Origin of the sequence: Enterobacter cloacae complex sp. IR5441, assembly GCF_049238215.1 — a bacterium.
GTDB lineage: Bacteria > Pseudomonadota > Gammaproteobacteria > Enterobacterales > Enterobacteriaceae > Enterobacter > Enterobacter hormaechei_C.
Window position 1 is genome coordinate 115,344 of sequence record NZ_JBMKIA010000009.1, and the last position, 57,671, is coordinate 173,014.

Annotated in this window: 51 protein-coding genes (2 of these 51 cut by a window edge); 37 read left to right on the top strand and 14 right to left on the bottom strand. The window is 54.6% G+C overall.

The genetic code is table 11. The features are described 5' to 3' along the window. The 9 genes from mrcB to fhuB form a co-directional block, all read left to right on the top strand. Positions 1–1,578: the 3' portion of a bifunctional glycosyl transferase/transpeptidase gene (mrcB, locus tag ACOTX5_RS12395; RefSeq protein ID WP_015572709.1), read on the top strand. The gene continues 948 nt to the left of window position 1, outside the view; only the last 1,578 of its 2,526 coding nucleotides appear in the window; its start codon lies beyond the left edge, outside the window; the stop codon is at positions 1,576–1,578. Positions 1,579–1,850: 272 nt separating this feature from the next. Further along, positions 1,851–2,459, top strand: coding sequence for a fimbrial protein (locus ACOTX5_RS12400; RefSeq protein ID WP_017383750.1), 609 nt, complete (start codon positions 1,851–1,853; stop codon positions 2,457–2,459). Positions 2,460–2,502: 43 nt separating this feature from the next. Beyond that, a complete protein-coding gene (locus ACOTX5_RS12405) occupies positions 2,503–3,216 on the top strand; it encodes a fimbrial biogenesis chaperone (RefSeq protein WP_032670536.1) in 714 nt (237 codons plus the stop codon). Between the two features lie 20 nt (positions 3,217–3,236). Next, positions 3,237–5,714 (top strand): fimbria/pilus outer membrane usher protein, encoded by a 2,478-nt coding sequence (locus ACOTX5_RS12410; RefSeq protein ID WP_045911032.1) that lies wholly within the window; start codon positions 3,237–3,239, stop codon positions 5,712–5,714. A gap of 44 nt (positions 5,715–5,758) precedes the next feature. Then, positions 5,759–6,706, top strand: coding sequence for a fimbrial protein (locus tag ACOTX5_RS12415; protein WP_223832641.1), 948 nt, complete (start codon positions 5,759–5,761; stop codon positions 6,704–6,706). 204 nt (positions 6,707–6,910) lie between these two features. Further along, a complete protein-coding gene (fhuA, locus tag ACOTX5_RS12420) occupies positions 6,911–9,166 on the top strand; it encodes a ferrichrome porin FhuA (RefSeq protein ID WP_033486478.1) in 2,256 nt (751 codons plus the stop codon). Between the two features lie 50 nt (positions 9,167–9,216). Beyond that, on the top strand, positions 9,217–10,014 hold the full coding sequence (gene fhuC / locus ACOTX5_RS12425) for a Fe3+-hydroxamate ABC transporter ATP-binding protein FhuC (protein WP_045911033.1): 798 nt from the start codon (positions 9,217–9,219) through the stop codon (positions 10,012–10,014). Next, positions 10,014–10,904 carry a Fe(3+)-hydroxamate ABC transporter substrate-binding protein FhuD gene (fhuD, locus tag ACOTX5_RS12430; RefSeq protein ID WP_003856240.1) on the top strand — a complete coding sequence of 297 codons (891 nt, stop codon included), beginning with the start codon at positions 10,014–10,016 and terminating at the stop codon, positions 10,902–10,904. The genes fhuC and fhuD overlap by 1 nt, the downstream gene beginning before the upstream one ends. Then, the gene (fhuB, locus tag ACOTX5_RS12435; protein ID WP_234101235.1) at positions 10,901–12,883 is read left to right on the top strand and encodes a Fe(3+)-hydroxamate ABC transporter permease FhuB; all 1,983 of its coding nucleotides are present in this window, start codon (positions 10,901–10,903) and stop codon (positions 12,881–12,883) included. The genes fhuD and fhuB overlap by 4 nt, the downstream gene beginning before the upstream one ends. A gap of 94 nt (positions 12,884–12,977) precedes the next feature. On the opposite strand, the gene hemL is transcribed toward fhuB, so the two are convergent. Beyond that, entirely contained in the window at positions 12,978–14,258 is a 1,281-nt protein-coding gene (hemL, locus tag ACOTX5_RS12440) for a glutamate-1-semialdehyde 2,1-aminomutase (RefSeq protein ID WP_045911034.1), read from the bottom strand. A 176-nt stretch (positions 14,259–14,434) separates the two neighbouring features. Between hemL and clcA the strand changes: the two genes are divergently transcribed. Beyond that, positions 14,435–15,835, top strand: a complete 1,401-nt coding sequence (clcA, locus tag ACOTX5_RS12445) for a H(+)/Cl(-) exchange transporter ClcA (protein WP_040117232.1) — start codon at positions 14,435–14,437, stop codon at positions 15,833–15,835. Positions 15,836–15,920: 85 nt separating this feature from the next. After that, complete coding sequence (gene erpA, locus ACOTX5_RS12450; RefSeq protein WP_003856230.1) at positions 15,921–16,265, top strand: iron-sulfur cluster insertion protein ErpA; 345 nt, start codon at positions 15,921–15,923, stop codon at positions 16,263–16,265. A 58-nt stretch (positions 16,266–16,323) separates the two neighbouring features. On the opposite strand, the gene ACOTX5_RS12455 is transcribed toward erpA, so the two are convergent. The 3 genes from ACOTX5_RS12455 to mtnN are packed head-to-tail and all read right to left on the bottom strand — an operon-like array spanning position 16,324 to position 18,471. After that, on the bottom strand, positions 16,324–16,947 hold the full coding sequence (locus tag ACOTX5_RS12455) for a TRIC cation channel family protein (protein ID WP_003856227.1): 624 nt from the start codon (positions 16,945–16,947) through the stop codon (positions 16,324–16,326). 23 nt (positions 16,948–16,970) lie between these two features. Then, complete coding sequence (gene btuF, locus ACOTX5_RS12460) at positions 16,971–17,780, bottom strand: vitamin B12 ABC transporter substrate-binding protein BtuF (protein ID WP_045911035.1); 810 nt, start codon at positions 17,778–17,780, stop codon at positions 16,971–16,973. Next, a complete protein-coding gene (mtnN, locus tag ACOTX5_RS12465; protein WP_003856223.1) occupies positions 17,773–18,471 on the bottom strand; it encodes a 5'-methylthioadenosine/S-adenosylhomocysteine nucleosidase in 699 nt (232 codons plus the stop codon). The genes btuF and mtnN overlap by 8 nt, the downstream gene beginning before the upstream one ends. An 82-nt stretch (positions 18,472–18,553) precedes the next feature. Here mtnN and dgt point away from each other — a divergent pair, with 82 nt between their 5' ends. From dgt to ACOTX5_RS12480, 3 genes are all read left to right on the top strand, one after another. Beyond that, complete coding sequence (gene dgt / locus ACOTX5_RS12470) at positions 18,554–20,068, top strand: dGTPase (RefSeq protein WP_015572717.1); 1,515 nt, start codon at positions 18,554–18,556, stop codon at positions 20,066–20,068. 132 nt (positions 20,069–20,200) lie between these two features. Further along, positions 20,201–21,634 (top strand): serine endoprotease DegP, encoded by a 1,434-nt coding sequence (degP, locus tag ACOTX5_RS12475; protein WP_023303104.1) that lies wholly within the window; start codon positions 20,201–20,203, stop codon positions 21,632–21,634. 146 nt (positions 21,635–21,780) lie between these two features. Continuing rightward, the gene (locus ACOTX5_RS12480) at positions 21,781–22,938 is read left to right on the top strand and encodes a CdaR family transcriptional regulator (RefSeq protein WP_017694484.1); all 1,158 of its coding nucleotides are present in this window, start codon (positions 21,781–21,783) and stop codon (positions 22,936–22,938) included. Positions 22,939–23,027: 89 nt separating this feature from the next. On the opposite strand, the gene ACOTX5_RS12485 is transcribed toward ACOTX5_RS12480, so the two are convergent. From ACOTX5_RS12485 to map, 4 genes are all read right to left on the bottom strand, one after another. After that, positions 23,028–23,417 (bottom strand): DUF3461 family protein, encoded by a 390-nt coding sequence (locus tag ACOTX5_RS12485; protein WP_015572719.1) that lies wholly within the window; start codon positions 23,415–23,417, stop codon positions 23,028–23,030. A 111-nt stretch (positions 23,418–23,528) separates the two neighbouring features. Continuing rightward, positions 23,529–24,353 carry a 2,3,4,5-tetrahydropyridine-2,6-dicarboxylate N-succinyltransferase gene (gene dapD / locus ACOTX5_RS12490; RefSeq protein ID WP_003856214.1) on the bottom strand — a complete coding sequence of 275 codons (825 nt, stop codon included), beginning with the start codon at positions 24,351–24,353 and terminating at the stop codon, positions 23,529–23,531. A 32-nt stretch (positions 24,354–24,385) separates the two neighbouring features. Further along, positions 24,386–27,061 (bottom strand): bifunctional uridylyltransferase/uridylyl-removing protein GlnD, encoded by a 2,676-nt coding sequence (glnD, locus tag ACOTX5_RS12495; protein ID WP_003856210.1) that lies wholly within the window; start codon positions 27,059–27,061, stop codon positions 24,386–24,388. 62 nt (positions 27,062–27,123) lie between these two features. Then, the gene (gene map / locus ACOTX5_RS12500; RefSeq protein WP_015572721.1) at positions 27,124–27,918 is read right to left on the bottom strand and encodes a type I methionyl aminopeptidase; all 795 of its coding nucleotides are present in this window, start codon (positions 27,916–27,918) and stop codon (positions 27,124–27,126) included. Positions 27,919–28,239: 321 nt separating this feature from the next. Here map and rpsB point away from each other — a divergent pair, with 321 nt between their 5' ends. The 20 genes from rpsB to tilS all read left to right on the top strand — a co-directional run bounded on the left by rpsB (position 28,240) and on the right by tilS (position 51,720). Beyond that, positions 28,240–28,965, top strand: coding sequence for a 30S ribosomal protein S2 (gene rpsB / locus ACOTX5_RS12505; RefSeq protein WP_003856207.1), 726 nt, complete (start codon positions 28,240–28,242; stop codon positions 28,963–28,965). Between the two features lie 117 nt (positions 28,966–29,082). Next, positions 29,083–29,934 (top strand): translation elongation factor Ts, encoded by an 852-nt coding sequence (gene tsf, locus ACOTX5_RS12510; protein ID WP_234101234.1) that lies wholly within the window; start codon positions 29,083–29,085, stop codon positions 29,932–29,934. A 149-nt stretch (positions 29,935–30,083) separates the two neighbouring features. After that, positions 30,084–30,809 (top strand): UMP kinase, encoded by a 726-nt coding sequence (gene pyrH, locus ACOTX5_RS12515; protein ID WP_002889306.1) that lies wholly within the window; start codon positions 30,084–30,086, stop codon positions 30,807–30,809. A 167-nt stretch (positions 30,810–30,976) separates the two neighbouring features. After that, positions 30,977–31,534, top strand: coding sequence for a ribosome recycling factor (gene frr, locus ACOTX5_RS12520; RefSeq protein WP_017383739.1), 558 nt, complete (start codon positions 30,977–30,979; stop codon positions 31,532–31,534). 92 nt (positions 31,535–31,626) lie between these two features. Next, complete coding sequence (gene ispC / locus ACOTX5_RS12525) at positions 31,627–32,826, top strand: 1-deoxy-D-xylulose-5-phosphate reductoisomerase (protein ID WP_063438909.1); 1,200 nt, start codon at positions 31,627–31,629, stop codon at positions 32,824–32,826. A 185-nt stretch (positions 32,827–33,011) separates the two neighbouring features. After that, complete coding sequence (gene ispU, locus ACOTX5_RS12530; RefSeq protein WP_003856176.1) at positions 33,012–33,770, top strand: (2E,6E)-farnesyl-diphosphate-specific ditrans,polycis-undecaprenyl-diphosphate synthase; 759 nt, start codon at positions 33,012–33,014, stop codon at positions 33,768–33,770. 12 nt (positions 33,771–33,782) lie between these two features. Beyond that, a complete protein-coding gene (gene cdsA, locus ACOTX5_RS12535; RefSeq protein WP_003856175.1) occupies positions 33,783–34,640 on the top strand; it encodes a phosphatidate cytidylyltransferase in 858 nt (285 codons plus the stop codon). An 11-nt stretch (positions 34,641–34,651) separates the two neighbouring features. Further along, positions 34,652–36,004, top strand: a complete 1,353-nt coding sequence (gene rseP / locus ACOTX5_RS12540; RefSeq protein WP_023303108.1) for a sigma E protease regulator RseP — start codon at positions 34,652–34,654, stop codon at positions 36,002–36,004. Between the two features lie 31 nt (positions 36,005–36,035). Beyond that, positions 36,036–38,453 (top strand): outer membrane protein assembly factor BamA, encoded by a 2,418-nt coding sequence (bamA, locus tag ACOTX5_RS12545; protein WP_003856172.1) that lies wholly within the window; start codon positions 36,036–36,038, stop codon positions 38,451–38,453. 123 nt (positions 38,454–38,576) lie between these two features. Beyond that, a complete protein-coding gene (gene skp / locus ACOTX5_RS12550) occupies positions 38,577–39,071 on the top strand; it encodes a molecular chaperone Skp (RefSeq protein WP_006810039.1) in 495 nt (164 codons plus the stop codon). A 3-nt stretch (positions 39,072–39,074) separates the two neighbouring features. After that, positions 39,075–40,100: a UDP-3-O-(3-hydroxymyristoyl)glucosamine N-acyltransferase gene (gene lpxD, locus ACOTX5_RS12555; protein ID WP_045911038.1), complete on the top strand. Its 1,026-nt coding sequence runs from the start codon at positions 39,075–39,077 to the stop codon at positions 40,098–40,100. A 104-nt stretch (positions 40,101–40,204) separates the two neighbouring features. Further along, on the top strand, positions 40,205–40,660 hold the full coding sequence (gene fabZ, locus ACOTX5_RS12560; protein ID WP_003856165.1) for a 3-hydroxyacyl-ACP dehydratase FabZ: 456 nt from the start codon (positions 40,205–40,207) through the stop codon (positions 40,658–40,660). A 3-nt stretch (positions 40,661–40,663) separates the two neighbouring features. After that, positions 40,664–41,452: an acyl-ACP--UDP-N-acetylglucosamine O-acyltransferase gene (gene lpxA, locus ACOTX5_RS12565; protein ID WP_003856164.1), complete on the top strand. Its 789-nt coding sequence runs from the start codon at positions 40,664–40,666 to the stop codon at positions 41,450–41,452. Continuing rightward, positions 41,452–42,600, top strand: a complete 1,149-nt coding sequence (lpxB, locus tag ACOTX5_RS12570) for a lipid-A-disaccharide synthase (protein ID WP_003856161.1) — start codon at positions 41,452–41,454, stop codon at positions 42,598–42,600. The genes lpxA and lpxB overlap by 1 nt, the downstream gene beginning before the upstream one ends. Continuing rightward, positions 42,597–43,193 (top strand): ribonuclease HII, encoded by a 597-nt coding sequence (gene rnhB / locus ACOTX5_RS12575; protein ID WP_045911039.1) that lies wholly within the window; start codon positions 42,597–42,599, stop codon positions 43,191–43,193. The genes lpxB and rnhB overlap by 4 nt, the downstream gene beginning before the upstream one ends. Positions 43,194–43,231: 38 nt before the next feature. Continuing rightward, on the top strand, positions 43,232–46,714 hold the full coding sequence (gene dnaE / locus ACOTX5_RS12580; protein ID WP_017694479.1) for a DNA polymerase III subunit alpha: 3,483 nt from the start codon (positions 43,232–43,234) through the stop codon (positions 46,712–46,714). A 12-nt stretch (positions 46,715–46,726) separates the two neighbouring features. Continuing rightward, positions 46,727–47,686, top strand: coding sequence for an acetyl-CoA carboxylase carboxyl transferase subunit alpha (gene accA / locus ACOTX5_RS12585; RefSeq protein WP_003856154.1), 960 nt, complete (start codon positions 46,727–46,729; stop codon positions 47,684–47,686). A 100-nt stretch (positions 47,687–47,786) separates the two neighbouring features. Beyond that, positions 47,787–49,919 carry a lysine decarboxylase LdcC gene (locus ACOTX5_RS12590; RefSeq protein ID WP_045911040.1) on the top strand — a complete coding sequence of 711 codons (2,133 nt, stop codon included), beginning with the start codon at positions 47,787–47,789 and terminating at the stop codon, positions 49,917–49,919. Between the two features lie 66 nt (positions 49,920–49,985). After that, complete coding sequence (locus ACOTX5_RS12595) at positions 49,986–50,375, top strand: VOC family protein (protein ID WP_003856151.1); 390 nt, start codon at positions 49,986–49,988, stop codon at positions 50,373–50,375. Positions 50,376–50,433: 58 nt separating this feature from the next. Next, the gene (gene tilS / locus ACOTX5_RS12600) at positions 50,434–51,720 is read left to right on the top strand and encodes a tRNA lysidine(34) synthetase TilS (RefSeq protein WP_045911041.1); all 1,287 of its coding nucleotides are present in this window, start codon (positions 50,434–50,436) and stop codon (positions 51,718–51,720) included. A gap of 26 nt (positions 51,721–51,746) precedes the next feature. On the opposite strand, the gene rof is transcribed toward tilS, so the two are convergent. Together rof and ACOTX5_RS12610 are read right to left on the bottom strand one after the other, a co-directional pair. After that, positions 51,747–52,007: a Rho-binding antiterminator gene (rof, locus tag ACOTX5_RS12605; RefSeq protein WP_003856148.1), complete on the bottom strand. Its 261-nt coding sequence runs from the start codon at positions 52,005–52,007 to the stop codon at positions 51,747–51,749. After that, entirely contained in the window at positions 51,994–52,194 is a 201-nt protein-coding gene (locus ACOTX5_RS12610) for a YaeP family protein (RefSeq protein ID WP_003856146.1), read from the bottom strand. Before ACOTX5_RS12610 ends, rof begins: the two co-directional genes overlap by 14 nt. Before the next feature lie 195 nt (positions 52,195–52,389). Between ACOTX5_RS12610 and ACOTX5_RS12615 the strand changes: the two genes are divergently transcribed. The 3 genes from ACOTX5_RS12615 to nlpE are packed head-to-tail and all read left to right on the top strand — an operon-like array spanning position 52,390 to position 54,086. After that, positions 52,390–52,935: a YaeQ family protein gene (locus ACOTX5_RS12615; RefSeq protein ID WP_003856144.1), complete on the top strand. Its 546-nt coding sequence runs from the start codon at positions 52,390–52,392 to the stop codon at positions 52,933–52,935. Then, the gene (gene arfB, locus ACOTX5_RS12620) at positions 52,932–53,348 is read left to right on the top strand and encodes an alternative ribosome rescue aminoacyl-tRNA hydrolase ArfB (protein WP_006810027.1); all 417 of its coding nucleotides are present in this window, start codon (positions 52,932–52,934) and stop codon (positions 53,346–53,348) included. The genes ACOTX5_RS12615 and arfB overlap by 4 nt, the downstream gene beginning before the upstream one ends. A 39-nt stretch (positions 53,349–53,387) precedes the next feature. Then, entirely contained in the window at positions 53,388–54,086 is a 699-nt protein-coding gene (gene nlpE / locus ACOTX5_RS12625) for an envelope stress response activation lipoprotein NlpE (protein ID WP_017383734.1), read from the top strand. Between the two features lie 45 nt (positions 54,087–54,131). Here nlpE and proS read toward each other — a convergent pair whose 3' ends face one another. The 4 genes from proS to metQ all read right to left on the bottom strand — a co-directional run. Beyond that, positions 54,132–55,850, bottom strand: a complete 1,719-nt coding sequence (proS, locus tag ACOTX5_RS12630) for a proline--tRNA ligase (protein WP_015572733.1) — start codon at positions 55,848–55,850, stop codon at positions 54,132–54,134. Between the two features lie 112 nt (positions 55,851–55,962). Next, a complete protein-coding gene (gene tsaA / locus ACOTX5_RS12635; protein ID WP_015572734.1) occupies positions 55,963–56,670 on the bottom strand; it encodes a tRNA (N6-threonylcarbamoyladenosine(37)-N6)-methyltransferase TrmO in 708 nt (235 codons plus the stop codon). Next, positions 56,667–57,071, bottom strand: a complete 405-nt coding sequence (gene rcsF / locus ACOTX5_RS12640; RefSeq protein WP_015572735.1) for an Rcs stress response system protein RcsF — start codon at positions 57,069–57,071, stop codon at positions 56,667–56,669. Before rcsF ends, tsaA begins: the two co-directional genes overlap by 4 nt. Positions 57,072–57,177: 106 nt before the next feature. Beyond that, on the bottom strand, positions 57,178–57,671 hold the 3' portion of the coding sequence (gene metQ, locus ACOTX5_RS12645) for a methionine ABC transporter substrate-binding lipoprotein MetQ (protein ID WP_003856132.1). Its footprint extends 322 nt past the window's final position; the window shows 494 of its 816 coding nt (coding positions 323–816); its start codon lies off the right edge, out of view — the gene reads right to left on this strand; the stop codon is at positions 57,178–57,180.

The following is a 57,671-nucleotide window of genomic DNA, read 5'->3' on the forward strand; positions in this document are numbered from 1 at the left end:
CAGAGCGGTGACAACGAGATCCGCGGCTTCCCGCTGGCGAGCCTGTACTACTTTGGTCGTCCGGTAGAAGAGCTGAGCCTTGACCAGCAGGCGCTGCTGGTGGGCATGGTGAAAGGCGCGTCGATCTACAACCCGTGGCGTAACCCGAAACTGGCGCTGGAGCGACGTAACCTGGTGCTGCGTCTGCTGCAACAACAGCAGGTGATTGACCAGGAGCTGTACGACATGCTGAGCGCGCGTCCGCTGGGCGTTCAGCCGCGCGGTGGGGTGATCTCTCCGCAGCCTGCCTTTATGCAGATGGTGCGTCAGGAGTTGCAGTCTAAGCTCGGGGATAAAGTGAAAGATCTCTCCGGCGTGAAGATCTTTACCACCTTTGACTCCGTGGCACAGGACGCCGCAGAAAAAGCGGCGGTAGAAGGTATTCCGGCGCTGAAAAAGCAGCGTAAGCTGAGCGATCTGGAAACCGCGATGGTAGTGGTTGACCGTAACACCGGCGAAGTTCGTGCCATGGTGGGCGGTGCTGAGCCGCAGTTTGCGGGCTATAACCGTGCCATGCAGGCGCGTCGTTCAATTGGTTCACTGGCAAAACCGGCGACCTATCTGACCGCGCTGAGCCAGCCGAATCTTTATCGCCTGAATACCTGGATTGCCGATGCGCCAATTTCCCTGCGCCAGCCTAACGGCCAGGTTTGGTCACCGCAGAACGATGACAGACAGTTCAGCGGCCAGGTCATGCTGGTGGATGCGTTAACCCGCTCGATGAACGTGCCAACGGTTAACCTCGGAATGGCGCTGGGCCTGCCGGCCATTACCGACACCTGGCAGAAGCTGGGGGTACCGAAAGATCAGCTGCACCCGGTGCCAGCGATGATTCTGGGGGCGCTTAACCTGACGCCAATCGAAGTGGCGCAGGCGTTCCAGACCATCGCCAGCGGCGGTAACCGTGCTCCGCTTTCCGCTCTGCGTTCGGTGATTGCCGAAGATGGCTCCGTGCTGTATCAGAGCTTCCCGCAGGCAGAACGTGCAGTTCCGGCGCAGGCGGCCTATATGACGCTGTGGACCATGCAGCAGGTTGTCCAGCGCGGTACAGGCCGTCAGCTGGGAGCGAAGTATCCGGGCCTGCATCTGGCGGGTAAAACCGGGACCACCAACAACAACGTCGATACCTGGTTCGCCGGTATTGATGGTCGTGAAGTGGTCATCACCTGGGTGGGGCGCGATAACAACCAGCCGACCAAACTGTATGGCGCGAGCGGTGCGATGTCGATTTACCAGCGCTACCTGGCCAACCAGTCTCCGGTGCCGCTGAACCTGGTTGCCCCGGAAGATATCGTTGATATGGGCGTGGACGCATCGGGCAACTTTATTTGCGGTGGCGGGATGCGTACGCTGCCGGTCTGGACGACTAACCCGGATGCGCTGTGTCAGCAAAGTCAGCCAGAAGAACCGACAGGTAACCCGTTCGATCAGTCTTCTCAACCCCAGCAGCCGCAGCAGCAACAGCCGCAGCAGCAGAATGAGAAGAAAGACAGCGACGGTGTCGCCGGCTGGATCAAGGACATGTTTGGCGGAAACTAATTAGTTTCCTGAATAAAAGGCCGCTTAATGGTTAAGCGGCCTTTTTTTATGTTTACATTCATTTATATTTAAAATTATTAAATTTAAAATGTAGAATTATTAATTTTTGCTTTTTTTCATCTAAAACAGAAAGTTGTGTCCGATTATTCGGGCATTATCATTTTGCGATCTAGACGTGATGAAGAATAATCTGATTAAATCCTCCCCAGAAATTTACTGACCTCACAGGATATTCCTTAGAGGACTTCCCAACATTTTTGTATATATCAAGAATGGATATCTTCATCATCACATATAAGGATATTGTTATGAGTAAATATGTTGTTTCAACGGTGCTGGCCAGCACGTTTATGGCTGCACTTTCTCTGCCGGTATTTGCAGCGAATGATTCTGGTACGGTAAATTTCGCCGGAAAAATTGTGGCGGATACCTGTGAAATTGATGTTGATGGCTCGGGGTCCAATACTTCCACCGTCACATTTGCAGATACTTATCCTTCTGATTTTGGTACTGACGGTCAGGTCGGGACGTCGAAGGCCTTTAAGATTGAAGTGAAAAAATGTGATCCGCTGGTTGCCAAACTGAACCTCAAGTTCAGCGGCACCACAACGGATGCGGAATACAAGCGCCTGAAGAACGATCTTTCCGGCGCTGGCAATGCGACCAACGTTGGCATCATTGTCAGTAATGAAAATGGGACTAAGGGGGACGTGGTTTTCAACGGATCAGAACCGGAAGCCGGTACCGATGTTGCGAACGATGCCACTGGCGCCACAGCATCTGTCTTTAATTACACCGCGAAAGTTATTCAGGTTGGTGATAACAAACCAACAGCAGGTCACTACTCCTCATCTGCAACGTTCGAGGTTGTTTATCGCTAAATCTATTTTGGCAGCCTGAAAGGGCTGCCTTCTGGAACGTAGTATGAATTATTTATTAAAATTGTTAGGTGGATGTTTGATTATCTCTTGCTGTTCAGTACAGGCAAGTGTGGTTCTCGGTGGCACGCGAATTATTTATCCATCGAATAAATCCGAAGTACAAATAGCACTAAAAAATAAAGACCCTCATACTCGATATCTGGTGCAAAGCTGGGTGAGTTACCCCAATGATGCAAAAGCACCTTTCATCATTACGCCGCCTGTCTATAAATTACAGGAAAATCGTCAGACCCTTTTGCACATCATTTTTACCGGCGATAAAAAAAATCTGCCCGCAGATCGCGAATCTTTATTTCTGGCGAATGTGAAATCCGTCTCGGCGTTATCACCTGACTTAAAAGACAAGAATACGCTGCAATTCGCGATGAAAACGCGTCTGAAGCTGTTCTGGCGTCCTGCTGATTTGAAAGAAACCGATGCGCTACAAGCCTATGAAAAAATCACCTTCCGCCGCCAGGGGAACAAGCTCATTGCGAAAAACCCAACGCCGTTTTACGTCTCCTTTGGCGAGCTGGCCGTGGGCGGGAAAAGTGTCCCTGTGACTGACACAAAAACCACGCCGGGGGCAATTTCAATGATGGTCGCACCTTTCAGCGAGCAATATTTTTCTGTGCCTCAATCTGCAAACGGGCCCGTGACGTGGACTGCTATTAGCGATTTCGGCGCGCAAACCTCCCAGCGCAAGCAGGCTCTTTAAACACACAATGCTGGTACCCTATGTCGTCATCTCCACTCTACAAACAGATTCTGAAGGGAATCGCGTTAGCGCTGCTCGCGATGATCCAGCCTGTGAGTGCAGATGACGAATTTAACCTGCGGATCCTCGAGATGGACACTCCGCTGGAAAACACCTCAACGCTAAAAAATTTCATCAATGATAATGGCTTACTGCCGGGAAACTTTCTGACGACCATTATGTGGGATCGGGATGTTCTGGATAAACGCACGGTGAGTTGGATCTTGTCTGACGATAAGCAGCGCCTGTTACCGGAGCTGACCAAAGCGGATCTGCGTGCATTAGGGGTAAAAGTCGACACGATCCCGGACATGAAAGATCTGGATGATGCGCTGATAATCGATGACATCTCCCATTTTATTGATAATGCCCGCTACGATTACGACCAGGATAATCAGACTCTCAAGCTGGTGATCCCGCAAAAATACCGCGATCAGGCTGCGGCCGGGGCTATCGAGCCGAAATTCTGGGATGACGGTGCTCCCGCCGCCTGGACAAGCTACCAGTTTAGCGGCTCTCAGCAGCACTATCGTTCTGGTAAAACGTCATCTGCATGGCTTGGCCTGGAGTCGGGGATCAACCTCGGGGCGTGGCGGTTGCGTAACAACAGCACCTGGAGTGACAACGCCGGTTGGGATGCAATCGCCAGTACGCTGCAACGTGATATCAAAACCCTGCAAAGCCAGCTTGAGATAGGCCAGACGTACACTAACGGCGAGCTTTTCGACAGCGTCCAAATGACCGGCGTGAAGCTGGAAACGGATACTTCCATGCTGCCCACCAGCCAGCAGGGGTTTGCCCCCGTGGTGCGTGGTATCGCAAATAGCGATGCAAAAGTCACCATCAGGCAAAACGGCTACACCATTTATCAAAGCAACGTCTCTCCGGGGCCATTTGAGATCCGCGATTTAAGCCAGGTCACATCCGGCGCGGATCTGGAGGTGACGGTGGAAGAGGCCGACGGCAGCGAACACAGCTTCATCCAGGCCAGTGCATCGGTTCCGGTGCTACAGCGGGAAGGAGCATTTAAATATTCGCTGGCAGCAGGGCGTTATCGCGGTAATGAAGGTGAGGACGAGCCCCCTTTTCTGCAAGGGACGGTCATTTACGGCCTGCCTTATGGCGTAACAACATACGCCGGCGCGCTCGTTGCATCGTCGTATCAGGCTATGCTGGCGGGAACAGGGGCCGATCTTGGCCGTTTCGGATCGGCATCCGTGGATGTGACCGCCGCCCGTACGGCTTTTGATGATGGACGAGATGATGCCCGCGGGATGTCATGGCGTGCGCAGTATTCCAGGGATATTCCGGATACAGACACCACCGTGACGCTTGCCAGCTACCGTTATTCCACCTCAGGGTTTTATACCTTTCAGGAAGCTGTCGACCAGCGTGACAGCGAGATTGACGATGGGATTTATACCTATCGGCGAACCAATAATCGGCGCAGCCGCATGCAGGTTAATCTTTCCCAACGCGTTTCGGACTGGGGATCGGCTTACCTTAATGGTTATCAGCAGGATTACTGGAACATGGCGGGACACGAGCGCAGCGTCAGTGCGGGGCTAAGCTCCGGCTGGCGCGGTATAACCTGGTCGGTAAGCTACAGCCTGACGCGTACGCCGGACTCCAATACCGATCGGCAAATGGCGTTGATGGTCAACGTACCTCTTTCACGCTGGTTAGCGAACGCCTGGTCAACTTACAGCGCCAACACTGCCAGCGGTGGATTCGTTTCGCATCAGGTAGGGATCGGCGGCACGGCACTTGAGAACAATAACCTCAGCTATAACCTCCAGCAGACCTATGCCAGTCACGATACTGGCTATGGTGGCAGTGTATCCGGGCGCTACCGGGGATCTGCCGGTGATGTCGGGCTGGGGTATAACTACGGGGGCGATAACCGACAGTGGAACTACAGCGCGCAGGGTTCAATTGTTGCGCATGAACATGGAGTAACCCTGGGGCAATCCGTCCGCGACGCCTTTGCCATTGTCCATATCAAAGATGGCGATAACGTCAAAGTACAGAACGGGCGAGGGATCTACACCGATCGCTTTGGTAACGCGATTGTCCCTTCCCTGACGGCCTACCGGAAAAACGGTATTACGGTCAACACCCAGGATCGTGAAGATATTGAAATTGCCGCCGCTACCCAAGATGTTGTCCCAACAAAAGGTGCGGCCATCTCAGCGATTTTTGATGCACGAGTGGGGAAGCGTGCGCTTATCACGCTGCTTTTCCACGGCAAGCCGGTACCTTTCGGCGCCATTGTCACGCAGGAAAGTGCAACGGCTATCGTCGGTGATGAAGGAGAAGTCTGGCTTACCGGTCTGCATGAAGCGGTTTCCCTGAATGTGCAGTGGGGTGACGGGCGCGATCAACGGTGTGCGTGGGCGGGGGATCTCCCTCCCGGGCGCTCAGCAACTATTTTGAAAATGACGGTAAATTGCCAATGAGGCGTAGCAAAGAACTATTCATCAGCGCAATGGCTGGCCTAATCATGCTGTTTTCAGCTCCGGCCTTCGCAACTTGTACATTTACGGGAGGCGGAAGTAGCGGGGGAATTGTTACCTTCAACATTCCCGCTGTCATACAGCTTGAGCCAGACGTTCAGGTCGGTACCATTATTTATGACGCCAGCGTGGAATCAGGTGAAATTGCGCAAAGATGTGATGGTGATTCCGTTCGGGTACGTAGAGGCTATCTCTCATTGAGTGATGCTGATGCACGTGAAGATGTTTTACCCGGAGTGTATAAAACCAACGTGGCCGGGATTGGCATTCGCGTTGCAGCGTCTACAACCCAGTTCCCCAGCTATACCGAAGAAGACATTATCAGGCCGGAAACTTATCTTGGCACGATCAGAAGCTTTTCAACGAATTACAATTTCCGGGCTACCGCTCAGTTGATCGTTATTGGTGAAGTCGAAGAGGGCGATCTTAATCCGTCCCTGTTAACCTCACATGAAACTTACGATAACGACGTGATAGGCGAAATTCGCTTTTCACCAACCAGTGTGCACATCACGACAAACACCTGTAACCTGGCGGATAAAAACATCTACGTGCCGCTAGAAACGGTCAATGCGCACGATTTTAACGGTCAGTATTCTGACATCCTGACCGACAGTCGTTTCAGGATTGATATTACGGACTGCGCCGCCGGGACAAAAATTGATTATCAGTTCACCAGTGCAGGGTCGACTGGCGTAACGGATGGCAATATCCTCAACATTGCTACCGGAGACAACGCTGCAAGCGGCGTAGGCATTCAAATCCTCGACAAGAACGATGCGGTGTTACAGTTCGACCAGAGCTACACGGCAATAACCCGTAGCCAGGACAACGTCCCGGTTGAGATCCCACTCAAAGCCCGTTACATCAAAACGGGAGAGGTTAAAGCCGGGAAAGTCGACGCCGTCGCGACTTTCGAACTCTTCTATCGTTAAGCCCTCCGGCCCGTTTCGGCGGGCCTTAGCGATCATTTCGCTAACTTCATTAACCCTCTATTTTCATCTGGTTAATTCTTAAACCCTTAAATCTTGTAGGGCCGCATACTGCTTGCTATGCAGCCAACGTTTCGCATATTATTCTGCGGTCATAATAATAATTCTCGTTTACGTTATCATTCACTTTTCCATCAGAGATCCATCATGGCGCTTTCCAATACTGCTCAGCCAATTAACACGTCGCTGCGTAAAATCGCGGTCGTCGTAGCCACAGCGGTTGCCGGCATGTCTGCTTATGCTCATGCCGCCGAAACCCCGAAAAAAGAAGAAACCATTACTGTTACTGCCGCACCGGCTGCGCAGGAGAGTGCCTGGGGGCCTGCGGCGACGATTGCTGCAAGGCAATCCGCAACCGGGACAAAAACTGACACCCCTATACAGAAAGTTCCGCAGTCAATTTCTGTGGTAACGGCCGAAGAGATGGCGCTGCATCAGCCTCGCTCGGTGAAAGAAGCTCTGAGCTACACCCCGGGCGTTGCGGTAGGCACGCGCGGAGCGTCCAACACCTATGACTATCTGGTGATTCGTGGTTTTGCTGCCGATGGTCAGAGCCAGAATAACTACCTCGACGGTATGAAGATGCAGGGCAACTTCTATAACGACGCGGTGATTGACCCTTATATGCTGGAGCGCGCTGAAATCATGCGTGGTCCTGTTTCCGTTCTGTACGGAAAAAGCAGCCCTGGCGGCCTGCTGAACATGGTGAGTAAGCGCCCAACAACCGAGCCGCTGAAAGAGATCCAGTTCAAAGTGGGTACCGATAGCCTGTTCCAGACCGGCTTTGATTTTAGCGATGCAATCGACGATGACGGCGTTTACTCGTACCGTCTGACGGGCGTTGCGCGTTCGAACAATTCGCAGCAGGAGGATAAAGGCGAGCAGCGTTATGCCATCGCACCATCGTTCTCATGGCGTCCGGATGATAAAACCACTTTCACGTTCCTCTCTTACTTCCAGAACGAGCCTGAAACGGGCTACTACGGCTGGCTGCCAAAAGAGGGAACGGTTGATCCGCTGCCGAACGGCGATCGTCTGCCAACTAACTTCAACGAAGGCGCGAAGAATAATACTTATTCCCGTAACCAGAAAATGGTGGGATACAGCTTCGACCACGAATTTAACGATACCTTTACCGTGCGCCAGAACCTGCGTTATGCGCAGAACAAAACCTCGCAAAACAGCGTTTACGGCTACGGTATGTGTTCCGATCCGCTCTATTCGAGTAATCCTGCATCCAGCCCTTGCGCGAGCGTTCCTCAGTCGCAGTGGGGACATACGCTGACTCGCCAGTATGTAATTGATAACGAGAAGCTGGAAAACTTCACTGTTGACACGCAGTTGCAGAGCAAGTTCGCGACGGGTTCTGTCGAGCATACTCTGCTAACTGGCGTTGATTTCATGCGCATGCGTAATGACATTGACTCGTGGTTCGGCTATGCCGGCTCCGTTGCACCATCTGATATCTATAACCTCGATCGTAGTGACTTCGATTTCGGTTCTCATCCTGGACCGTCAGGCGCTTATCAGGTACTGAACAAACAAAAGCAGACCGGTATTTATGCCCAGGATCAGATCGAGTGGGATAAAGTCCTGGTGACGCTGGGCGGTCGTTATGACTGGGCCGATCAGGAATCATACAACCGAGTGTTGAACACCACCTCCGAGCGTGATGACACTCAGTTCACCTGGCGTGGCGGTGTTAACTACCTGTTTGATAACGGTATTACACCGTACTTTAGCTATAGCGAGTCGTTTGAACCGGCTTCTCAGACCGGAGCGAACGGCAACGTCTTTGCACCGTCTAAAGGCAAGCAGTACGAAGCGGGCGTGAAATATGTGCCGAACGATCGTCCTATCGTCATTACTGGTGCGGTGTATCAGCTAACCAAAACCAACAACCTGATGGCTGACCCTGCGGGTTCATTCTTCTCGGTTGAAGGCGGCGAAATCCGTGCGCGTGGTGTTGAACTGGAAGCGAAAGCGGCACTGTCTGCGAGCGTGAACGTTGTGGGTTCCTATACCTACACTGATGCGGAATACACCACTGATACCAACTACAAAGGCAACACGCCAGCCCAGGTGCCTAAGCACATGGCATCCGTCTGGGGTGATTACACCATGTTTGATGGCCCGCTGTCTGGCCTGACGCTGGGTACAGGTGTCCGATATACCGGCTCCAGTAAAGGTGACCCGGCGAACTCCTTCACCGTGGGGAGCTACACCCTGGTCGATGCCCTGGTCAGATACGACCTGGCGCGCGTGGGCATGGCAGGTTCCAACATTGCGCTTCACGTGAACAACTTGTTCGACCGTGAGTATGTTGCCAGCTGCTTTAACACCTATGGCTGCTTCTGGGGTGCTGAACGCCAGGTTGTTGCCACCGCGACCTTCCGCTTCTAACCTCTTTATGGGCACGGTTCGCCGTGCCCTTTTTATTTAAGTTGGCTGACATGCAGGATAATAAAACGCAATCCGACTCCACCTTCACGCTTAACAATCTCTCCTTTCGCGTATCCGGGCGCACCTTGCTGCATCCGCTCTCTTTGACGTTTCCCGCAGGTAAAGTTACCGGTTTAATCGGGCACAATGGTTCCGGTAAATCGACGCTGCTGAAGATGCTGGGTCGTCATCAGCCGCCGTCCGAGGGCGACATATTGCTGGATGACCAGCCGCTGGCGAGCTGGAGCAGTAAGGCCTTTGCCCGCAAGGTGGCCTATCTGCCGCAGCAGTTGCCGCAGGCGGAGGGGATGACGGTGCGCGAGCTGGTGGCGATTGGACGTTATCCGTGGCACGGTGCGCTCGGGCGTTTTGGCGTCGCTGACAGAGAGAAAGTGGAAGAGGCGATCGCGCTGGTTGGGTTAAAACCGCTGGCGCACCGTCTGGTGGATAGCCTGTCCGGTGGCGAGCGTCAGCGCGCATGGATCGCGATGCTGGTGGCGCAGGACAGCCGCTGCCTGCTGCTCGACGAACCCACTTCGGCGCTGGATATTGCTCATCAGGTTGACGTCCTGGCGCTGGTGCATCGCTTAAGTCAGCAGCGCGGCCTGACGGTGATTGCCGTTCTGCATGATATCAACATGGCGGCACGCTATTGCGACTACCTGGTAGCGCTGCGCGGCGGTGAAATGATCGCTCAGGGTACGCCTGCCGAACTGATGCGCAGCGAAACGCTGGAACATATCTACGGTATTCCTATGGGCATCCTGCCTCACCCAGCCGGGGCTGCACCCGTGAGCTTTGTCTACTGATGCTGGATTCAACATTCATTAGCCGCCGTCGCCTGCTGACGGCCATGGCGCTCTCACCGCTGCTGTTAAAGATGGGCCCGGCCCGCGCTGCGGCTATCGATCCGCACCGCATCGTGGCGCTGGAGTGGTTGCCCGTCGAACTGATGATGGCGCTTGGCGTGACGCCTTACGGCGTGGCCGATATTCCCAACTACACCCTGTGGGTGAATGAGCCAAAACTGCCGGACTCCGTCATCGACATTGGCCTGCGTACGGAGCCGAACCTTGAGCTTCTCACCCAGATGAAACCGTCTTATTTATTCTGGTCTGCGGGGTATGGCCCGTCGGAAGAGACCATGGCGAAGATTGCGCCAGGGCGGGGCTTTTCCTTTAGCGACGGCAAAAAGCCGCTGACCATGGCAAAAAATTCCATCCACGAGATGGCGCAGTTTCTCAACCGTGAGGCTCAGGCGAAAAAACATCTCGATGAATTTGATGCGCTGATTGATTCCCTCAAGCCGCGCTTTGCCCACCGTGGCGATCGGCCTTTGCTGATGGTAACCCTGCTGGATGCCCGCCATATGCTGGTCTTTGGAAATAACTGTCTGTTCCAGGAAGTGCTCGACAGCTTTGGCATTCGCAATGCCTGGGAAGGCGAGATGACATTCTGGGGCAGTACCGCCGTGGGTATTGACCGTCTGGCGGCGTTTCGTGATGTGGACGTGCTGTGCTTCGATCACGGGAACGAGCGCGAGATGCAAACCCTGATGGCGACCCCGCTCTGGCAGGCAATGCCGTTCGTCCGCGAGCAGCGCTTCCTGCGCGCGCCAGCGGTATGGTTCTACGGCGCGACGCTGTCGGCAATGCATTTTGCCCGCGTGCTGGACAATGCACTGGGAGGCAAGGCATGAGCACGCGTATGGCTCGTTTCCCAATGTTGCTGTTAGCGCTCATTTTTCTGGCTGCCCTGATGTTAACCGGCTTTAACCTGAGCACGGCGTTACCGCGCGATCAATGGGCAGCCGCGTTTGCCGCACCGGATATCGATAATATTCAGCAAATGCTGTTCCACTACAGCCTGCTGCCGCGTCTGGCTATCTCCCTGCTGGTCGGGGCGGGGCTGGGACTGGTGGGCGTACTGTTTCAGCAGGTGCTGCGTAACCCGCTTGCAGAGCCGACCACGCTGGGCGTGGCGACGGGGGCTCAGCTGGGGATCACCATCACCACTCTCTGGACCCTGCCGGGAGCGTTAACCTCGCAGTTTGCCGCGCTGGCAGGCGCATGTGTGGTCGGTGCGCTGGTCTTTGGCGTGGCCTGGGGAAAACGTCTCTCGCCGGTCACGCTGATCCTCGCGGGGCTGGTCGTCAGCCTCTACTGTGGGGCGATCAACCAGCTGCTGGTGCTGTTTCACCACGACCAGCTGCAAAGCATGTTTATGTGGAGTACCGGCACGCTCACCCAGACCGACTGGAGTATCGTCCAGCGCCTGTGGCCGCAGCTGTTCGGCGGCGTGGTGCTGACGCTGCTGCTGCTGCGTCCGCTGACGCTGATGGGCCTCGATGACGGCGTGGCGCGCAATCTGGGGCTGGCGCTGTCGCTGGCGCGTCTGGCGGCCCTGACCCTGGCGATTGTGCTGAGCGCGTTACTGGTTAACGCCGTCGGCATCATCGGGTTTATCGGCCTGTTTGCGCCGTTGCTGGCAAAAATGCTCGGCGCGCGCCGTCTGCTGGCGCGTCTGATGCTGGCTCCGCTGATTGGCGCGCTGATCCTCTGGCTTTCCGATCAACTCATTCTCTGGCTGGCGCGCGTCTGGATGGAAGTTTCCACGGGCTCGGTGACGGCTCTGATCGGCGCGCCGCTGCTGCTGTGGCTGTTGCCGCGCCTGCGCAGCATTAGCGCCCCGGCAATGGATGCCGGCGATAAAGTACATGCCGAACGTCAGTCGGTGGTGTGGTTCAGCCTTGCCGGGCTGGCGGTGCTGGTTATCGCCTCGTTTGCCGCACTCTCGCTGGGACGCGACGCCACGGGCTGGCACTGGGCGACGGGGGATTTGCTGCATGAACTCATGCAGTGGCGCTGGCCGCGGATCTTCTCCGCGCTGATTGCGGGCGTCATGCTGGCGGTGGCGGGCTGTATTATCCAGCGTCTCACCGGCAACCCGATGGCAAGCCCGGAAGTATTAGGGATCAGCTCCGGGGCCGCGTTTGGCGTAGTGTTAATGTTGTTCCTCGTGCCGGGAAATGCGTTCGGCTGGCTGATGCCTGCCGGGAGTATCGGCGCGGCAGTCACGCTGATGATTATCCTGATCGCCTCCGGGCGAGGGGGGTTCTCACCTCACCGCATGCTGCTGGCCGGGATGGCGCTCAGCACCGCGTTTACTATGCTGCTGATGATGTTGCAGGCGAGCGGCGATCCGCGCATGGCGCAGATCCTGACCTGGATTTCCGGTTCAACGTACAACGCTACCGGCAGTCAGGTGGTGCATACCGGGATTGTGATGATCGTACTGCTGGCGATTGTGCCGCTGTGCCGTCGCTGGATGACCATTCTGCCGCTGGGTGGGGATACCGCCCGCGCGGTCGGGGTGGCGCTGACGCCAACGCGTATCGCCCTGTTGCTGCTGGCCGCGTGCCTGACGGCGACGGCCACCATGACTATCGGCCCGCTCAGTTTTGTCGGATTAATGGCGCCGCATATCGCCCGTATGATGGGCTTCCGCAGGACTTTGCCGCATATCGTGATCTCTGCGCTGACGGGCGGATCGATCCTGGTCTTTGCTGACTGGTGCGGAAGGATGGTGCTGTTCCCGTATCAGATCCCGGCGGGCCTGCTGTCGACCTTTATCGGCGCGCCGTACTTTATATATCTGTTGAGAAAGCAAAGTCGGTAATAAAAGTAAACGGCAATCCTTAGATTGCCGTTTTAGTGTTTGCTCCCTCTCCCCTGTGGGAGAGGGTTGGGGTGAGGGCATCAAGCCGCACATTTTACAGCTTCGCAAACACCTTACGCGCTGCGTCGATGGTGTTATTGATATCTTCTTCGCTGTGCGCCACGGACATAAAGCCCGCTTCAAACGCTGACGGGGCCAGATACACGCCTTCTTCCAGCATCAGATGGAAGAAGCGTTTGAAGCGTTCCACGTCGCATTTCACCACGTCCTGATAGCAGGTCACGGTTTTCGCATCGGTGAAGAAAATCCCGAACATCCCGCCGACGTGGTTTACCACCAGCGGAATACCCGCGTCTTCTGCGGCTTCCAGTAGACCGTTTGCCAGCTGCGTCGTCCGGTCCGTCAGGGTTTCGTGGATACCCGGCTGCGCCACTTCGGTCAGACAGGCAAAGCCCGCCGCCATCGCAATCGGGTTACCGGAGAGCGTACCCGCCTGGTAAACCGGACCGGTTGGCGCCAGCGCGTCCATTACGTCCTTACGGCCGCCAAACGCGCCGACAGGCATGCCGCCGCCAATGATTTTGCCGAGGCAGGTCAGATCCGGCTCAACGCCGTAGTATGACTGCGCCCCCGCCAGCGCGACGCGGAAACCGGTCATCACTTCGTCGATGATCAGCAGCGCGCCGAACTCATCGCACAGCGCGCGCAGGCCCGGCAGGAAATCCGGCTGCGGTGGAATACAGTTCATGTTGCCCGCCACCGGTTCAACGATGATGCAGGCGATCTCCTGCGGATACTGCCCGAACGCGGCGCGAACGGTGTTCAGATCGTTATAGGTGCAGGTCAGCGTGTGTTTCGCGAAATCAGCCGGCACCCCCGGGGAGTTCGGTTGACCGAGCGTCAGCGCGCCGGAACCGGCTTTTACCAGCAGGCAGTCGGCGTGGCCGTGATAACAACCTTCGAACTTGATGATCTTGTCACGACCGGTAAAACCGCGCGCCAGACGGATAGCGCTCATGGTCGCTTCGGTACCGGAGTTCACCATACGCACCATGTCCATCGTTGGCACCAGCTCGGTGACCAACTCCGCCATTTTGACTTCCATCTCGGTTGGCGCGCCGAAGCTCAGGCCGCGCTGAGCGGCTTCAATCACCGCGTTGCGGATCGCCGGGTGGTTGTGCCCCAGTACCATCGGGCCCCAGGAGCCGACGTAATCGACATAGGCTTTACCATCCACATCATACAGATATGCCCCATCCGCACGTTCGATAAACAGCGGGGTGCCACCCACGCCGGTAAAGGCGCGCACGGGTGAATTCACGCCGCCTGGGATAAGCTCGCGGGCTGCGCTGTAGAGGTTTTCAGACTTGCTCATGGCGTCGTTCCTGGTTCGTAGAAATAAGTTAAGGCAACTATTCTAAGTGATTCGGAAGAGGTTATAAAATTTTTGCCCCTCAGAAGGCTTAACAATTGTTAAGTATTTTTCAGGGGACGAGGGGATTGTCTCTGGTAGAATCCCTGCGCCTTTTGTATGACGAAACAGAACAGGTAATGAACGAGAACACACCTTCTTTTGAACAACAACAGTTTACGCGCGCGAAGCACCGGGTCAGTATCCGGCGGCTGCTCAACCGTGACAAAACCCCGTTAGCCATTCTGCTGGCAGCCGCCGTGGTCGGTACGCTGGCCGGGCTGGTGGGGGTCGCATTCGAGAAAGCGGTCAACGCGGTGCTCAACTGGCGCATAGGTACCGTCGCCAGCTTTGCCGATCGGGAATGGCTGGTCTGGGTGTGGGCCTTTGGCCTTTCGGCGCTGTTTGCCATGGTGGGGTATTTTCTGGTGCGTAAATTCGCACCTGAAGCAGGTGGCTCGGGGATCCCTGAAATTGAGGGGGCGCTGGAGGAGCTACGCCCGGTTCGCTGGTGGCGGGTGCTTCCTGTGAAATTTATCGGCGGGATGGGAACCCTCGGGGCGGGCATGGTGCTCGGTCGGGAAGGGCCAACGGTACAGCTGGGCGGTAACGTCGGGCGCATGGTCGGCGATCTGCTCCGTATGCGCAGCGCCGAAGCACGGCATACGCTGCTGGCGACGGGGGCCGCAGCGGGGCTGTCTGCGGCGTTTAACGCGCCGCTGGCGGGTATCCTGTTTATCATTGAAGAGATGCGTGCCCAGTTCCGCTACAACCTGATCTCCATTAAAGCGGTGTTTACCGGCGTGATTATGTCGAGCATTGTCTTTCGCGTCTTTAACGGCGAAGGAGCGGTGATTGAAGTTGGCAAGCTGACCAATGCGCCGGTCAATACTTTATGGCTGTATCTGGTTCTTGGGATGATTTTTGGCGTCGTCGGCCCGCTTTTTAACACCCTGATTTTACGGGCGCAGGATATGTTTCAGCGCATCCATGGCGGAAATACCACGAAATGGGTGCTGGTGGGAGGCCTGCTTGGCGGCGTGTGCGGGATCCTCGGCTTTATCGAACCGAATGCGGCGGGCGGTGGTTTCGGCCTGATTCCCATTGCCGCGGCGGGGAATTTCAGCGTAGGCCTGCTGCTGTTTATGTTTATTTCACGCGTCATCACCACGGTATTGTGCTTCTCCTCTGGCGCCCCGGGCGGCATTTTTGCTCCGATGCTGGCACTGGGGACGCTGCTGGGTACGGCGTTCGGGATGGCGGCGGCGGCAGGTTTCCCGGCCTACCATCTGGATGCGGGGACGTTTGCGGTTGCGGGAATGGGGGCGCTGCTGGCGGCCTCCCTGCGCGCGCCGCTGACCGGGATCGTACTGGTGCTGGAAATGACCGACAATTACCAGCTCATTTTGCCAATGATCATTACCTGTCTCGGCGCGACACTATTAGCCCAATTCCTGGGTGGAAAACCGCTATACTCCACCATTCTTGCCCGTACCCTGGCGAAACAGGAAGCTGAACAGGCCCTGAAGCAGAATACTTGAATGAATTACCAGGGTATTAGATAATGACAAAAAGAATTGGGTGATTTTTGCCCAATAGCAGTCGCAGTATTCATGGGAGCATAAGATGAGTGATGACGTAGCGTTGCCGCTGGAATTTACCGAAGCAGCAGCGAAAAAAGTGAAAACCCTGATTGCCGACGAGGACAATCCGGATCTGAAACTGCGTGTTTATATTACCGGCGGCGGCTGTAGTGGCTTCCAGTATGGTTTTACCTTTGACGATCAGGTTAACGATGGTGATATGACTATCGAGAAACAGGGCGTCGCGCTGGTGGTTGACCCGATGAGCCTGCAATATCTGGTGGGCGGTTCAGTGGACTACACTGAAGGTCTGGAAGGTTCGCGCTTTGTGGTGACTAACCCGAATGCGACCAGCACCTGCGGGTGTGGTTCTTCGTTCAGTATTTAAGCCTGAACGCAGATTGTAGGCCCGGTAAGCGAAGCGCTACCGGGCTTATAAACGACGCCTATCTTGAATTTTCATCCAGCGCAAACGTCGGCAGCTTCAGGTGCCAGCGTATCGCCGCTAAACGGATCACCAGCGTGACCACCATCCCCAGCATCGCCGCATTCTCCAGCGGGACAGCAAAGGTGTAATACGCCGTGGCGTGAACAATCCCCCCGATGATACAGGCCGTCGCGTAGATTTCTGTTCGCAGGATCATCGGGACTTCTCGCGCCAGTATGTCGCGAATAATCCCTCCGCCCACGCCGGTTAACACGCCCATGCAGATCGCCACCAGCGGGCCAGTCCCGGCAATAAAGGCTTTATTCACGCCTATTCCCACAAAGACCGCCAGACCGACGGCATCCAGCACCGGCAATATCCATTTTGGCAGTCTGCGAGGCTGACGAACCAGCACGATGGTTAACAGGCAGGTGACCATCGCCACCACCAGATCCGTGGGATCTTTTACCCAAAATACCGGGCCATTTGCCAGCGCCATATCGCGGATCGTTCCGCCTCCCACCGCCGTAACAACGCCGAGTACCAGTACGCCAAAAGGATCCATGCGTAGTTTTCCGGCAAGCAAAACGCCGGAGATAGCAAAAACGGCTGTGCCAAGAATATCCAGCCAATACACGAGCATCGTTAAATCCTCGAAGGGGGTATTTATCTGTTTGAGTGACTCTCTGCCAGTTCGGCGCAGAGTTGTTTTGCGGCGAGGATAATACGCGGGCTGGCGCGTTCAAACCAGTCGCTGTTGAGTGCGATGACCGGAATTTTAAGCTGCCGATGCCAGAATTGTTCTATTTTAGGAATCTCGCTCGCATTTCCGACCACCACAATGGCCTGCGGTTGTCGTGCCAGAACCTGCTCACGACTGACCTGGGGCCAGGGAACCCGGCTTTCGGCAAAGATATTTTCACCTCCACAGGTTTCAAGCACCTGGTTCTGGATCGAACCTCTCCCGGTAGTGAACAGCGGCTGACTGCCAAATTGCAGAAAAACGCGTTGTTTCGGTTGCGTGCCGTATCGGGCTTTTAGCGCGGCATAGTCGTTGAGCATCTGCTGTGCAGCCTGCCCGGCGCGTTGGGGGGTAGGGCTGAAGGGCGCGAGGTCACGGAGGGTTTGCGCCACCTGTTCGATGCTCACCGCGTCCACCCATTTCACCGTTATTCCCAGCGAAGAGAGCTGGTTTACCTGCCGTTCGGCATTACCGCCGCGCCAGGCGAGGACCAGATCGGGCTTCAGCGCCACGATGCGTTCCAGGTTCATTCCCTGCCAGGTGGCAACCTGTTCGATATGGGCGGCCTGCGGTGGATAATCGGAAAAGCTGCTCACCGCAACGGGCGTGATCCCGGCGGCAAACGCCAGTTCCGTATTGGCAGGGGAGAGAGTGATCACCCGCGGCGCGGCGATGAGCCAGGCCGGAGCGAGCAGAAGCAGGGCGACCAGCGCCCTGAATGACACCTTACCCACGCGCCAGTTTCTGCACCAGGGTTTCCACCATCACGGTGGACTGTTTGGCCGCTACGGCCAGGAATTCGTCGAAGCTGATGTGGGACTGCTGGTCCGCCACGTCAGAGATCGCGCGAACGACCACGAACGGCACGCTGAAGTTATGGCATACGTGCGCGATGGCCGTGGCTTCCATCTCAACGGCCACAGCCTGCGGGAAGTTATGACGGATTTTCGCCAGACCGACAGAGCCGTTGATAAAGGCATCGCCGCTGACGATCAGGCCACGCACCGCATTGAGGTTCAGCTCGTTAATGCAGCTTTCAGCGGCGGCAATCAGCTTATCATCCGCTTTAAACCCGGCCGGGCAGCCCGGAAGCTGACCATATTCGTAGCCGAATGCGGTGACATCTGCATCGTGATAACGCGCTTCGTCGGAAACCACGATATCGCCCACTTTCAGCGTCGGCGCCAGACCGCCCGCAGAACCCGTATTAATGATAACGTCAGGCTTGCAGCGCTCAAGCAGCAGGGTCGCGCCCAGTGCCGCTGCAACTTTACCGATGCCTGATTTCAGCAGAGCCACGTCAACACCGTTCAACTGGCCGGTGTAGATCTCACAGCCACCGAGGGAGAGGGTCTGACGGTTCTCAATTTTGTCACGCAGCAGCGTAACTTCTTCTTCCATTGCACCAATAATGCCGATTTTCATAGATTTACTCGCGATGTGCCTTGTTAAGATGCATAGTCTATCATGCGGTTAAGGGGAAACGCATTCTCACGCGGGGGAGCACATGGCACCAATCGATTTTCGCACCAAAATTAACTGGCACCGACGTTTCCGTTCGCCACAGGGCGATAAGAGCGAACATGAGATCCTGCGCATTTTCGAAAGCGATCGCGGACGCATCATCAACTCGCCCGCCATCCGTCGGTTACAGCAAAAAACCCAGGTGTTCCCGCTGGAGCGTAACGCCGCGGTGCGTACGCGGTTAACGCACTCCATGGAAGTGCAGCAGGTGGGGCGCTACATTGCGAAAGAGATCCTCAGTCGCCTTAAAGAGCAACGTCTGCTGGAAACCTACGGACTGGATGAACTGACCGGGCCGTTCGAAAGCATCGTTGAGATGGCCTGCCTGATGCACGATATCGGCAATCCTCCCTTTGGTCATTTCGGCGAGGCCGCCATCAATGACTGGTTTAAACAGCGGCTTTTTCCCTCTGACGCCATAAGCCAGCCGCTCAGCGATGACCGCTGTGTGGTACGCGATTTATGCCTGCGTGAAGGCGAAGATAGCCTGAACGATCTGCGCCGTAAGGTGCGCCAGGATCTGTGTCATTTCGAAGGTAACGCGCAGGGGATCCGTCTGGTGCACTCCCTGATGCGGATGAATCTGACCTGGGCCCAGGTGGGCTGTATTCTTAAATACACGCGTCCCGCATGGTGGACCGGAGAAACGCCCGCCACGCATAGCTACCTGATGAAAAAACCGGGCTATTACTTATCGGAAGAAGCATACATCGCGCGGTTGCGTAAAGAACTGTCTCTGACCCCTAATGGCCGTTTTCCATTGACATGGATTATGGAAGCGGCTGATGACATTTCTTATTGCGTGGCCGATCTGGAAGACGCGGTGGAAAAAAGAATATTCAGCGTCGAGGAGCTGTATCAGCATCTTCATGATGCCTGGGGAGAGCATGAAAAAGGTTCTCTGTTTGCGCAGGTCGTCGAGAATGCCTGGGATAAATCGCGTTCAAATTCGCTGAGCCGCAGTACCGAAGATCAGTTCTTTATGTATTTGCGGGTGAACACGCTGAATAAACTGGTGCCGTATGCGGCCGCCCGTTTCATTGATAATTTGCCGATGATATTTAGCGGGGAATTTAATCACGCCCTGCTGGAAGATGAGAGCAGTTTTAGTCAGCTTCTTGAATTATATAAAAACGTGGCTGTTCGCCATGTTTTCAGCCACCCGGATGTCGAGCAGCTGGAGCTGCAAGGATACCGGGTTATCAGCGGGTTGCTGGAGATTTATGGCCCGCTGCTTCAGCTGACGGTCGATGAGTTTAGCGAGCTGGCAAATAATGAACGTGTTCGCCGCCTGCCGATTGAATCTCGTCTCTATCAGAAGCTTTCAACCCGCCACCGGCTGGCATACATTGAAGCCGTCAGTAAAATAGATCGCCATTCTTCCCAATGGCCAGTCATGGAATATTATTATCGCTGTCGTCTTATCCAGGACTATATCAGCGGGATGACAGATTTGTATGCCTGGGATGAATACCGCAAGCTTATGGCCGTTGAATAAGCCATGAGTTTTGTAAAGACGACCAATAAATTTTTACTTTTTCCATAAACTTAATCCCGGAACTAAGCGGTATAAAACGAATCTGAGTTACACAGCAATTTTGCGTTATCTGGTAAATCGAGATTGAGAAACATGAAAAAAACCACATTAGCAATGAGTGCACTGGCTCTGAGTTTAGGTTTAGCGCTGTCCCCTCTGGCGATGGCGGCCGAGACAGCTTCCTCGGCAGCGACTGCGCAGCAGATGCCAAGCCTGGCCCCGATGCTCGAAAAAGTGATGCCATCGGTGGTGAGTATTAACGTTGAGGGCAGCACAACCGTCAATACGCCGCGTATGCCGCGTAATTTCCAGCAGTTCTTCGGCGACAATTCGCCATTCTGCCAGGACGGTTCGCCATTCCAAAGCTCCCCGTTCTGTCAGGGCGGCGGTGCAGGGGATGACGGCATGGGCGGCGGCCAGCAGCAGAAATTCATGGCACTCGGCTCGGGCGTGATTATTGATGCAGCGAAAGGCTACGTGGTGACCAATAACCACGTGGTAGATAATGCTAACACCATTAAGGTGCAGATGAGCGATGGCCGTAAATTCGATGCCAAAGTGGTTGGTAAAGACCCGCGCTCCGATATCGCGCTGATTCAAATCCAGGATCCGAAGAACCTGACGGCGATTAAGCTTGCCGACTCTGACGCGCTGCGCGTGGGTGACTACACCGTCGCCATCGGTAACCCATTTGGTCTGGGCGAAACCGTGACCTCGGGTATCGTCTCTGCGCTGGGACGTAGCGGCCTGAATGCGGAAAACTATGAAAACTTCATTCAGACGGATGCGGCCATTAACCGCGGTAACTCCGGCGGTGCGCTGGTTAACCTGAACGGTGAGCTGATCGGTATCAACACCGCTATCCTGGCACCGGACGGTGGCAACATCGGTATCGGCTTTGCTATCCCGAGCAACATGGTGAAAAACCTGACTGCGCAGATGGTGCAATATGGACAGGTGAAACGCGGTGAGCTGGGGATCATGGGTACCGAACTGAACTCCGAGCTGGCGAAAGCGATGAAAGTGGACGCTCAGCGCGGCGCATTCGTAAGCCAGGTCATGCCGAACTCTTCGGCGGCGAAAGCCGGCATTAAAGCGGGTGACGTGATCACCTCTCTGAACGGTAAGCCGATCAGCAGCTTTGCCGCCCTGCGTGCGGAAGTGGGTTCTATGCCAATCGGCAGTAAAGTGACCCTCGGCCTGCTGCGTGAAGGTAAGCCGGTTAACGTGAGCCTGGAACTGCAACAAAGCAGTCAGAATCAGGTCGATTCCAGTACCATCTTCAGCGGTATTGAAGGTGCCGAGATGAGCAACAAAGGGGCAGATAAAGGCGTGGTGGTGAACAACGTGAAAGCGAACTCACCTGCTGCCCGTATCGGCCTGAAAAAAGGTGATGTGATCATGGGCGCTAACCAGCAGCCGGTGAAAAACATCGCTGAACTGCGCAAAATTCTCGACAGCAAGCCTTCTGTGCTGGCACTGAATATTCAGCGTGGTGATACCTCTATTTATCTCCTGATGCAGTAATCTTCTTAAGCCCCTGTTCGCAGGGGCTTTCTCTTTTCTGTGACCTTTCCCACAACTCCATACATCTCTCTCTGCCTTTGGGCATCTGCACAATGCAGCCTTAGCTGAACTTCCCTATGCTTGAGCTCTGCTCACGGGAGGGTTATATGGCTGGCTGGCATCTTGATACCAAAATGGCGCAGGATATCGTGGCGCGAACCATGCGCATCATTGATACCAATATCAACGTAATGGATGCCCGCGGGCGCATTATCGGCAGCGGCGATCGTGAGCGTATTGGGGAATTGCACGAAGGGGCGTTGCTGGTGCTCTCTCAGGGGCGCGTGGTCGACATCGATGACGCCGTGGCGAAACATCTGCACGGGGTCCGTCAGGGGATCAACCTGCCGCTGCGTCTGGAAGGAGAGATTGTTGGCGTTATCGGTCTGACCGGCGACCCTGAATCGCTGCGTAAATACGGTGAGCTGGTCTGCATGACGGCGGAGATGATGCTGGAGCAGTCGCGTCTGATGCACCTGCTCGCCCAGGACAGCCGCCTGCGTGAAGAGCTGGTGATGAATTTGATTCAGGCTGAGGAGCACACGCCTGCCCTGAGCGAATGGGCGCAGCGTCTGGGTATCGACCTGAATCAGCCGCGCGTGGTCGCCGTTATTGAGGTGGATAGCGGCCAGCTTGGTGTGGACAGCGCCATGGTGGAGCTACAGCAGCTGCAAAACATGCTGGCGACGCCGGAGCGTAACAACCTGGTGGCGATTGTCTCTTTGACGGAAATGGTGGTGCTCAAGCCTGCGCTTAATCAGTTTGGTCGCTGGGACGCGGAAGATCATCGTCGCCGCGTTGAGCTGCTCATCGAGCGTATGAAGGAGAACGGACAGCTCCGTTTTCGCGTCGCGCTGGGAAATTACTTTACCGGGCCGGGAAGTATTGCCCGTTCATGGCGAACGGCGCGCACCACCATGATGGTAGGGAAACAGCGCATGCCGGACAGCCGCAGTTATTTCTATCAGGATCTGATGCTGCCGGTCCTGCTCGACAGCCTGCGCGGCGGCTGGCAGGCCAACGAGCTGGCGCGTCCGCTGGTGCGTCTGAAAGCAATGGACAACAACGGGCTGCTGCGCCGCACGTTGCAGGCGTGGTTCCGGCATAACGTGCAGCCGCTGGCAACGTCAAAAGCGCTGTTTATTCACCGTAATACGCTGGAGTATCGGCTTAACCGGATCTCGGAACTGACGGGGCTGGATTTAGGGAATTTTGACGACCGGCTACTGCTGTATGTGGCGTTGCAGCTGGATGAACAGAGATGATGCTGTTTGCCGGGTGGCGGCTTCGCCTTACCCGGCCTACATGCGTTCGTAGGCCCGGTAAGCGAAGCGCCACCGGGCAATAAAACGGCTCATTTGTTACGCGTCAATTTCTCAAGATCCGCTTCAATCTCGCTGATCTTATTGGTGACTACGCTTTCCAGGTGACGCAGGTCGTCAAGGATCTTACGTTTCAGATCGACTTCGCTGCGATCGCGCTGGCAGATTTGATCGAGTTCGTCGATCACGTAGCGCAGGTTAGGGCTGATTTCCTGTACTTCTTTATATCCCTGACCGATACCATCAGCGACAACGGTCTTACGCTGGCGAGGGTATTTAAACTTCACGCTTTTGGCGAAGAACTCTCCTTTGTCCTTGTGAAAATAGATTTTCAAAATATCGTTATTGGCTTCCTGGCGGAGACTATAACGATCAATTTCATCAGGATTGGTAATGCCCAGACTTTTCAGATTATCGTACATAGCGGTACCCTTGATCTCAACATAACCTATGAATAATTAACGAAAAAATCTATTTTCGCCACCTTCGGATATAAAAAAAGCGGGGTTGCCCCCGCTTTTTGTTATACCCGATTAATCGATGGTGCGCAGCAGTTCATTGATGCCCACTTTACCGCGCGTTTTCGCGTCCACTTTTTTCACGATGACCGCGCAATACAGGCTGTATTTGCCATCTTTAGACGGCAGGTTGCCGGAAACCACAACGGAACCAGCTGGAACGCGGCCGTAGTGAATTTCACCGGTTTCGCGATCGTAAATACGGGTGCTCTGGCCAATATAAACGCCCATGGAGATCACAGAACCTTCTTCGACGATCACGCCTTCAACCACTTCGGAACGTGCGCCGATGAAGCAGTTGTCTTCGATGATGGTTGGGTTAGCCTGAAGTGGCTCAAGAACGCCACCGATGCCCACACCGCCGGACAGGTGAACGTTTTTACCGATCTGCGCGCAGGAGCCGACGGTAGCCCAGGTGTCCACCATGGTGCCTTCGTCAACGTAGGCGCCGATGTTCACGTAGGATGGCATCAGCACGGTGTTGCGTGCGATGAAGGCACCCTGACGAACGGCCGCCGGTGGTACTACGCGGAAGCCCTCTTTCTGGAAGCGCGCTTCGTCGTAATCCGCAAATTTCATTGGCACTTTATCGAAGTAGCGGCTTTCTGCTCCGTCGATAACCTGGTTATCGTTGATGCGGAAAGAGAGCAGCACAGCTTTCTTCAGCCATTGATGAGTAACCCACTGACCGTCGATTTTTTCTGCCACGCGCAGCGCGCCGGAATCCAGCAGGGAAATAACCTGGTTTACCGCTTCACGGGTCACGGTATCCACATTTGCCGGAGTGATGTCGGCGCGACGCTCAAAAGCGGACTCAATAACGTTCTGTAACTGCTGCATTGTTTACTCTTTCCATTTCACTAAAAAACACGTCACCCTTTATCGTTTGGATTGAGGGCTGCTGTCAACCGTTGTTGCACTTCAAGTTGCAGGTCATTATTAAGGGCACGCCGGTCGGCCGTCGCGATTATAAATAAATCTTCTACTCGTTCGCCAATGGTTGTAATTCGGGCGCCGTGAAGCGAAATTCCCAGATCGGCAAAAACCTGACCGACGCGGGCGAGCAGCCCTGGCTGGTCGAGCGCAATCAGCTCAAGGAACGATTTACGGTCGGTATGGGTCGGCAGGAAATTGACCTCGGTATCGACGGTAAAGTGGCGCAGTTTTGCCGCCTGACGACGCGGCTGCGGAGGTTGCCAGCTGCGCTGCGTAATCGCCTGCTCGAGGCCAAAGCGTATCCCCTCATGCCTGTCCGACGACAGCGGGCTGCCGTCCGGCTCCAGCACAATAAAGGTGTCCATCGCCATGCCGTCGCGGGTGGTAAAAATCTGCGCGTCGTGCACGCTCAGGTTACGCCTGTCCAGCTCGGCACAGACCGCTGCAAACAAATAAGGCCGGTCCGGGCTCCAGATGAAAATTTCCGTCCCGCCGCGCGTGGCCTGCGGGCTGAGCAGAATCATCGGTTTTGTCAGGTCGTGCTTCAGCAGATGCCGGGCGTGCCAGGCAAGCTGGTTTGGGCTGTGGCGCACAAAGTAGTTGGCGCGACAGCGCGCCCAAATCTGATGCAGCGCCTCTTCGTTGATGTTATCCATGCGCAGCAGAGCCAGCGCCTGCAACTGATGGTGGCGCACACGCTCACGCATGTCGGGGGTGTTCTGCATCCCGCGACGCAGCTGTTTTTCGGTGGCGAAGTAGAGTTCGCGCAGCAGGCTCTGCTTCCAGCTGTTCCACAGGGTTTCGTTGGTGGCGCAGATATCGGCTACCGTCAGGCAGACCAGGTAGCGCAGGCGGTTCTCCGTTTGCACTTCCTCGGCGAACTGCTTGATCACTTCCGGATCCTGAATATCACGACGCTGAGCGGTAACTGACATCAGCAGATGATGGCGAACCAGCCAGGCGATAAGCTGCGTTTCACGCGAGTTCAGGCCGTGCAGCTCGGCAAATTTCAGCACGTCCTGGGCACCGAGCACGGAGTGGTCGCCGCCGCGACCTTTGGCGATATCATGGAACAGGGCGGCGATCAGGATCAGCTCCGGGTGCGCCAGACGTGGCCACAGATCAACGCACAGCGGATGGCGGGATCGCGTCTCTTCTTTAGCGAAGCTTTCCAGCTTCAGCATGACGCGGATCGTGTGCTCATCTACCGTATAGGCGTGAAACAGGTCGAACTGCATCTGCCCGACAATATGCGACCACTGGGGCATATAGGCCCACAATACGCTGTGACGATGCATCGGCAGCAGACCGCGGCTGACGGCGCCCGGATGACGAAGCATGCTCAGGAACAGCGAGCGCGCCTCCGGGATGTAACACAGCGGCTGCTTCAGATGGCGTCGTGCATGGCGCAGATGACGCAGGGTGGTGGAGTAGATCCCGGTGATCGTGCTGTTGCGCACCATGGTGTAGAACATTCGCAGGATCGCTTCCGGTTCGCGGATGAACAGCGTTTCGTCGCGCAGATCGATAAGCGTGCCGCGCAGCTGAAATTCGTCATCAATCGGACGCGGTTTTTCGTCTGCCGTCAGCGCGAGGATCGCCTCATCGAACAGCTGTAACAGCATCTGGTTTAGCTCAGAGACGCGGCGGGTGACGCGGAAGAAATCCTTCATCATTTGCTCGACCGGCTCGTTGCCCTCGCCCTGGTAATTCAGGCGCTGCGCCACGCTGAGCTGTCGGTCAAACAGCAGGCGGTTATCGTAGCGGGTGACTTCCAGGTGCAGGGCAAAACGGATGCGCCACAGCAGATGCAGACATTCATTGAGTTCGTTACGTTCGGCTTCGGTCAGAAAACCAAAACCGACCATTTCGTCCAGCGATGTTGCTCCAAAATGTCGACGGGCGACCCATTGCAGCGTGTGGATATCGCGCAGGCCACCGGGGCTGCTTTTAATATCCGGTTCGAGATTATAGCTGGTACCGTGATAGCGCTGGTGGCGCTGGTTTTGTTCTTCGACTTTCGCGGCGAAGAATTTTTCCGAAGGCCAGAAGCCGTCGCTAAAGATGTGCTTTTGCAGTTCGAGGAACAGCGCAACGTCGCCAATCAGCAGGCGGGTTTCAATCAGGTTGGTGGCGACGGTCAGGTCAGATAACCCTTCCAGCAGACACTCTTCCAGCGTGCGTACGCTGTGGCCCACTTCCAGCTTTACGTCCCAGAGCAGGGTCAACAGTTCACCGATTTTCTGCGCCCGATCGTCCGGCAGTTTTTTACGGCTTAAGATCAGCAGGTCGATATCAGAGAGTGGATGCAGTTCACCCCGGCCATAGCCGCCGACCGCAACCAGCGCGACGTCGCTCACCTGTCCGAAACCGTAGTCGATCCACAGACGTTGCAGGAGCTGGTCGATAAATTCGGTGCGCGCTTCAATGAGCTGTTCGGCCGAAACGCCTGCGTCAAATGCGCTACCCAGCCAGCGATGGAAAACCTCCATGTGGGCTTTGATATGCGCGCAGGTCAGCTCATGCGGTGGCCAGACGCCCGGGTTATCAGGCTGGTCGGGGAGGGTGGGAAGTGCTGTGTTAGCATACTGTTCGGGTAAGAGATTACTCATCGTGCGCCACCCATAAGAAAAAGCTATCGCCATTAAAAAAGCCGGCATTCGCCGGCTTCTTATCACTCAATGTTCGTCAGTATCGCCGGGATGGTGTCATCCTTGCGCAACGTCATAATTTCGCAGCCGTTGTCTGTAACCACAATAGTATGCTCGTACTGAGCAGACAAGCTTCTGTCTTTGGTTTTTACCGTCCAGCCATCTTTCATGGTACGGATGCGGTAATCACCCGCGTTGACCATTGGTTCGATAGTGAAGGTCATGCCCTTTTGCAGTACTACGCCACCGTCGTCAGCATCGTAGTGCAGAACCTGCGGTTCTTCATGGAACACACGACCAATACCGTGACCGCAATATTCGCGCACCACGGAGAAACCTTCCGCTTCCACAAATTTCTGGATTGCGGCGCCGATGGTGCGCAGGCGGATGCCCGGCTTCACCATTTTCAGCGCCAGGTAGAGGCTCTCTTGCGTCACTTTGCACAGACGCTCGCCCAGAATCGTTGGCTTGCCAACGATGAACATCTTAGAAGTGTCGCCGTGGTACTCGTCTTTAATCACGGTCACGTCGATGTTGACGATGTCGCCATCTTTCAGCAGCTTCTCGTCATCCGGAATGCCGTGGCAAACCACTTCATTAATAGAGATGCAGACGGATTTCGGGAAACCGTGATAGCCAAGGCAGGCGGAGACCGCGTGCTGCTCGTTGACGATATAGTCGTTACAGATGCGATCCAGTTCGCCAGTGCTGACGCCCGGTTTCACAAACGGCTCGATCATTTCCAGCACGTCCGCGGCCAGACGACCGGCGACGCGCATCTTTTCAATTTCTTCAGGTGTCTTAATAGAGATAGCCATGTAATCTGTCCATCGGTGTCGATTTTTTCGACAATACTAGTGTAAGTGTTGTCAATGGTATCAGTCAGGCGCACCCCGTGCCAAATTGAGAATCATTAACAGCACACTCCGCCAACAATTATTGGTTTCTGGCCGTGTTTTGTGATATAAAGCGCGCCGGACTTCCGATCCATCTCAGATACACAGGCTGGACGGGAGCGACAAATCTCACTTTGTGTAACAACACACACGTATCGGCACATATTCCGGGGTGCCCTTCGGGGTCGGTAATATGGGATACGTGGAGGCATAACCCCAACTTTCAATATAGAGGTTTTAAACATGGCAACTGTTTCCATGCGCGACATGCTCAAGGCTGGTGTTCACTTCGGTCACCAGACCCGTTACTGGAACCCGAAAATGAAGCCTTTCATCTTCGGCGCACGTAACAAAGTTCACATCATCAACCTTGAGAAGACTGTACCAATGTTCAACGAAGCCCTGGCTGAGCTGAACAAGATCTCTTCCCGTAAAGGTAAGATTCTGTTCGTTGGTACTAAGCGCGCTGCAAGCGAAGCTGTGAAAGATGCTGCTAACAGCTGCGACCAGTTCTTCGTGAACCATCGCTGGTTGGGCGGCATGCTGACCAACTGGAAAACTGTTCGTCAGTCCATCAAGCGCCTGAAAGATCTGGAAACCCAGTCTCAGGACGGTACTTTCGATAAGCTGACTAAGAAAGAAGCGCTGATGCGTACTCGTGAACTGGACAAGCTGGAAAACAGCCTGGGCGGTATCAAAGATATGGGCGGCCTGCCAGACGCGCTGTTCGTAATCGATGCAGACCACGAGCACATCGCAATCAAAGAAGCTAACAACCTGGGTATCCCGGTATTCGCTATCGTTGATACCAACTCCGATCCGGACGGTGTTGACTTCGTTATCCCGGGTAACGACGACGCAATCCGTGCTGTTAGCCTGTACCTGAGCGCTGTAGCTGCTACCGTTCGTGAAGGCCGTTCCCAGGATCTGGCTTCTCAGGCGGAAGAAAGCTTCGTAGAAGCTGAATAATAAGGTTTTACCCCTTATTAGTACCGTGTATGAATAGGGGCCCATTATCGGCCCCTTTTTTCAATTTATACTGTTTGGCTCCCGGCCGGGCAGTTCACATCTCCCGAGGATTTAAGAATGGCTGAAATTACCGCATCCCTGGTAAAAGAGCTGCGTGAGCGTACTAGCGCAGGCATGATGGATTGCAAAAAAGCGCTGACCGAAGCGAACGGCGACATCGAGCTGGCAATCGAAAACATGCGTAAATCCGGTGCGATCAAAGCAGCTAAGAAAGCAGGCAACGTTGCTGCTGACGGCGTGATCATCACCAAAATCGACGGCAACTACGGCATCATCCTGGAAGTTAACTGCCAGACTGACTTCGTTGCTAAAGATGCTGGTTTCCAGGCATTTGCTAACAAAGTTCTGGACGCAGCGGTTGCAGGCAAAATCACTGACGTTGAAGTTCTGAAAGCACAGTTCGAAGAAGAGCGTGTAGCGCTGGTTGCTAAAATCGGTGAGAACATCAACATCCGTCGCGTTTCTTCCCTGGAAGGCGATGTTCTGGGCTCTTACCAGCACGGCGCGCGTATCGGTGTTCTGGTTGCGGCTAAAGGCGCTGACGAAGAGCTGGTTAAACAGCTGGCAATGCACATCGCTGCAAGCAAACCAGAATTCGTTAAGCCAGAAGACGTGTCTGCTGAAGTGGTAGAGAAAGAGTACCAGGTTCAGCTGGACATCGCGATGCAGTCTGGTAAGCCAAAAGAAATCGCAGAGAAAATGGTTGAAGGCCGCATGAAGAAATTCACCGGCGAAGTTTCTCTGACTGGCCAGCCTTTCGTAATGGATCCAAGCAAGTCTGTTGCTCAGCTGCTGAAAGAGCACAACGCTGATGTAACTGGCTTCATCCGCTTCGAAGTGGGCGAAGGCATCGAGAAAGTTGAGACTGACTTCGCAGCAGAAGTTGCTGCAATGTCCAAGCAGTCTTAATGATTGAAAAGGAGCCGCCTGAGGGCGGCTTCTTTTTGTCACCCGTCTCACGAAATCAGACAGGCTCCAGTATCGCTGTGCTGATTTGCGACATATCATGTCGCCAGAATTAACCCCATCTTAATCGTTGACAGTCTCAGGAAAGAAACATGGCTACCAATGCAAAACCCGTGTACAAACGCATTCTGCTTAAGCTGAGTGGCGAAGCGCTGCAAGGATCGGAAGGCTTCGGTATTGACGCAAGCATCCTTGATCGCATGGCACAGGAAATCAAAGAACTGGTCGAACTGGGTATTCAGGTTGGCGTGGTCATTGGCGGTGGCAACCTTTTCCGTGGTGCTGGTCTGGCGAAAGCGGGGATGAACCGCGTAGTGGGCGACCACATGGGTATGCTGGCAACCGTGATGAATGGCCTGGCGATGCGTGATGCGCTTCATCGCGCCTATGTGAACGCTCGCCTGATGTCCGCTATTCCTTTGAATGGCGTATGCGATAACTACAGCTGGGCAGAGGCCATCAGCCTGCTGCGCAACAACCGCGTGGTGATCCTCTCCGCCGGTACGGGTAACCCGTTCTTTACCACCGATTCCGCAGCCTGCCTGCGCGGTATCGAAATCGAAGCCGATGTGGTGCTGAAAGCGACCAAAGTAGATGGCGTGTTTACTGCCGACCCGGCAAAAGATCCTTCAGCGACCATGTACGATCAGCTGACCTACAGCGAAGTGCTGGAAAAAGAGCTGAAAGTGATGGATCTTGCCGCCTTTACGCTGGCTCGTGACCACAAACTACCGATCCGTGTCTTCAACATGAACAAGCCTGGCGCGCTGCGTCGCGTTGTTATGGGCGAAAAAGAAGGCACTTTGATCACGGAATAATTTCCGTCGGCGATAAATACAGGTAAGATTCCGCTTTATTTCGACGTGGTATCTTACCCGGGCGCGCCTTTGGCGTTGTCATGAATTAAACGCGACTATACTTAGCACACCTGTAGCGCTGTGCTGGCGGATAGTCTGCCTGAGACAAGTTTTCAAGGATCCGTAACGTGATTAACGACATCAGAAAAGATGCTGAAGTACGCATGGAAAAATGCGTAGAAGCGTTCAAAAACCAAATCAGCAAAATCCGTACTGGCCGTGCTTCCCCAAGCCTGCTGGATGGCATCATCGTAGAATATTACGGTACGCCAACGCCTCTGCGTCAGCTGGCGAGCGTGACGGTAGAAGATACCCGTACCCTGAAAATCAACGTGTTCGACCGCTCAATGAGCCCGGCCGTTGAAAAAGCGATCATGGCATCCGACCTGGGTCTGAACCCAAGCTCAGCCGGCGCGGATATTCGCGTTCCACTGCCTCCGCTGACGGAAGAGCGTCGTAAAGACCTGATCAAAGTAGTTCGTGGTGAAGCTGAACAGGGTCGTGTTTCCGTACGTAACGTGCGTCGCGATGCGAACGATAAAGTGAAAGCCCTGCTGAAAGAAAAAGAGATCAGCGAAGACGACGATCGTCGTTCTCAGGACGACATTCAGAAAATGACCGACGCGGCCATCAAGAAAATTGATGCGGCGCTGGCAGAAAAAGAAGCGGAACTGATGCAGTTCTGATTTTCGCTGTACACTGATAAACGCCGTTCAGAAGGACATTGAGTCTTGCTGGCGGCGTTTTGCTTTTATCTGGTCTAACTTTTGGGCATCTCATGAAGCATCTCACTCTCCTCGGCTCGACCGGCTCTATCGGTTGCAGCACTCTCGACGTTGTACGTCATAATCCTGACAGCTACACCGTGGCCGCGCTTGTGGCCGGAAAAAACGTGCAGCGAATGGTCGAACAGTGCCTGGAGTTTACCCCCCGTTTTGCGGTGATGGATGACGAAGAGAGCGCCCGCCAGGTGAAAACGCTGTTGCAGGAGAAGGGCTGCCGTACCGAGGTACTCAGCGGGCAACAGGCGGCGTGCGATATGGCCGCGCTTGATGAAGTTGATCAGGTCATGGCGGCAATCGTCGGGGCGGCGGGTCTTCTGCCGACGCTTGCCGCTATTGATGCGGGTAAAGATGTCCTGCTTGCGAACAAAGAGTCGCTGGTCACCTGCGGACGCCTCTTTATGGAAGCGGTAAAACAGCGTGGGGCGCGTCTTTTGCCGGTCGATAGCGAACACAACGCGATTTTTCAGAGTTTACCTCAACCTTTTCAACAAAACCTGGGGTACGCTGACCTGGAGCAGAATGGCGTTGTGTCGATTCTGCTTACCGGGTCTGGTGGCCCGTTCCGTGAAACGCCACTGTCTGAATTGAGCGCAATGACGCCGGATCAGGCGTGTCGTCATCCGAACTGGTCAATGGGGCGTAAGATCTCCGTCGATTCGGCCACCATGATGAACAAAGGTCTGGAATACATTGAAGCTCGCTGGCTGTTCAATGCGTCGGCGAAACAGATGGAAGTGCTGATCCACCCGCAGTCGGTGATTCACTCGATGGTGCGCTATCAGGACGGCAGCGTGCTGGCCCAGCTGGGCGAACCGGATATGCGTACGCCTATTGCTCATACGATGGCGTGGCCAAACCGCGTAAAATCGGGCGTTAAGCCTCTCGATTTTTGTAAGCTGAGTTCACTGACGTTTAGCGAGCCTGATTACGACCGTTATCCCTGTCTGAAACTGGCGATGACGGCCTTCGATCAGGGGCAGGCGGCGACAACGGCGCTTAATGCAGCCAATGAAGTGACCGTTGAAGCATTCCTGAATCAGCAGATCCGCTTTACTGACATCGCCGCGTTGAATTTATCCGTGCTGGAGATAATGGATTTGCGTGAGCCGCAGAGCGTGGAAGAGGTGCTGGCCGTGGATGAACAGGCACGCATTGTTGCGCGTAAACAGGTGACACGTCTCGCAAGCTGGTGATAAAGCAAGCACTAGTCGTCGTGCTATTTGTTAGCGTTGGGCTTCAGTGATATAGTCTGCGCCACCTGATCGCAGGTATTTGGCTTTAAGTGGTCAGGTAAGCCGTGGTTTGACACGGCTTTTTTATGTATAGGCTTCAGTATTCCTGTGTACCGTTAAATCCTTTCAGGGACTAAAAACGCGTTATGTTGTCTGCGAATCAACCAATAAGCGAAAACTTGCCAGCACATGGCTGTCGCCATGTTGCAATCATCATGGATGGCAATGGCCGCTGGGCGAAAAGACAAGGGAAGATACGAGCCTTTGGGCATAAAGCTGGGGCGAAATCTGTTCGCCGCGCCGTCTCTTTTGCCGCCAATAACGGCATTGATGCGTTAACGCTCTATGCTTTTAGCAGTGAGAACTGGAATCGACCTGCGCAGGAAGTGACTGCGTTGATGGAACTGTTCGTGTGGGCGCTCGATAGTGAAGTAAAAAGCCTGCACCGCCACAACGTCCGCTTGCGTATTATTGGCGAAACCAGTCGCTTTAACTCACGTTTGCAGGAACGGATTCGCAAAGCAGAAGCGCTGACGGAAAATAATACCGGCCTGACGCTCAATATCGCGGCGAATTACGGCGGACGCTGGGATATTATCCAGGGGGTTCGGCATTTGGCTGAGCAGGTTCAGGAAGGGCTGTTAAGACCCGACCAGATTGATGAAGAGGCGCTGAGTCAGCAAATCTGCATGAATGAACTGGCACCCGTGGATTTGGTTATAAGGACAGGGGGGGAACATCGCATAAGTAACTTTTTGCTGTGGCAAATTGCCTACGCCGAACTTTACTTTACGGATGTTCTTTGGCCAGATTTTGATGAACAAGACTTTGAAGGTGCGCTGCATGCCTTTGCCAATCGAGAGCGTCGTTTCGGCGGCACCGAGCCTGGTGGCGATAACGCCTGATGGGGGTAGCTTTTGCTGAAGTATCGCCTGATTTCCGCTTTTGTATTAATACCCGTCGTCATCGCAGCGCTGTTTTTACTGCCTCCGGTGGGATTCGCTATTGTTACGCTGGTGGTGTGTATGCTCGCCGCGTGGGAATGGGGGCAGCTTAGCGGCTTTACCTCGCGCACTCAGCGGGTATGGCTGGCGGTACTCTGTGGTTTTTTACTGGCCCTGATGCTGTATACCTTGCCTGAATATCATCATGATGTTCACCAGCCGCTGGTTGCCGGATCCTTATGGATATCGCTGGCCTGGTGGATTGCTGCGCTTGTTTTAGTGCTTTTCTATCCGGGCTCTGCGGCGATCTGGCGCAACTCTAAAGTGTTGCGCCTTATTTTTGGTCTGCTCACGATTGTTCCGTTTTTCTGGGGAATGGTTGCGTTGCGCGCCTGGCACTATGACGAAAACCACTACAGCGGCGCGATATGGCTGCTTTATGTGATGATTCTCGTCTGGGGGGCTGACTCCGGGGCCTATATGTTTGGTAAACTGTTCGGCAAACATAAACTGGCGCCAAAGGTTTCTCCGGGCAAAACCTGGCAAGGCTTCATCGGCGGCCTGTTTACGGCAGCGATTATCTCCTGGGGCTATGGCGTCTGGGCGAATCTTGAGGTTGCCCCCTCCACGCTGCTGGTATGTTCGATTTTCGCGGCGCTGGCATCGGTGCTGGGTGATTTAACCGAGAGTATGTTTAAGCGTGAAGCAGGGATTAAGGACAGTGGTCACCTGATTCCAGGACATGGCGGAATACTGGATCGCATTGACAGCCTTACCGCGGCTGTTCCCGTATTTGCTTGCCTGCTTTTACTGGTGTTTGGGACGATATAACGGAAGGTTTTATGCTGAGCATTCTCTGGAATCTGGCGGCGTTCATTGTTGCACTGGGTGTACTGATTACCGTGCATGAATTTGGCCATTTCTGGGTTGCCCGGCGCTGTGGTGTGCGGGTGGAGCGATTCTCGATTGGCTTTGGCAAATCGCTCTGGAAGCGCACCGATAAGCATGGCACCGAGTTTGTCATTGCTCTGATTCCCCTGGGCGGCTATGTCAAAATGCTCGACGAACGCGTTGAGCCTGTCGCCCCGGAACTTCGCCATAGCGCGTTTAACAATAAAACTGTTGGACAACGTGCTGCCATCATCGCTGCCGGCCCGGTAGCCAATTTCATCTTCGCTATCTTCGCTTACTGGCTGGTGTTTATCATCGGCGTGCCTGGCGTGCGCCCGGTCGTGGGCGAAATCACTACGGGTTCTATTGCGGCAACGGCGCAAATTACACCGGGAATGGAACTTAAAGCGATTGATGGTATCGAAACCCCTGATTGGGATGCCGTGAGGTTACAACTGGTTGCCAAAATTGGTGATGAGCAGACAACCGTCAGCGTATCGCCATTTGGTTCCGACCAGCGGCAGGAAAAAGTGCTGGATTTACGCCACTGGCGCTTTGAGCCAGACAAAGAGGACCCTGTCGCCGCACTCGGGATTCGACCGCGCGGCGCGCAGATCGAGCCGGTATTAGCCGAAGTACAGGCCAAATCGGCAGCGAGTAAAGCAGGTTTACAAGCGGGTGACAGGATCGTTAAAGTCGATGGTCAGCCATTAACACAATGGATGACCTTTGTTACTCTGGTGCGCGATAATCCAGGCAAGCCGCTCGCGCTGGAAGTGGAAAGGCAGGGGAGTTCGCTCTCACTGACTCTCACCCCGGATACCAAATCGGGCGGCGGTAAGGCGGAAGGGTTTGCAGGCGTTGTGCCGAAAGTGATCCCACTGCCAGATGAGTACAAGACAATACGCCAGTATGGGCCGTTTAGCGCCATCGTTGAGGCCACGGATAAAACATGGCAGCTGATGAAGCTTACGGTCAACATGTTGGGGAAATTGATAACCGGTGATGTGAAACTGAACAACCTCAGTGGGCCAATTTCGATTGCTCAGGGGGCTGGGATGTCAGCGGAGTTCGGGGTGATTTACTATCTCATGTTCCTTGCGCTGATTAGCGTGAACCTGGGGATAATCAACCTGTTCCCGCTTCCCGTATTAGATGGGGGCCATCTGCTGTTTTTAGCGATTGAAAAGCTAAAAGGCGGACCGGTATCCGAGCGAGTTCAAGACTTTAGTTATCGCATTGGCTCGATTTTGCTGGTGCTGTTAATGGGGCTTGCACTTTTCAATGATTTCTCTCGGTTGTAAGAGAGTTAGTTAGGAAGAACGCATAATAACGATGGCGATGAAAAAGTTGCTCATAGCGTCGCTGCTGTTTAGCAGCGCGACCGTATACGGTGCTGACGGGTTCGTAGTGAAAGATATTCATTTCGAAGGCCTTCAGCGTGTCGCCGTTGGTGCGGCCCTCCTCAGTATGCCTGTGCGCCCCGGCGATACGGTTAATGATGAAGATATCAGTAACACCATCCGTGCTCTGTTTGCCACTGGCAACTTTGAGGACGTCCGCGTCCTGCGCGATGGTGATACGCTGGTGGTTCAGGTAAAAGAACGTCCAACGATTGCCAGCATCACTTTCTCCGGTAACAAATCGGTGAAAGACGACATGCTCAAGCAGAACCTTGAGGCATCGGGTGTTCGTGTGGGGGAATCTCTGGACCGCACAACCCTTGCAGACATTGAAAAAGGTCTGGAAGATTTCTACTACAGCGTCGGTAAATACAGCGCGAGCGTTAAAGCGGTTGTTACACCGCTGCCACGTAACCGTGTTGACCTGAAACTGGTCTTCCAGGAAGGTGTTTCTGCGAAGATCCAGCAGATCAACATCGTGGGTAACCACGCGTTCAGCACCGACGAACTGATCTCCAACTTCCAGCTGCGTGACGAAGTGCCGTGGTGGAACGTGGTAGGCGATCGTAAATACCAGAAACAGAAACTGGCGGGTGACCTTGAAACCCTGCGCAGCTACTATCTGGATCGCGGTTACGCCCGTTTCAACATCGATTCAACTCAGGTGAGTCTGACTCCGGACAAGAAAGGTATCTACATTACCGTTAACATCACAGAAGGCGATAAGTACACGCTTTCGGGTGTTGAAGTCAGCGGCAATCTGGCAGGACATTCAGCTGAAATTGAATCTCTGACCAAAATTCAGCCGGGCGATCTGTACAGCGGATCTAAAGTCACCAAAATGGAAGACAGCATTAAGAAGCTGCTCGGCCGTTATGGTTATGCGTATCCGCGTGTGCAAACGCAGCCGGAAATTAACGACACGGATAAAACCGTTAAGCTGCACGTTAACGTTGATGCGGGCAACCGCTTCTACGTGCGTAAGATCCGCTTCGAAGGTAACGATACCTCTAAAGACTCCGTTCTGCGCCGTGAAATGCGCCAGATGGAAGGGGCATGGCTGGGAAGCGATCTGGTAGATCAGGGTAAAGAGCGTCTGAACCGTCTGGGCTACTTCGAAACGGTCGATACCGATACTCAGCGTGTACCAGGTCGTCCGGATCAGGTTGATGTCGTTTATAAAGTTAAAGAACGCAATACCGGTAGCTTCAACTTCGGTATTGGTTACGGTACTGAAAGTGGCGTGAGCTTCCAGGTCGGTGTTCAGCAGGATAACTGGCTGGGTACGGGCTACTCTGTCGGTATCAACGGGACGAAAAACGACTACCAGACCTACTCTGAGTTCTCCGTTACCAACCCATACTTCACCGTTGACGGTGTAAGCCTGGGCGGTCGTATCTTCTATAACGACTTTAAAGCGGACGACGCGGACCTCTCCTCGTATACCAACAAGAGTTACGGTCTGGATGGTACGCTTGGCTTCCCGGTTAACGAATACAACACCTTGCGCGCAGGTTTAGGGTACGTGCATAACGACCTGTCCAACATGCAACCGCAGGTGGCGATGTGGCGTTACCTGGACTCCATCGGTCAGTCGGCGAGTACGTCCAGCGATGACAACGGTTTCGCCGCGGATGACTTCACCTTCAACTACGGTTGGACCTACAACCGTCTTGACCGTGGCTACTTCCCGACGGAAGGTTCACGCGTCAACCTGAACGGTAAAGTGACTATCCCGGGCTCGGATAACGAGTTCTACAAGGTCACGCTGGATACAGCGTCCTACTTCCCAATTGATGAAGATCACAAGTGGGTTGTTCTTGGTCGTACCCGTTGGGGTTATGGTGACGGTATTGGAAGCAAAGAACTGCCGTTCTATGAAAACTTCTACGCCGGTGGTTCAAGCACCGTGCGTGGCTTCCAGTCCAATAACATTGGTCCGAAAGCGGTTTATTACGGCGGTAATGACGAAGATAACTGCGCAAGCCGTGATCCTAAGCAAGTATGTAGCTCTGATGACGCAGTAGGTGGTAACGCTATGGCCGTGGCGAGCCTCGAGTTCATCACGCCTACGCCGTTTATCAGTGATAAGTATGCGAACTCCGTGCGTACCTCCTTCTTTATGGATGCAGGTACGGTGTGGGACACCAACTGGGAGAACACCGCCCAGATGCGTGCGGCGGGGGTTCCGGACTACAGCGATCCGAGCAACATTCGCATGTCCGCAGGTATCGCATTACAATGGATGTCACCGCTGGGGCCGTTGGTCTTCTCTTACGCCCAGCCGTTTAAGAAATACGATGGAGACAAAGCGGAGCAGTTCCAGTTTAACATTGGTAAAACCTGGTAATAATCCGCTGCAATGGAATGCGTTGGCAGTGTAGCGCTGACAACCGGCGATCGGTAACACGGTCGCCTTGCCACGCAAAGAACGGTACCCCTCGGGTGCCAATGGGATGGTAAGGAGTTAATTGTGAAAAAGTGGTTATTAGCTGCAGGTCTCGGTTTAGCGATGGCAACTTCTGCTCAGGCAGCGGATAAAATTGCAATCGTCAACATGGGTAATTTGTTCCAGCAGGTTGCACAGAAAACCGGTGTTTCTGCAACGCTGGAAAACGAATTCAAAGGCCGTGCGAGCGAACTGCAACGTATGGAAGGTGATCTTCAGTCCAAGATGCAGCGTCTTCAGCGTGATGGTTCTACCATGAAAGCGAGCGAGCGCAGCAAACTGGAAAAAGACGTCATGTCTCAGCGCCAGACCTTCTCTCAGAAAGCACAGGCTTTCGAGCAGGATCGTCAGCGTCGTTCTAACGAAGAGCGTGGCAAACTGGTGACGCGTATTCAGTCTGCCGTTAAAGCAGTAGCAGCCGATCAGAGCATCGATCTGGTTGTTGATGCGAACGCCGTTGCATTCAACAGCAGCGATGTTAAAGACATCACCGCTGATGTTCTGAAACAGGTTAAATAAGTAATGCCTTCAATTCGACTGGCTGATTTAGCTCAGCAGTTGGATGCAGAATTACACGGTGATGGCGATATTGTCATCACCGCTGTTGCGTCCATGCAATCTGCTAAAGCAGGCACTATTACCTTCATGGTAAGCCCTAAGTACCGTGAACACCTGGCCCAGTGCCAGGCGTCTGCCGTTGTGCTGACGCAGGACGATCTTCCGTTTGCCACTAGCGCTGCACTGGTAGTGAAAAATCCCTACCTGACCTATGCGCGCATGGCCCAAATTCTTGATACCACGCCGCAGCCGGCACAGAACATTGCAGCCAGTGCTGCGATTGATCCGACGGCTCAGCTGGGTAACAACGTATCAGTCGGCGCAAACGCCGTTATCGAATCCGGCGTTGTTTTGGGTGATAACGTGGTGATTGGCCCTGGCTGCTTTGTTGGAAAAAATACGAAAATTGGCGCAGGGTCTCGTCTGTGGGCCAATGTCTCTGTCTACCATGAGGTTGAGATTGGCGAGAGTTGTCTCGTACAGTCCAGCACGGTGATTGGTTCTGACGGATTTGGTTACGCCAACGATCGGGGTAACTGGGTTAAGATCCCTCAGCTGGGTCGCGTGATTATCGGCGATCGTGTGGAGATCGGCGCTTGTACAACTATCGACCGCGGTGCGCTTGACGACACCATTATTGGTAACGGTGTTATCATAGACAACCAGTGCCAGATTGCACATAACGTTGTGATTGGCGACAATACCGCAGTTGCGGGTGGTGTTATCATGGCAGGCAGCCTGAAAATTGGCCGTTACTGCATGATTGGCGGTGCCAGCGTGATCAATGGCCATATGGAAATATGCGACAAAGTCACGGTGACGGGGATGGGTATGGTGATGCGTCCAATCACTGAGCCTGGCGTTTATTCCTCAGGTATTCCGCTGCAACCGAACAAGGTCTGGCGTAAAACAGCTGCACTGGTGATGAATATTGATGATATGAGCAAGCGACTCAAAGCGATTGAGCGCAAAATCGATCAACAAGACTAAGCGTTCATCCGTTTAACGCTAAATTTCCCGGCCTGTCGGCTTTGTTTATAAACCGGCAGGCCGTGTTATTATTGCTACTTAGTACATTTGACAGGAAGAGTATTTTGACTACTGACACTCATACTCTGCATATTGAAGAGATTTTAGAACTTCTGCCGCACCGCTATCCGTTTTTACTGGTAGACCGTGTGCTGGATTTTGAAGAAGGTCGTTTTCTGCGCGCAGTGAAAAATGTCTCCGTTAACGAGCCGTTCTTCCAGGGGCACTTCCCTGGTAAGCCTATCTTCCCGGGTGTATTGATCCTGGAAGCGATGGCACAGGCTACCGGTATTCTGGCGTTTAAAAGCGTAGGTAAACTGGAACCGGGTGAACTCTATTACTTCGCGGGTATCGATGAAGCGCGCTTCAAGCGTCCGGTCGTGCCTGGTGATCAAATGATCATGGAAGTCACTTTTGAAAAAACGCGTCGCGGCCTGACTCGCTTCAAAGGCGTAGCTATGGTTGACGGCAAAGTTGTTTGCGAAGCGACAATGATGTGTGCGCGTAGCCGGGAGGCCTGATACGTGATTGATAAATCCGCCTTTATTCATCCTACCGCCATTGTGGAAACGGGTGCCATCATTGGTGCCAACGTCCACATTGGCCCGTTTTGTATTGTTGGACCCCATGTCGAAATTGGTGAGGGTACAGTACTGAAATCTCACGTTGTCGTGAATGGTCATACCACCATTGGCTGCAACAATGAGATCTATCAGTTCGCCTCCATCGGCGAAGTTAACCAGGATCTTAAGTATGCTGGCGAACCGACCCGCGTGGAAATCGGCGATCGTAACCGCATTCGCGAAAGCGTCACCATTCATCGTGGTACAACGCAAGGCGGTGGATTGACGAAGGTGGGCAGCGACAACCTGTTTATGGTTAATGCGCATATTGCGCACGACTGTACCGTGGGTAGCCGCTGTATTCTCGCCAACAACGCAACGCTGGCGGGACACGTATCGGTTGATGATTTCGCCATTATTGGCGGCATGACCGCAGTCCATCAGTTCTGCATCATTGGTGCACACGTGATGGTCGGCGGATGCTCCGGTGTGGCGCAGGACGTCCCACCGTTTGTGATTGCGCAGGGCAACCATGCCACGCCGTTTGGCGTGAACATCGAAGGTCTCAAGCGTCGTGGTTTTAGTCGCGAAGCGATTACTGCCATCCGCAACGCGTACAAACTGCTGTACCGTAGCGGTAAAACGCTGGAAGAGGCTAAGCCGGAAATTGCCGAGCTGGCGAATAAGCACCCTGAAGTGAAAACGTTCATGGAATTCTTTGAACGTTCAACCCGTGGTCTGATTCGTTAATGGTCGACAGTCGTCCGCTTACCATCGCCCTGGTCGCCGGAGAAACCTCCGGCGATATTCTTGGTGCAGGTCTTATCCGCGCGCTTAAAGCCCGTGTACCCAATGCTCGCTTTGTGGGCGTGGCTGGGCCGCTGATGCAGGCCGAAGGCTGTGAAGCCTGGTATGAAATGGAAGAGCTGGCTGTGATGGGCATCGTCGAGGTGCTGGGGCGCTTGCGTCGCCTGCTGCATATTCGCGCCGACCTTACCCGCCGCTTTACCGACCTTAAGCCCGATGTATTTGTCGGCATTGATGCGCCTGATTTCAATATTACCCTTGAAGGGAACCTGAAAAAGCAGGGGATCAAAACTATCCATTACGTCAGTCCGTCCGTGTGGGCGTGGCGACAGAAACGCGTTTTCAAAATCGGACGATCCACTAATCTGGTGCTGGCTTTTCTGCCTTTCGAAAAAGCGTTTTACGACAGATTTAATGTCCCGTGCCGTTTTATCGGTCATACCATGGCGGATGCCATGCCGCTGGATCCGGATAAAAACGCGGCGCGTGACGAACTGGGCATCCCGCATGATGTGCACTGTCTGGCGCTGCTGCCAGGGAGCCGGGGTGCGGAAGTTGAAATGCTCAGTGCCGATTTCCTGAAAACGGCGCAAATTCTTCGCAAGACTTACCCCGATCTTGAAGTGGTCGTGCCGCTGGTGAATGCCAAACGCCGCGAGCAGTTTGAGCGTATCAAAGCCGACGTCGCCCCGGATCTTCACGTCCGCCTGCTGGACGGAAAAGGGCGGCAAGCCATGTTTGCGAGTGATGCCGCACTGCTGGCTTCCGGCACGGCTGCTCTGGAGTGTATGCTGGCAAAATGCCCAATGGTGGTCGGTTATCGCATGAAGCCGTTTACCTTCTGGCTGGCAAAACGTCTGGTAAAAACAGATTACGTATCCCTGCCAAACCTGCTTGCGGGTCGCGAACTGGTGAAAGAGCTCTTGCAGGATGAATGCCAGCCGCAGGCACTGGCTGATGCATTACTGCCGCTGCTGGCCAACGGTAAAACCAGCCACCAGATGCATGATACCTTCCGTGAACTGCATCAACTGATCCGCTGTAATGCTGATGAGCAGGCGGCCGATGCGGTGCTGGAGTTAGCACAATGATGGAATTTATTTATCCCCATACCCACCTCGTTGCCGGTGTGGATGAAGTCGGTCGTGGCCCGTTAGTGGGTGCCGTTGTGACCGCGGCGGTGATCCTCGATCCAGCCCGCCCGATCGTTGGCCTGAACGACTCGAAAAAACTGAGTGAAAAGCGTCGCCTGGCGCTGTTCGATGAAATTAAAGAAAAGGCACTGGCCTGGAGTCTCGGGCGCGCAGAGCCGGATGAGATCGACGATCTGAACATTCTGCACGCCACCATGCTGGCGATGCAGCGTGCCGTTGCTGGCCTGAAGATTGTGCCTGAGTATGTGCTGATCGACGGTAACCGTTGCCCGGCGCTGCCGATGCCTTCCATGGCTGTTGTTAAAGGCGATAGACGCGTCGCAGAAATCAGTGCGGCGTCAATCATTGCCAAAGTGACGCGCGATGCCGAAATGGCCGCGCTGGACCTCACTTATCCCGCGTATGGTTTCGCCCAGCACAAGGGATATCCAACGGCTTTCCATCTGGAAAAGCTGGCTGAACATGGCGCAACTGAACATCATCGGCGCAGCTTTGGCCCGGTGAAACGCGCGCTGGGACTGGTGTCCTGAATCAAGACGCAAGCAATTAAGTAACGCGGGATTTGAAGATGGCTGAACCACGTTTCGTACACCTGCGGGTGCATAGCGACTACTCCATGATCGATGGGCTGGCAAAGACCGGGCCGCTGGTAAAAAAGGCGGCCTCGCTTGGCATGCCTGCGCTGGCGATCACCGATTTTACCAACCTGTGTGGCCTGGTGAAGTTCTACGGAACGGCGCATGGCGCAGGATTAAAGCCCATCGTCGGCGCGGATTTTCATGTGCAGAGCGACCTGCTCGGCGATGAGATGACGCAAATTTCCGTGTTAGCCATGAATAACACGGGTTATCAGAACCTCACTCTGCTGATCTCAAAAGCCTACCAGCGCGGTTACGGCGCACTGGGTCCATGGATTGACCGCGACTGGCTGGCGGAGCTGAACGAAGGTTTGCTGCTGATCTCCGGTGGCCGTATGGGAGATGTCGGCAAATGTCTGCTACGCGGTAATAACGCGCTGGTGGATCAGTGCGTCTCGTTCTACGAAGAGTATTTCCCGGATCGTTATTACCTGGAGCTGATCCGTACCGGGCGTGCGGATGAAGAGAGCTACCTGCATGCGGCCGTCGCCCTGGCGGAAGCGCGTGGCCTGCCTGTGGTGGCCACCAACGATGTGCGCTTCCTTGAGGCGGGTGATTTTGACGCGCATGAAATTCGCGTCGCCATCCACGACGGCTTCACCCTCGACGATCCGAAACGTCCGCGCAACTACTCATCGCAGCAGTACATGCGCAGCGAAGAGGAGATGTGTGAGCTCTTCTCGGACATCCCGGAAGCGCTGGAAAACAGCGTAGAGATTGCCAAGCGCTGTAACGTCACCGTGCGTCTCGGCGAATACTTCCTGCCGCAGTTCCCGACGGGAGACATGACCACCGAAGATTTCCTGGTCATGAAATCGAAAGAGGGTCTGGAAGAGCGTCTGGAATTCCTCTTCCCGGATGAAGCGGTCCGTAAAGAGAAACGTCCTGAATATGACGAGCGCCTGGATATTGAACTCCAGGTGATCAACCAGATGGGGTTCCCTGGCTACTTCCTGATCGTGATGGAGTTCATCCAGTGGTCGAAGGATAACGGCGTGCCGGTAGGTCCGGGCCGTGGTTCTGGTGCCGGCTCGCTGGTGGCGTATGCCCTGAAAATCACCGATCTCGATCCGCTGGAATTTGACCTGCTGTTCGAACGTTTCCTCAACCCGGAACGTGTCTCCATGCCCGACTTTGACGTCGACTTCTGCATGGAAAAACGCGACCAGGTGATTGAGCACGTGGCCGATATGTACGGTCGTGATGCGGTTTCGCAGATCATCACCTTCGGTACGATGGCCGCGAAAGCGGTTATCCGCGACGTGGGCCGCGTTCTGGGCCACCCGTACGGTTTTGTCGATCGTATCTCTAAGCTGGTGCCGCCCGATCCGGGCATGACTCTGGCGAAAGCCTTTGAAGCTGAACCTCAGCTGCCGGAAATCTACGAAGCCGACGAAGAGGTCAAAGCGCTGATCGACATGGCGCGCAAGCTGGAAGGCGTCACGCGTAACGCCGGTAAGCATGCGGGGGGGGTGGTTATCGCCCCGACCAAAATCACCGACTTTGCGCCGCTGTACTGCGATGAAGCGGGCCAGCATCCGGTCACCCAGTTCGACAAGAACGACGTAGAATACGCCGGGCTGGTGAAGTTCGACTTCCTCGGCCTGCGTACGCTGACCATCATCAACTGGGCGCTGGAGATGATCAACGCCCGTCGCGAGAAGAACGGCGAACCGCCGCTGGATATCGCGGCTATCCCGCTTGATGACAAGAAAAGTTTCGACATGCTGCAACGCTCGGAGACGACAGCCGTCTTCCAGCTTGAATCCCGCGGCATGAAAGATTTGATTAAGCGTCTGCAACCAGACTGCTTCGAAGATATGATCGCGCTGGTGGCCCTGTTCCGTCCGGGGCCGTTGCAGTCGGGGATGGTAGATAACTTTATCGACCGTAAACACGGGCGCGAAGAGATTTCCTACCCGGACGTGCAGTGGCAGCATGAAAGCCTGAAACCGGTACTGGAGCCAACCTATGGCATCATCCTGTATCAGGAACAAGTCATGCAGATCGCCCAGGTGCTTTCTGGTTATACCCTTGGCGGCGCAGACATGCTGCGTCGTGCGATGGGTAAGAAAAAGCCGGAAGAGATGGCCAAGCAGCGTTCCATCTTTGAGGATGGGGCGAAGAAAAACGGCGTCGATGGCGAACTGGCGATGAAAATCTTCGACCTGGTGGAGAAATTCGCCGGGTACGGATTTAACAAATCCCACTCCGCCGCCTATGCTTTGGTTTCGTATCAAACGCTGTGGCTGAAGGCTCACTATCCCGCTGAGTTTATGGCGGCGGTAATGACCGCCGATATGGACAACACCGAGAAGGTGGTTGGCCTGGTGGACGAGTGCTGGCGCATGGGGCTGAAGATCCTGCCGCCGGATATTAACTCTGGCCTGTACCATTTCCACGTTAACGATGACGGGGAAATCGTCTATGGGATCGGCGCGATCAAGGGCGTAGGTGAGGGGCCGATCGAGGCGATCATCGAAGCGCGTAACAACGGCGGCTATTTCCGCGAGCTGTTCGATCTGTGCGCCCGCACCGATACCAAAAAACTGAACCGCCGGGTGCTGGAAAAACTGATCATGTCCGGCGCGTTTGATCGGCTGGGGCCACACCGCGCCGCGCTGATGAACTCGCTCGGCGATGCGCTGAAAGCAGCCGATCAGCACGCGAAAGCGGAAGCCATTGGCCAGGCAGATATGTTCGGCGTGCTGGCGGAAGAGCCAGAGCAGATTGAGCAGTCTTATTCCAACTGCCAGCCCTGGCCAGAACAGGTGGTGCTGGATGGGGAGCGGGAAACGTTAGGCCTGTACCTGACGGGGCACCCGATCAACCAGTATCTGAAAGAAATTGAGCGCTATGTCGGCGGCCACAGGCTTAAAGACATGCATCCGACAGAACGTGGTAAAATCACCACGGCTGCGGGGCTCGTGATTGCTGCAAGGGTAATGGTCACCAAGCGCGGCAATCGTATCGGCATCTGTACCCTGGATGACCGTTCCGGGCGTCTGGAGGTGATGTTGTTCACCGACGCGCTGGATAAATACCAGCAATTGCTGGAAAAAGACCGCATACTTATCGTCAGCGGACAGGTCAGCTTTGATGACTTCAGCGGGGGGCTTAAAATGACCGCCCGCGAAGTGATGGACATTGACGAAGCCCGGGAAAAATATGCTCGCGGGCTTGCTATCTCGCTGACGGACAGGCAAATTGATGACCAGCTTTTAAACCGACTCCGTCAGTCTCTGGAACCCCACCGCTCGGGGACCATTCCAGTACATCTCTACTATCAGAGGGCGGATGCACGTGCGCGGTTGCGCTTTGGTGCAACGTGGCGTGTCTCTCCGAGCGATCGTTTACTGAACGATCTCCGTGGCCTCATTGGTTCGGAGCAGGTGGAACTGGAGTTTGACTAATACAGGAATACTATGAGTCTGAATTTCCTTGATTTCGAACAGCCGATTGCAGAGCTGGAAGCGAAAATCGATTCTCTGACAGCCGTGAGCCGTCAGGATGAAAAACTGGATATTAACATCGACGAAGAAGTGCATCGTCTGCGCGAAAAAAGCGTAGAACTGACGCGCAAAATCTTTGCCGATCTCGGCGCATGGCAGATCGCCCAGCTGGCGCGTCATCCACAGCGTCCGTACACCCTGGATTATGTCCGCCTGGCGTTTGACGAATTTGACGAACTGGCAGGCGACCGCGCATACGCTGACGATAAAGCTATCGTCGGCGGTATCGCGCGTCTGGATGGACGTCCGGTGATGATTATTGGTCATCAGAAAGGCCGTGAAACCAAAGAGAAAATCCGTCGTAACTTCGGTATGCCAGCGCCAGAAGGCTACCGTAAGGCCCTGCGTCTGATGGAGATGGCTGAGCGTTTCAATATGCCTATCATCACCTTCATCGACACGCCGGGTGCTTACCCGGGTGTTGGCGCTGAAGAACGCGGTCAGTCTGAAGCCATCGCACGCAACCTGCGTGAGATGTCTCGCCTGAAAGTGCCGGTCATCTGTACCGTTATCGGTGAAGGTGGGTCCGGCGGTGCGCTGGCAATTGGCGTGGGCGATAAAGTGAATATGCTACAGTACAGTACCTATTCCGTTATCTCTCCGGAAGGCTGTGCCTCCATTCTGTGGAAAAGTGCCGATAAAGCGCCGCTGGCTGCTGAAGCGATGGGCATCATTGCCCCACGTCTGAAAGAGCTGAAGCTGATCGACACCGTTATCCCTGAACCGCTGGGCGGCGCGCATCGTAAGCCGGAAGTGATGGCTGCTTCCCTGAAAGCGCAGCTGCTGGCAGATCTGGCGGACCTGGACGTGCTGAGCACAGAAGATCTGCTCAACCGTCGTTATCAGCGTCTGATGACCTACGGTTACGCGTAAGCCTCACAATTATCCTAAAAGCCGCACATTGTTGCGGCTTTTTTTATACCTGCCGTTTACCTTAACTATGCTTATCTGATGTTTTTCAAGGAGGTAAACCATGAACATCATTGCCATCATGGGGCCACACGGCGTCTTTTATAAAGACGAACCCACCAAGGAGCTGGAGCAAGCCCTCAAAGCACGCGGATACCAGCTGATCTGGCCGCAAAACAGCGCCGACCTGCTGAAATTTATCGAACACAATCCGCGCATCTGTGGCGTGATATTCGACTGGGACGAATACGACATGGAGTTGTGCAGCGATATCAATAAGCTCAACGAATATCTTCCGCTGTACGCGTTTATCAACACTCACTCGACCATGGACGTGAGCGCGCATGATATGCGTATGGCGCTGTGGTTCTTCGAATACTCACTCGGCGTTGCCGAGGACATTGCGACCCGCATTCAGCAGTACACCGGTGAATACCTCGATAACATCACACCGCCGTTCACGCGCGCGCTGTTCACCTATGTGAATGAAGGGAAGTACACCTTCTGTACGCCAGGCCACATGGCGGGAACAGCCTATCAAAAAAGCCCGGTGGGATGTCTGTTCTACGATTTCTTCGGCGGTAACACGCTGAAGGCGGATGTGTCGATTTCGGTCACCGAGTTAGGCTCTCTGCTGGATCATACCGGCCCGCATCTGGAAGCCGAAGAGTACATCGCCCGGACCTTTGGCGCCGAGCAAAGCTACATGGTGACCAACGGTACCTCAACCTCGAACAAAATCGTCGGGATGTACGCCGCGCCTGCCGGCAGTACGCTGCTGATTGACCGCAACTGCCATAAATCACTGGCGCATTTGCTGATGATGAGCGACGTGGTGCCGCTCTGGCTGTCGCCTACGCGTAATGCGCTGGGTATTCTCGGCGGCATTCCTCGCCGTGAATTCGCGCATGAAGCCATTGAAAATAAGATCGCGGCGATCCCCGAGGCAAGCTGGCCTGTGCACGCGGTGATCACCAACTCCACCTATGACGGGCTGCTTTACAACACGAACTGGATCAAGCAGACGCTCGACGTGCCGTCGATCCACTTTGACTCCGCGTGGGTGCCTTACACCAATTTCCACCCGATTTACTCGGGTAAAAGTGGGATGAGCGGCGAGCGGGTGCCGGGCAAGGTGTTCTTCGAAACGCAGTCGACGCACAAAATGCTGGCCGCGTTTTCCCAGGCGTCTCTTATTCACATCAAGGGCGAGTACGACGAGGACACCTTCAACGAAGCCTTTATGATGCACACGACCACGTCGCCGAGCTACCCGCTGGTGGCGTCCATCGAAACGGCGGCGGCGATGCTGCGCGGTAATCCGGGTAAACGCCTGATCAATCGTTCGGTGGAACGGGCGCTGCATTTCCGAAAAGAGGTTCAGCGACTTAAAGATGAAGCGGACGGCTGGTTCTTTGATATCTGGCAGCCGGAAGAGATTGATGAGGCAGAATGCTGGCCCGTCGCGCCGGGGGAGAGCTGGCACGGTTTTCGGGATGCCGATGCGGACCACATGTTCCTCGATCCGGTTAAGGTGACGATCCTGACGCCGGGCATGGATGAGCAGGGCGTGATGGGTGAGGAAGGGATCCCGGCTGCGCTGGTGGCGAAGTTCCTTGATGAGCGCGGCGTGGTGGTGGAGAAAACCGGCCCCTATAATTTGCTGTTCCTGTTCAGCATCGGGATCGATAAAACCCGCGCGATGGGGCTGTTGCGCGGACTGATGGAGTTTAAGCGTGCATATGATCTGAACCTGCGGGTGAAGAATATGCTGCCGGATCTCTACGCGGAAGATCCTGACTTCTATCGCAATATGCGTATTCAGGATCTGGCCCAGGGGATCCACAGGCTGATCCGCCAGCACGATCTGCCGCGCCTGATGTTGCAGGCATTTGATGTTCTGCCTGAAATGAAGCTGACGCCGCACAGGGCGTGGCAGCGCCAGGTGAAAGGGGAGGTTGAAACCGTTGAGCTGGAGAACCTGGTCGGGCGGGTATCGGCCAACATGATCCTGCCTTATCCGCCGGGCGTGCCGCTGCTGATGCCGGGTGAAATGATCACCGAGGAGAGCCGGGCGGTGCTCGATTTCCTGCTGATGCTCTGTTCGGTAGGGCGCCACTATCCGGGCTTTGAAACGGACATTCATGGCGCGAAACGCGATGATAACGGCGTGTACTGGGTGAGAGTCCTAAAATAAAAGGGGCTGCTTGCCAGAGGCGGGTTGTCGGTTGTAACGTTCAGGGCATCATAAAAAGGAGAAACTATGCTGGGTTTAAAAGCGGTTCATCATATTGCGATCATTGCCACCGATTACGCGAAAAGTAAGGCATTCTACTGCGACGTTCTCGGCTTTACGCTGTTGAGCGAGGCTTACCGTGAGGAGCGCGACTCCTGGAAAGGCGATCTGGCGTTAAACGGACAATATGTGATTGAACTGTTCTCTTTTCCTTTCCCGCCAGCGCGTCCTTCACGCCCGGAAGCCTGCGGCCTGCGCCACCTGGCCTTCAGCGTCGATGACCTGGACAGCGCGGTAAAACATCTGGAAGCCCACGGCGTGGCCTGCGAAGCGATTCGTGTCGATCCCTTTACCGATAAACGTTTCACTTTTTTCAACGATCCGGACGGCCTGCCGCTGGAGCTTTACCAGCAGTAATCGCCGTCATGTGTGATAATGCCCGTTCAGTTCGGGCATTTTTTATGTGTAATTTCCTATGACCTTACCCGCTATCGCGCACGCCGTTTCACCCTATCGCCAGCTGCTGGTGGGGTTCAGCGGTGGCCTGGATTCCACCGTTTTGCTGCACCGCCTTAAGCTCTGGCGCGACCGTGAGCCTGACGTCCAGCTGCGGGCAATGCATATCCATCACGGCTTAAGCCCCCATGCCGACGACTGGGTAGCGCACTGCGAAGCGGTGTGTTCAGGGTGGGCGATCCCGCTGATCGTTGAACGCGTCACGCTTGAGGATGAGGGGCTGGGTATTGAGGCGCAGGCGCGGAAAGCCCGCTACGCCGCGTTTTCCGGCGCATTACAGCAAGGGGAAGCGTTGGTCACCGCGCAGCATCTGGACGACCAGTGCGAGACGTTTTTACTGGCGCTCAAGAGGGGCAGCGGGCCTGCGGGGTTATCCGCCATGCCTGAGCGCGCAGATTTTGCTGAAACAGAGCTCATCCGCCCGCTGCTGGGTGAGACGCGCGCATCACTGGAAGCCTGGGCGCAGCAGCATCATCTGTGCTGGATTGAAGACGAGAGCAATCAGGACGACAGTTACGACCGTAACTTCCTGCGCCTGCGCGTCTTACCGCTGCTGAGTGAGCGCTGGGCGCATTTTTCCGAAGCGGCGGCCAGAAGCGCCATGCTGTGTGCTGAACAGGAAAGCTTGCTGGATGAGTTGCTGAGCGAGGAGTTGGATACGCTGACTACCGCTGACGGTGCCCTGAACATTGCGCCGTTGAAGGTGATGAGCCCCGTGCGCCGGGCTGCTCTGATTCGTCGCTGGCTGGCTTACCACCGTGCGGTTATGCCGTCCCGGGCGATGCTCAACCGTATCTGGGAGGAAGTTGCACAGGCGAGGGAAGATGCTGCCCCGTGTATACACCTGAATGGTTATGACGTCAGGCGCTATAAAGGGCAACTCTGGTGGGTAAAATCTGTGCCGTCGCTGGCTGACGTTGTGCTCGACTGGCCGTCGCCGGAAAAAGCATTAACGCTACCGATGAATGGCGGTGTCGTTGCGTTAAGCCATTCGGGCAATGTGCGTCTACCTGAGCCGGACGAGAACGTCACTATACGCTTCAGGGCCAGCGGCATGCTGCATATCGTCGGGCGTAACGGCGGGCGTAAGCTGAAGAAAATCTGGCAGGAACAGAACGTTCCGCCCTGGCGACGTGATACCACGCCGCTTCTGTTTTACGGCGACACGCTCATCGCGGCGGCAGAGGTGTTCATCACTGAAGAGGGGTGGGCTGAAGCGGGTGTTAATTTTGAATGGAAAGCGTAACGGGCAGCCTGGCTGCCCGTTGGTTATCAGGATTCGCTCACCACAACGGTGCCGATTTCCGGATGGCTGAAACTGGCAATTTTGTCGAGGCGTAGCTCACGCGTTGCACCTGCATCTTCCACAACCAGGTATTCCACATTTTTACGGGAAACCAGATCGCTGGCCTTTGCCTTTAGCACTTCGCCATCTTTTAGCTCCAGCGTCAGTATTAAATGATGCTGGCAGGCGAGTTCGAGGTTGTCATAGTCATCACAATTGATGGGTTGATAGGTATCATTCATCGACATAATCGCTCACCAGTAAATTCGCCGCAGCATACGCTGCTTTTTCCCTGACCGATTCAGAAAGGCTCTCATCAGAGGCCACTTCATTTAGCACGTTCAATACACAGCCTAACGCATCCGGAATGTACCCCAGATCTCCGCTGGCGATCTCCGCATACCGTCTGCGAATCAACTCACAATAATTATTCACATCACCTCCTGCCAGCGTACTGACTTACTGTGAGATATCATTAAGCCTACGAAGTTAAACTCGGTTTAGCAAGGTGACTATACCATACTCATTTAAGCATTATCAGCGCCTTGATAAGAGGGAGACACCACCTCGTAACAGCCTTTTGCCGCGGTTTTCGCTACAATGTACGCCTGATTCGAAAGGAGTTCTCTCATGGCGCTGAAAGCGACAATTTATAAAGCTGTGGTCAATGTGGCGGATCTTGACCGTAACCAGTTTCTGGATGCGTCATTGACGCTGGCGCGTCACCCTTCTGAAACCCAGGAGCGCATGATGCTGCGCCTGCTGGCGTGGATTAAGTATGCCGACGAGCGTCTGCAATTTACCCGTGGTTTAAGCGCGGAAGATGAACCGGAAGCCTGGCTGCGCAACGATCATCTGGGTATCGATTTATGGATTGAGCTTGGCCTGCCGGATGAACGCCGGATCAAAAAGGCCTGCACCCAGTCTGCTGAAGTGGCGTTGTTTGCCTACAACCAGAGAGCGGCGGAGATCTGGTGGCAACAAAATAAAAATAAATGTGCGCAGTTCAAAAATCTTACCGTCTGGTATCTGGATGATGAACAGCTGGCGCAGCTGAGTGCGTTCGCCAGCCGGACGATGGCGCTACAGGCGACGATTCAGGACGGCGCCATCTGGCTTTCCGATTCTCAGAATAATCTGGAAATTCATCTCACGGCCTGGCAGCCCGCATCATGATTGTATTGTCCCGAAACGTCAGCATCCCTGATAACGAGCTGGAGATCACCGCCATCCGGGCCCAGGGAGCAGGGGGACAGCACGTTAACAAGGCCTCAACGGCTATCCATTTGCGCTTTGACATTCGGGCCTCCAGCCTGCCAGAGTATTATAAAGAAAGCCTGCTTGCCGCCAGCCATCACCTGATCACCAGCGAGGGTGTGATGGTGATTAAAGCGCAGGAGTATCGCAGCCAGGAGCTTAACCGGGAAGCGGCAATAGCCCGGCTGGTCGCGGTCATCAAAGAGCTGACGGCTGTACAAAAAAGTCGCCGGGCAACACGTCCAACGCGGGCATCGAAAGAACGTCGGTTGTCATCGAAGGCGCAGAAATCCACCGTAAAATCACTGCGTGGCAAAGTCCGTCACCCATAATGTGACGAAAGGGATACCCTTTTTCATAAGGAAAGTATTGTGAAAAAAGCATTATTATCAGCGCTGGCCGTGACAAGCCTGTTCGCGCTTTTTGGCTGTAATAACCGTTCAGAAACGCAGGTACTACAGCCAACGCAAAATGAAGAATTAAAGCCGATGCAGCAAAGCTGGCGCGGCGTATTACCGTGTGCAGATTGCGAGGGCATCGAAACCTCTCTGTTTCTGCAAAAAGATGGCACCTGGGTCATGAACCAGCGTTACCAGGGGGCGAAAGAACCGTCTTCTTTTGCATCTTACGGAACATGGGCGCGTACGGCTGAGAAGCTGGTATTGACGGATACCACGGGCGATAAAACCTTCTTCCGCGCCAAAGGCGAGGGGATGGAGATGCTCGATCGCGAAGGTAATCCGATTGAATCCCAGTTCAACTACACGTTGGCCCCGGTAAAAGCGACCCTGCCAGCCACCCCAATGGCGATGCGAGGGATGTATTTCTACATGGCGGATGCGGCGATCTTCACTGACTGTGCAACAGGGAAGAAAGTCAGCGTGGCGAACAATGCCCAGCTGGAGCGAGACTATGCCGTCGCGCGCGGCAACGACAGTAAGCCAGTGTTGCTGACGGTTGAAGGGCACTTTACGCTGGAGCCAAACCCGGATAGCGGCGAGCTGGTGAAAACGCTGGTGGCAGATAAAGACGCGAAGTTTGCTGCGGGGAAAGACTGCGAAAGCAAATAAGATATAGCCATTAAAAAACCCCGCACTGGCGGGGTTTTTTGTTTCTTAACCTTTGATGGCTTTCACCAGGTAATCAAGAATATCTCCCGTCTTGATCATCTGTTTTTCGCCGTTGCGACGGTATTTGTATTCAATCTCGTCGCTGTCGAGGTTACGGTCGCCAATGACGATGGTGTGTGGAATACCGATCAGTTCCATGTCAGCAAACATCACGCCAGGACGCTCTTTACGGTCATCCATCAGCACGTCGATACCTTTCGCACTCAGCTCAGCGTAGAGTTTCTCAGCCAGCTCCTGCACGCGGTAAGACTTGTGCATGTTCATTGGCAGGATCGCCACCTGGAACGGCGCGATGTTATCCGGCCAGACGATTCCGCGTTCGTCATAGTTCTGCTCGATAGCGGCAGCAACAACGCGCGTTACGCCAATGCCGTAGCAGCCCATGGTCAGAACCTGGTTACGGCCATCTTCGCCCTGAACGGCAGCGTTCATTGCGCGCGAGTACTTATCGCCCAGCTGGAAGATGTGGCCTACTTCGATACCGCGTTTGATCATCAGAGTACCCTTGCCGTCCGGGCTTGGATCGCCTGCGACCACGTTACGGATGTCAGCCACTTCCGGCGTCGCCACGTCACGATCCCAGTTGATGCCGAAGAAGTGTTTACCGTCGATGTTTGCGCCCGCAGCGAAGTCGCTCATCGCCGCAACGGTGCGGTCAATGACCACCGGAACAGGCATGTTCACCGGACCCAGAGAACCAGGACCAGCATTCACCACGGCGCGGATCTCTGCTTCCGTTGCGAAGGTCAGCGGGCTGGCAACCTGCGGCAGCTTCTCGGCTTTCACTTCGTTCAGCTCGTGATCGCCTCGTACCAGCAGGGCAACCAGTGGATAAGCGCTACCTTCAGCCGATTTCACCAGCAGGGTTTTCACGGTTTTTTCGATCGGCAGAGTAAACTGCTCAACCAGCTCGGCGATAGTTTTCGCGTTTGGCGTATCAACCAGCGTCATCTCTTGCGTTGCCGCGCCGCGTGGTTCTTTTGGTGCCAGCGCTTCTGCAAATTCGATGTTCGCGGCGTAATCAGAGGAGTCAGAGAAGATCACATCGTCTTCGCCGCTCTGCGCCAGAACCTGGAATTCATGGGAGGCGCTACCGCCGATTGAACCGGTATCAGCCTGTACAGCACGGAAATCCAGCCCCATGCGGGAGAAGATTTTGCTGTAGGCCGCGTACATTTTGTCGTAGGTCTCTTGCAGCGATTCCTGAGAAGTATGGAAAGAGTAAGCATCTTTCATCAGGAACTCGCGAGAACGCATGACGCCAAAGCGTGGACGCACTTCGTCACGGAACTTAGTCTGGATCTGGAAGAAGTTCAGCGGCAGCTGTTTGTAAGAGCTCAGCTCGTTACGGATCAGGTCGGTGATCACTTCTTCATGCGTTGGGCCGAGAACGAATGGACGATCGCCACGATCGGCAATACGCAGCAGTTCAGGACCGTACTGCTCCCAGCGACCGCTCTCCTGCCACAGTTCAGAGGGCTGAACGACCGGCATTAACACCTCGATAGCACCGGCGTTGTTCATCTCTTCACGCACGATGTTTTCGACTTTTTTCAGGACGCGCACGCCGGTCGGCAGCCAGGTGTATAACCCGGAGGCCAGCTTGCGGATCATCCCGGCGCGCAGCATCAGCTGGTGGCTGATCACCTCGGCGTCGGCAGGTGTCTCCTTCAGAGTGGAGAGCAGATATTGGCTAGTACGCATGTTGTTACGGTTCCATTTCGACGATTGGAACAGGCTGAAACACCAGCCTGACACAAAAAAAGTGGTTTAGTTTACCAGTGTGGCAAAGATGCCAAAAGAGAGGAGAACAAAATTACCTGGGTTCCAGGGCAAACACTTCAAAACCCGCCGCAGTCACGCGCCAGCGCACGTTAAAGTCCAGCAGCCAGACGGCGTACGTATTCCCGGCTTCCTCTTCTTTGCGGTAGGCGGGACGGGGGTCCTGGGCCAGCACTTCAACGATAAAGTCACGCAGGCGAGGATAACGCTTTTCCAGCTCGCTGATTTGCGTCGTTATTTCAGACGTGAAGTGAACCGGCATATCTGCCTGCGGTGCGTCCTGAGCATAGCTTGCTCGGGCATCCGGCAGCGCTTCGGCGAAGGGCAGGTAAGGCTTAATATCTATGACCGGCGTGCCATCAACCAGGTCAAGGCTACCTAACTCCAGGATCACCTGATCTTTCTGACAACGTATGCCTTTCAGCTCGACCAGCGACATCCCGATGGGGTTGGGACGAAAGGTTGAGCGGGTGGCAAAGACACCCATTCTGGCATTTCCGCCCAGACGAGGCGGACGCACGGTAGGACGCCAGCCGCCTTCCATGGTCTGGTGAAACACAAAGACCACCCATAAATGGCTGAACGCCTCAAGCCCGCGCACTGCATCGGCCTGATTATACGGCGCGACAAGATGAAGCTCGCCGCCGCCGTTAATGACCAGACCCGGCTGACGTGGAACGGCGAACTTTTCTTTATAAGGGGAGCGGATAACGCCTATCTGCTCGAACTGAAATGAACTCATTTCGCCGTAATGTTAAGCGCAGAACCGATACATACCGCCTGGCGATAGCAACCTGGTGTGCCGCTGGTGACTTCGCAGCTGTGCAGCAGCACCGCGTTGGCTTTCATTTTCGACGCGTTGATTTGCATACGCTTGCGGGCTGTCGGAATATTGGGTGGGGAGTCCTGATTCGTTGCCTGGCAGGATTCGCCGCTCACTTCGCCCAGTTCACGGAATGGCTTACCGACCAGCTCGTCGGCTTTGGTAATAATACGTACCGGCGCAGCGCGAGGCGCTTTCGGTTTTGCTGGCTCCGCTTTTGGCGGGGTTGCAGTGCTTTGAACAGGTTCAACAGGAGATCTGCTTAGCATAGAACAGCCGCTCAGCATCAGTGCTAAAAAACAGATCGGTAAAGCACGCATAATAATTCCTCAGTGGATAATCAAAACGTCAGATATTGAAGCAGTTGACCGCACAAATGACAAGACGGGCAAATGCCCGTCTTGATGATATTACACTGCCGGGAGATTACCAGCCTTTAACCGCGCCGCCGTTAAACACCTTATTGGCTTCCTGGTACACTTCTTCAGACTGATATGCCTGTATGAATTTCTTCACATTCTCCGCGTCTTTGTTGTCTTCGCGAGTCACGATCAGGTTGACGTACGGGGAATCTTTATCTTCAACGAAGATGCCATCTTTCGCTGGGGTCAGGCCGATCTGGCTGGCGTAAGTGGTGTTGATCACGGCCAGGGCGATCTGCGCATCGTCCAGAGAACGTGGCAGCTGTGGTGCTTCCAGCTCAACAATTTTCAGATTTTTCGGGTTTTCGGTTACGTCCAGAACGGTCGGTAACAAGCCAACGCCTTCTTTCAGTTTAATCAGGCCCACTTTCTGTAGCAGAAGCAGGGAACGGCCAAGGTTGGTTGGGTCGTTAGGGACGGCAACCTGTGAACCCGGCTGGAGTTCATCCAGAGATTTAATTTTCTTGGAGTAACCGGCAATCGGGTAAACGAAGGTGT

Bases quoted from the DNA above. Each gene is read 5' to 3' on its own strand.
- ACOTX5_RS12400 (WP_017383750.1), top strand. From the start codon at position 1,851: ATGGATATCTTCATCATCACATATAAGGATATTGTTATGAGTAAATAT.
- ACOTX5_RS12485 (WP_015572719.1), bottom strand. From the start codon at position 23,417: ATGTACGATAATCTGAAAAGTCTGGGCATTACCAATCCTGATGAAATT.
- accA (WP_003856154.1), top strand. From the start codon at position 46,727: ATGAGTCTGAATTTCCTTGATTTCGAACAGCCGATTGCAGAGCTGGAA.
- ACOTX5_RS12595 (WP_003856151.1), top strand. From the start codon at position 49,986: ATGCTGGGTTTAAAAGCGGTTCATCATATTGCGATCATTGCCACCGAT.
- rpsB (WP_003856207.1), top strand. From the start codon at position 28,240: ATGGCAACTGTTTCCATGCGCGACATGCTCAAGGCTGGTGTTCACTTC.
- lpxB (WP_003856161.1), top strand. From the start codon at position 41,452: ATGGTCGACAGTCGTCCGCTTACCATCGCCCTGGTCGCCGGAGAAACC.
- ACOTX5_RS12590 (WP_045911040.1), top strand. From the start codon at position 47,787: ATGAACATCATTGCCATCATGGGGCCACACGGCGTCTTTTATAAAGAC.
- tsaA (WP_015572734.1), bottom strand. From the start codon at position 56,670: ATGAGTTCATTTCAGTTCGAGCAGATAGGCGTTATCCGCTCCCCTTAT.
- bamA (WP_003856172.1), top strand. From the start codon at position 36,036: ATGGCGATGAAAAAGTTGCTCATAGCGTCGCTGCTGTTTAGCAGCGCG.
- mtnN (WP_003856223.1), bottom strand. From the start codon at position 18,471: ATGAAAATCGGCATTATTGGTGCAATGGAAGAAGAAGTTACGCTGCTG.
- hemL (WP_045911034.1), bottom strand. From the start codon at position 14,258: ATGAGCAAGTCTGAAAACCTCTACAGCGCAGCCCGCGAGCTTATCCCA.
- dapD (WP_003856214.1), bottom strand. From the start codon at position 24,353: ATGCAGCAGTTACAGAACGTTATTGAGTCCGCTTTTGAGCGTCGCGCC.
- ACOTX5_RS12615 (WP_003856144.1), top strand. From the start codon at position 52,390: ATGGCGCTGAAAGCGACAATTTATAAAGCTGTGGTCAATGTGGCGGAT.
- dgt (WP_015572717.1), top strand. From the start codon at position 18,554: ATGGCACCAATCGATTTTCGCACCAAAATTAACTGGCACCGACGTTTC.
- ACOTX5_RS12480 (WP_017694484.1), top strand. From the start codon at position 21,781: ATGGCTGGCTGGCATCTTGATACCAAAATGGCGCAGGATATCGTGGCG.
- fhuD (WP_003856240.1), top strand. From the start codon at position 10,014: ATGCTGGATTCAACATTCATTAGCCGCCGTCGCCTGCTGACGGCCATG.
- ACOTX5_RS12415 (WP_223832641.1), top strand. From the start codon at position 5,759: ATGCTGTTTTCAGCTCCGGCCTTCGCAACTTGTACATTTACGGGAGGC.
- tsf (WP_234101234.1), top strand. From the start codon at position 29,083: ATGGCTGAAATTACCGCATCCCTGGTAAAAGAGCTGCGTGAGCGTACT.
- ACOTX5_RS12455 (WP_003856227.1), bottom strand. From the start codon at position 16,947: ATGCTCGTGTATTGGCTGGATATTCTTGGCACAGCCGTTTTTGCTATC.
- map (WP_015572721.1), bottom strand. From the start codon at position 27,918: ATGGCTATCTCTATTAAGACACCTGAAGAAATTGAAAAGATGCGCGTC.
- rseP (WP_023303108.1), top strand. From the start codon at position 34,652: ATGCTGAGCATTCTCTGGAATCTGGCGGCGTTCATTGTTGCACTGGGT.
- glnD (WP_003856210.1), bottom strand. From the start codon at position 27,061: ATGAGTAATCTCTTACCCGAACAGTATGCTAACACAGCACTTCCCACC.
- clcA (WP_040117232.1), top strand. From the start codon at position 14,435: ATGAACGAGAACACACCTTCTTTTGAACAACAACAGTTTACGCGCGCG.
- degP (WP_023303104.1), top strand. From the start codon at position 20,201: ATGAAAAAAACCACATTAGCAATGAGTGCACTGGCTCTGAGTTTAGGT.
- tilS (WP_045911041.1), top strand. From the start codon at position 50,434: ATGACCTTACCCGCTATCGCGCACGCCGTTTCACCCTATCGCCAGCTG.
- ACOTX5_RS12405 (WP_032670536.1), top strand. From the start codon at position 2,503: ATGAATTATTTATTAAAATTGTTAGGTGGATGTTTGATTATCTCTTGC.
- dnaE (WP_017694479.1), top strand. From the start codon at position 43,232: ATGGCTGAACCACGTTTCGTACACCTGCGGGTGCATAGCGACTACTCC.
- fhuA (WP_033486478.1), top strand. From the start codon at position 6,911: ATGGCGCTTTCCAATACTGCTCAGCCAATTAACACGTCGCTGCGTAAA.
- rcsF (WP_015572735.1), bottom strand. From the start codon at position 57,071: ATGCGTGCTTTACCGATCTGTTTTTTAGCACTGATGCTGAGCGGCTGT.
- erpA (WP_003856230.1), top strand. From the start codon at position 15,921: ATGAGTGATGACGTAGCGTTGCCGCTGGAATTTACCGAAGCAGCAGCG.
- ispU (WP_003856176.1), top strand. From the start codon at position 33,012: ATGTTGTCTGCGAATCAACCAATAAGCGAAAACTTGCCAGCACATGGC.
- arfB (WP_006810027.1), top strand. From the start codon at position 52,932: ATGATTGTATTGTCCCGAAACGTCAGCATCCCTGATAACGAGCTGGAG.
- ACOTX5_RS12410 (WP_045911032.1), top strand. From the start codon at position 3,237: ATGTCGTCATCTCCACTCTACAAACAGATTCTGAAGGGAATCGCGTTA.
- fhuC (WP_045911033.1), top strand. From the start codon at position 9,217: ATGCAGGATAATAAAACGCAATCCGACTCCACCTTCACGCTTAACAAT.
- ispC (WP_063438909.1), top strand. From the start codon at position 31,627: ATGAAGCATCTCACTCTCCTCGGCTCGACCGGCTCTATCGGTTGCAGC.
- pyrH (WP_002889306.1), top strand. From the start codon at position 30,084: ATGGCTACCAATGCAAAACCCGTGTACAAACGCATTCTGCTTAAGCTG.
- rnhB (WP_045911039.1), top strand. From the start codon at position 42,597: ATGATGGAATTTATTTATCCCCATACCCACCTCGTTGCCGGTGTGGAT.
- lpxD (WP_045911038.1), top strand. From the start codon at position 39,075: ATGCCTTCAATTCGACTGGCTGATTTAGCTCAGCAGTTGGATGCAGAA.
- rof (WP_003856148.1), bottom strand. From the start codon at position 52,007: ATGTCGATGAATGATACCTATCAACCCATCAATTGTGATGACTATGAC.
- fhuB (WP_234101235.1), top strand. From the start codon at position 10,901: ATGAGCACGCGTATGGCTCGTTTCCCAATGTTGCTGTTAGCGCTCATT.
- proS (WP_015572733.1), bottom strand. From the start codon at position 55,850: ATGCGTACTAGCCAATATCTGCTCTCCACTCTGAAGGAGACACCTGCC.